General features: G+C 68.1%; 50 protein-coding genes (1 of these 50 only partly in view). 13 read left to right on the forward strand and 37 right to left on the reverse strand.

Annotated elements, in window-relative coordinates:
* Positions 1-398: 398 nt before the first annotated feature.
* Entirely contained in the window at positions 399-1,484 is a 1,086-nt protein-coding gene (locus tag AC1DFU_RS15455; RefSeq protein WP_255370980.1) for a flavodoxin family protein, read from the forward strand.
* A 19-nt stretch (positions 1,485-1,503) separates the two neighbouring features.
* Here AC1DFU_RS15455 and AC1DFU_RS15460 read toward each other — a convergent pair whose 3' ends face one another.
* Positions 1,504-3,450 (reverse strand): PAS domain-containing hybrid sensor histidine kinase/response regulator, encoded by a 1,947-nt coding sequence (locus AC1DFU_RS15460; RefSeq protein ID WP_441591017.1) that lies wholly within the window; start codon positions 3,448-3,450, stop codon positions 1,504-1,506.
* 243 nt (positions 3,451-3,693) lie between these two features.
* Here AC1DFU_RS15460 and AC1DFU_RS15465 point away from each other — a divergent pair, with 243 nt between their 5' ends.
* Complete coding sequence (locus AC1DFU_RS15465) at positions 3,694-4,833, forward strand: Rieske 2Fe-2S domain-containing protein (RefSeq protein ID WP_441591016.1); 1,140 nt, start codon at positions 3,694-3,696, stop codon at positions 4,831-4,833.
* 25 nt (positions 4,834-4,858) lie between these two features.
* On the opposite strand, the gene AC1DFU_RS15470 is transcribed toward AC1DFU_RS15465, so the two are convergent.
* Positions 4,859-5,938, reverse strand: coding sequence for an alkene reductase (locus tag AC1DFU_RS15470; RefSeq protein ID WP_441591015.1), 1,080 nt, complete (start codon positions 5,936-5,938; stop codon positions 4,859-4,861).
* A 130-nt stretch (positions 5,939-6,068) separates the two neighbouring features.
* On the opposite strand from AC1DFU_RS15470, the gene AC1DFU_RS15475 reads away from it, so the two are divergent.
* The 3 genes from AC1DFU_RS15475 to AC1DFU_RS15485 all read left to right on the forward strand — a co-directional run bounded on the left by AC1DFU_RS15475 (position 6,069) and on the right by AC1DFU_RS15485 (position 9,302).
* Positions 6,069-7,667 (forward strand): phospholipase D family protein, encoded by a 1,599-nt coding sequence (locus tag AC1DFU_RS15475; protein ID WP_441591014.1) that lies wholly within the window; start codon positions 6,069-6,071, stop codon positions 7,665-7,667.
* A gap of 62 nt (positions 7,668-7,729) precedes the next feature.
* The gene (locus AC1DFU_RS15480) at positions 7,730-8,065 is read left to right on the forward strand and encodes a helix-turn-helix transcriptional regulator (RefSeq protein WP_177220013.1); all 336 of its coding nucleotides are present in this window, start codon (positions 7,730-7,732) and stop codon (positions 8,063-8,065) included.
* Complete coding sequence (locus tag AC1DFU_RS15485; RefSeq protein WP_441591013.1) at positions 8,055-9,302, forward strand: type II toxin-antitoxin system HipA family toxin; 1,248 nt, start codon at positions 8,055-8,057, stop codon at positions 9,300-9,302. The genes AC1DFU_RS15480 and AC1DFU_RS15485 overlap by 11 nt, the downstream gene beginning before the upstream one ends.
* Before the next feature lie 36 nt (positions 9,303-9,338).
* On the opposite strand, the gene AC1DFU_RS15490 is transcribed toward AC1DFU_RS15485, so the two are convergent.
* From AC1DFU_RS15490 to AC1DFU_RS15530, 9 genes are all read right to left on the reverse strand, one after another.
* Positions 9,339-10,406 carry a 2-aminoethylphosphonate aminotransferase gene (locus AC1DFU_RS15490; protein WP_441591012.1) on the reverse strand — a complete coding sequence of 356 codons (1,068 nt, stop codon included), beginning with the start codon at positions 10,404-10,406 and terminating at the stop codon, positions 9,339-9,341.
* Positions 10,393-11,598 carry a phosphonopyruvate decarboxylase gene (aepY, locus tag AC1DFU_RS15495; RefSeq protein ID WP_092301081.1) on the reverse strand — a complete coding sequence of 402 codons (1,206 nt, stop codon included), beginning with the start codon at positions 11,596-11,598 and terminating at the stop codon, positions 10,393-10,395. The genes AC1DFU_RS15490 and aepY overlap by 14 nt, the downstream gene beginning before the upstream one ends.
* A complete protein-coding gene (gene aepX, locus AC1DFU_RS15500) occupies positions 11,595-13,292 on the reverse strand; it encodes a phosphoenolpyruvate mutase (RefSeq protein WP_092301084.1) in 1,698 nt (565 codons plus the stop codon). The genes aepY and aepX overlap by 4 nt, the downstream gene beginning before the upstream one ends.
* A complete protein-coding gene (locus tag AC1DFU_RS15505; protein ID WP_441591011.1) occupies positions 13,289-14,074 on the reverse strand; it encodes a phosphocholine cytidylyltransferase family protein in 786 nt (261 codons plus the stop codon). Before AC1DFU_RS15505 ends, aepX begins: the two co-directional genes overlap by 4 nt.
* A 23-nt stretch (positions 14,075-14,097) precedes the next feature.
* Positions 14,098-15,099 (reverse strand): flippase-like domain-containing protein, encoded by a 1,002-nt coding sequence (locus AC1DFU_RS15510; protein WP_441591010.1) that lies wholly within the window; start codon positions 15,097-15,099, stop codon positions 14,098-14,100.
* Positions 15,096-15,923, reverse strand: coding sequence for a HalD/BesD family halogenase (locus AC1DFU_RS15515; protein WP_092301095.1), 828 nt, complete (start codon positions 15,921-15,923; stop codon positions 15,096-15,098). The genes AC1DFU_RS15510 and AC1DFU_RS15515 overlap by 4 nt, the downstream gene beginning before the upstream one ends.
* Positions 15,924-15,930: 7 nt before the next feature.
* Entirely contained in the window at positions 15,931-16,605 is a 675-nt protein-coding gene (locus tag AC1DFU_RS15520) for a CDP-alcohol phosphatidyltransferase family protein (protein ID WP_092301098.1), read from the reverse strand.
* A 205-nt stretch (positions 16,606-16,810) separates the two neighbouring features.
* Positions 16,811-18,073, reverse strand: a complete 1,263-nt coding sequence (locus AC1DFU_RS15525; RefSeq protein WP_441591009.1) for a cytochrome-c peroxidase — start codon at positions 18,071-18,073, stop codon at positions 16,811-16,813.
* A gap of 64 nt (positions 18,074-18,137) precedes the next feature.
* Complete coding sequence (locus AC1DFU_RS15530; protein WP_441591008.1) at positions 18,138-19,442, reverse strand: alkaline phosphatase family protein; 1,305 nt, start codon at positions 19,440-19,442, stop codon at positions 18,138-18,140.
* Between the two features lie 107 nt (positions 19,443-19,549).
* On the opposite strand from AC1DFU_RS15530, the gene AC1DFU_RS15535 reads away from it, so the two are divergent.
* Genes AC1DFU_RS15535 through AC1DFU_RS15545 form a run of 3 tightly spaced genes read left to right on the forward strand, consistent with a single transcriptional unit; the run spans position 19,550 to position 21,419 of the window.
* Positions 19,550-20,059: a TetR/AcrR family transcriptional regulator gene (locus AC1DFU_RS15535; protein WP_477159675.1), complete on the forward strand. Its 510-nt coding sequence runs from the start codon at positions 19,550-19,552 to the stop codon at positions 20,057-20,059.
* 54 nt (positions 20,060-20,113) lie between these two features.
* On the forward strand, positions 20,114-20,470 hold the full coding sequence (locus AC1DFU_RS15540) for an ArsR/SmtB family transcription factor (RefSeq protein ID WP_092301107.1): 357 nt from the start codon (positions 20,114-20,116) through the stop codon (positions 20,468-20,470).
* Positions 20,454-21,419, forward strand: coding sequence for an SRPBCC family protein (locus tag AC1DFU_RS15545; protein ID WP_441591006.1), 966 nt, complete (start codon positions 20,454-20,456; stop codon positions 21,417-21,419). The genes AC1DFU_RS15540 and AC1DFU_RS15545 overlap by 17 nt, the downstream gene beginning before the upstream one ends.
* Before the next feature lie 33 nt (positions 21,420-21,452).
* Here the strand turns inward: AC1DFU_RS15545 and AC1DFU_RS15550 are convergent, their stop codons facing one another.
* Positions 21,453-23,459, reverse strand: a complete 2,007-nt coding sequence (locus AC1DFU_RS15550; protein WP_441591005.1) for an FUSC family protein — start codon at positions 23,457-23,459, stop codon at positions 21,453-21,455.
* A gap of 135 nt (positions 23,460-23,594) precedes the next feature.
* Between AC1DFU_RS15550 and AC1DFU_RS15555 the strand changes: the two genes are divergently transcribed.
* Positions 23,595-24,485, forward strand: a complete 891-nt coding sequence (locus tag AC1DFU_RS15555) for a LysR family transcriptional regulator (protein WP_441591003.1) — start codon at positions 23,595-23,597, stop codon at positions 24,483-24,485.
* A gap of 74 nt (positions 24,486-24,559) precedes the next feature.
* Here AC1DFU_RS15555 and AC1DFU_RS15560 read toward each other — a convergent pair whose 3' ends face one another.
* The 21 genes from AC1DFU_RS15560 to AC1DFU_RS15660 all read right to left on the reverse strand — a co-directional run bounded on the left by AC1DFU_RS15560 (position 24,560) and on the right by AC1DFU_RS15660 (position 48,067).
* Positions 24,560-29,434, reverse strand: coding sequence for an ESPR-type extended signal peptide-containing protein (locus tag AC1DFU_RS15560; protein WP_441591001.1), 4,875 nt, complete (start codon positions 29,432-29,434; stop codon positions 24,560-24,562).
* Positions 29,435-29,580: 146 nt separating this feature from the next.
* Positions 29,581-30,747: an ABC transporter permease gene (locus AC1DFU_RS15565; protein WP_441590999.1), complete on the reverse strand. Its 1,167-nt coding sequence runs from the start codon at positions 30,745-30,747 to the stop codon at positions 29,581-29,583.
* 22 nt (positions 30,748-30,769) lie between these two features.
* Entirely contained in the window at positions 30,770-31,924 is a 1,155-nt protein-coding gene (locus tag AC1DFU_RS15570) for an ABC transporter permease (protein WP_092301125.1), read from the reverse strand.
* 34 nt (positions 31,925-31,958) lie between these two features.
* Complete coding sequence (locus tag AC1DFU_RS15575) at positions 31,959-32,672, reverse strand: ABC transporter ATP-binding protein (RefSeq protein ID WP_441590997.1); 714 nt, start codon at positions 32,670-32,672, stop codon at positions 31,959-31,961.
* 25 nt (positions 32,673-32,697) lie between these two features.
* On the reverse strand, positions 32,698-33,906 hold the full coding sequence (locus tag AC1DFU_RS15580) for an efflux RND transporter periplasmic adaptor subunit (RefSeq protein ID WP_477159674.1): 1,209 nt from the start codon (positions 33,904-33,906) through the stop codon (positions 32,698-32,700).
* A gap of 76 nt (positions 33,907-33,982) precedes the next feature.
* Positions 33,983-35,395, reverse strand: coding sequence for an FAD-binding oxidoreductase (locus AC1DFU_RS15585; protein WP_441590993.1), 1,413 nt, complete (start codon positions 35,393-35,395; stop codon positions 33,983-33,985).
* Positions 35,396-35,423: 28 nt separating this feature from the next.
* Positions 35,424-36,131 carry a FadR/GntR family transcriptional regulator gene (locus tag AC1DFU_RS15590; RefSeq protein WP_092301134.1) on the reverse strand — a complete coding sequence of 236 codons (708 nt, stop codon included), beginning with the start codon at positions 36,129-36,131 and terminating at the stop codon, positions 35,424-35,426.
* A 133-nt stretch (positions 36,132-36,264) separates the two neighbouring features.
* Complete coding sequence (locus tag AC1DFU_RS15595) at positions 36,265-37,278, reverse strand: cytochrome c-type biogenesis protein CcmH (protein WP_441590991.1); 1,014 nt, start codon at positions 37,276-37,278, stop codon at positions 36,265-36,267.
* Positions 37,271-37,810: a DsbE family thiol:disulfide interchange protein gene (locus AC1DFU_RS15600; RefSeq protein ID WP_092301137.1), complete on the reverse strand. Its 540-nt coding sequence runs from the start codon at positions 37,808-37,810 to the stop codon at positions 37,271-37,273. Before AC1DFU_RS15600 ends, AC1DFU_RS15595 begins: the two co-directional genes overlap by 8 nt.
* On the reverse strand, positions 37,807-39,816 hold the full coding sequence (locus AC1DFU_RS15605) for a heme lyase CcmF/NrfE family subunit (protein ID WP_441590989.1): 2,010 nt from the start codon (positions 39,814-39,816) through the stop codon (positions 37,807-37,809). Before AC1DFU_RS15605 ends, AC1DFU_RS15600 begins: the two co-directional genes overlap by 4 nt.
* On the reverse strand, positions 39,813-40,268 hold the full coding sequence (ccmE, locus tag AC1DFU_RS15610; RefSeq protein ID WP_092301143.1) for a cytochrome c maturation protein CcmE: 456 nt from the start codon (positions 40,266-40,268) through the stop codon (positions 39,813-39,815). Before ccmE ends, AC1DFU_RS15605 begins: the two co-directional genes overlap by 4 nt.
* Positions 40,265-40,417, reverse strand: a complete 153-nt coding sequence (gene ccmD / locus AC1DFU_RS15615; protein ID WP_092301146.1) for a heme exporter protein CcmD — start codon at positions 40,415-40,417, stop codon at positions 40,265-40,267. The genes ccmE and ccmD overlap by 4 nt, the downstream gene beginning before the upstream one ends.
* 18 nt (positions 40,418-40,435) lie before the next feature.
* The gene (locus tag AC1DFU_RS15620; RefSeq protein ID WP_441590987.1) at positions 40,436-41,197 is read right to left on the reverse strand and encodes a heme ABC transporter permease; all 762 of its coding nucleotides are present in this window, start codon (positions 41,195-41,197) and stop codon (positions 40,436-40,438) included.
* A gap of 4 nt (positions 41,198-41,201) precedes the next feature.
* A complete protein-coding gene (gene ccmB, locus AC1DFU_RS15625) occupies positions 41,202-41,867 on the reverse strand; it encodes a heme exporter protein CcmB (protein WP_092301152.1) in 666 nt (221 codons plus the stop codon).
* Complete coding sequence (ccmA, locus tag AC1DFU_RS15630) at positions 41,867-42,502, reverse strand: cytochrome c biogenesis heme-transporting ATPase CcmA (protein WP_441590985.1); 636 nt, start codon at positions 42,500-42,502, stop codon at positions 41,867-41,869. The genes ccmB and ccmA overlap by 1 nt, the downstream gene beginning before the upstream one ends.
* 57 nt (positions 42,503-42,559) lie before the next feature.
* On the reverse strand, positions 42,560-43,150 hold the full coding sequence (locus AC1DFU_RS15635; protein ID WP_092301158.1) for a cytochrome c3 family protein: 591 nt from the start codon (positions 43,148-43,150) through the stop codon (positions 42,560-42,562).
* A 19-nt stretch (positions 43,151-43,169) separates the two neighbouring features.
* Positions 43,170-43,643, reverse strand: coding sequence for a nitrate reductase cytochrome c-type subunit (locus AC1DFU_RS15640; RefSeq protein ID WP_255370982.1), 474 nt, complete (start codon positions 43,641-43,643; stop codon positions 43,170-43,172).
* Between the two features lie 30 nt (positions 43,644-43,673).
* Positions 43,674-46,169: a periplasmic nitrate reductase subunit alpha gene (gene napA / locus AC1DFU_RS15645; RefSeq protein WP_441590983.1), complete on the reverse strand. Its 2,496-nt coding sequence runs from the start codon at positions 46,167-46,169 to the stop codon at positions 43,674-43,676.
* Complete coding sequence (locus AC1DFU_RS15650; protein WP_092301167.1) at positions 46,141-46,524, reverse strand: chaperone NapD; 384 nt, start codon at positions 46,522-46,524, stop codon at positions 46,141-46,143. Before AC1DFU_RS15650 ends, napA begins: the two co-directional genes overlap by 29 nt.
* 86 nt (positions 46,525-46,610) lie before the next feature.
* Positions 46,611-46,769, reverse strand: coding sequence for a periplasmic nitrate reductase, NapE protein (gene napE, locus AC1DFU_RS15655; protein WP_092301325.1), 159 nt, complete (start codon positions 46,767-46,769; stop codon positions 46,611-46,613).
* Positions 46,770-46,936: 167 nt separating this feature from the next.
* Positions 46,937-48,067 (reverse strand): L-talarate/galactarate dehydratase, encoded by a 1,131-nt coding sequence (locus AC1DFU_RS15660; RefSeq protein ID WP_441590980.1) that lies wholly within the window; start codon positions 48,065-48,067, stop codon positions 46,937-46,939.
* A gap of 214 nt (positions 48,068-48,281) precedes the next feature.
* On the opposite strand from AC1DFU_RS15660, the gene AC1DFU_RS15665 reads away from it, so the two are divergent.
* Complete coding sequence (locus tag AC1DFU_RS15665; RefSeq protein ID WP_092301173.1) at positions 48,282-49,277, forward strand: LacI family DNA-binding transcriptional regulator; 996 nt, start codon at positions 48,282-48,284, stop codon at positions 49,275-49,277.
* A gap of 101 nt (positions 49,278-49,378) precedes the next feature.
* Here the strand turns inward: AC1DFU_RS15665 and AC1DFU_RS15670 are convergent, their stop codons facing one another.
* Entirely contained in the window at positions 49,379-49,807 is a 429-nt protein-coding gene (locus tag AC1DFU_RS15670; protein WP_092301176.1) for a VOC family protein, read from the reverse strand.
* A 119-nt stretch (positions 49,808-49,926) separates the two neighbouring features.
* Here AC1DFU_RS15670 and AC1DFU_RS15675 point away from each other — a divergent pair, with 119 nt between their 5' ends.
* Entirely contained in the window at positions 49,927-50,850 is a 924-nt protein-coding gene (locus AC1DFU_RS15675) for a LysR family transcriptional regulator (protein ID WP_441590978.1), read from the forward strand.
* Between the two features lie 30 nt (positions 50,851-50,880).
* On the opposite strand, the gene loiP is transcribed toward AC1DFU_RS15675, so the two are convergent.
* The gene (loiP, locus tag AC1DFU_RS15680) at positions 50,881-51,630 is read right to left on the reverse strand and encodes a metalloprotease LoiP (RefSeq protein ID WP_441590976.1); all 750 of its coding nucleotides are present in this window, start codon (positions 51,628-51,630) and stop codon (positions 50,881-50,883) included.
* A gap of 176 nt (positions 51,631-51,806) precedes the next feature.
* On the reverse strand, positions 51,807-53,525 hold the full coding sequence (locus AC1DFU_RS15685; RefSeq protein ID WP_092301184.1) for a cation:proton antiporter domain-containing protein: 1,719 nt from the start codon (positions 53,523-53,525) through the stop codon (positions 51,807-51,809).
* Between the two features lie 208 nt (positions 53,526-53,733).
* Between AC1DFU_RS15685 and AC1DFU_RS15690 the strand changes: the two genes are divergently transcribed.
* Positions 53,734-54,159 carry a DUF1801 domain-containing protein gene (locus AC1DFU_RS15690; protein WP_441590972.1) on the forward strand — a complete coding sequence of 142 codons (426 nt, stop codon included), beginning with the start codon at positions 53,734-53,736 and terminating at the stop codon, positions 54,157-54,159.
* 16 nt (positions 54,160-54,175) lie between these two features.
* Here the strand turns inward: AC1DFU_RS15690 and AC1DFU_RS15695 are convergent, their stop codons facing one another.
* A complete protein-coding gene (locus tag AC1DFU_RS15695; RefSeq protein ID WP_441590970.1) occupies positions 54,176-55,888 on the reverse strand; it encodes a sigma-54 interaction domain-containing protein in 1,713 nt (570 codons plus the stop codon).
* A 165-nt stretch (positions 55,889-56,053) separates the two neighbouring features.
* Between AC1DFU_RS15695 and AC1DFU_RS15700 the strand changes: the two genes are divergently transcribed.
* Positions 56,054-56,508: the 5' portion of an acyl-CoA carboxylase subunit beta gene (locus AC1DFU_RS15700; protein ID WP_441590968.1), read on the forward strand. It continues 1,093 nt past the right edge of the window; the window shows 455 of its 1,548 coding nt (coding positions 1-455); its start codon is at positions 56,054-56,056; its stop codon lies beyond the right edge, outside the window.

Below are 56,508 nucleotides of genomic sequence, written 5' to 3' on the forward strand. Positions count from 1 at the left end.
GCTTTGATGGGCCCCTGGTTTTCTCCCCTCTCCCGCAAGCGGGCGAGGGGAGCACACCGGCAGGCTTTGATGGGCCCCTGGTTTTYTCCCCTCTCCCGCAAGCGGGCGAGGGGAGCACACCGGCAGGCTTTGATGGGCCCCTGGTTTTCTCCCCTCTCCCGCAAGCGGGCGAGGGGAGCACACCGACAGGCTTTGATGGGCCCCTGGTTTTCTCCCCTCTCCCTCCGGGAGAGGGGCGGGGGAGAGGGACGGCGTATCCACGGGCGACGCCGCGCGCAAAACCTGCATCGTTCTCCATGCATCCCCTTGTAAGACTTGCCAAGCCGCCCCACTGGCGGGCGCTGCGGGGTGGCGCCTATCTTGCAGAGACCTATGCGTCACCACAGAGGGGGAACGCCATGGACAAAGACGCCGCCCACGACGTGCGCAAGGGGCAGGTCACCGAAAAAATGCCGCGCGAGGCGTTTCGCGAGCGCTTCCGGGCGCGCTTCTACGACCCGGCGTTCCGCGCCGAAGAGGCCGCGATCGACCGGCTCGAAGCCATCGCCTGGGCCGCCTACGCCGACAGCCGCAAGGCGCCGCTGACCGCCAAGGCCGGCCCGGGCGCGGCGGACCCCGGCTACGACGTCTCCGTGGAATGGCTCGCCGCCCGGGACGCCATCGCGGCAGCGCAGCAACGGCAGTCAGACCCCGCCACGCCGCCCCGCGTGCTGCTGGTGGTGGCTGCCGCGCGCAACGACTTCACCTGCCCGGGCGAGATGTCGAAGTCATGGCGGCTCGCCGAACTGGCCCGGGCGCGGCTCGAACACGATGGCATGACCGTCGATGTGCTCGACCTCAGCGTGCTGACCTCGGACCCGGACCGCCAGATCCACCCCTGCAAGGGCTGCGTCTCCACCGCCATGCCGCTATGCCACTGGCCGTGCAGCTGCTATCCGAACCACGCGCTCGGGCAGGTCAACGACTGGATGAACGACCTCTACCCGCGCTGGGCCGCCGCGCACGGCGTGATGATCATCACGCCGGTGTACTGGTATCAGGTGACCAGCCCGCTCAAGCTGATGATGGACCGGCTGGTCTGCGCCGATGGCGGTAACCCGGACCCGAGTAGCACACACGGCAAGACCGTGCCCGAGGCCAAGGCACTGGAACTGAAGGGCTGGGACTACCCGAAGCACCTCGCGGGCCGGGTCTACGGCCTCGCGGTGCATGGCGACGTGGCCGGCATCGAAGGCGTGCGGCGCGCGCTGTCTGACTGGCTCGACTGGATGGGGCTGGTCGATGCGGGGCAGAAGGCCCGGCTCGACCGTTTCATCGGCTATTACAAGCCCTACGCGACGTCGCACCGTGAACTCGATGTCGATGGGGACGTGCAGCGCGAGGTGGAAACCGTGGCCGGGGCCGTGGCCAGCGCGGTGCGGCTGCGCCGGTCCGGCGGCCTCCCGCAGGCGGACGAGGGTCTGCCGGCGCCGCGCGTGAAGTAGGGGGATGAGGCCGGCGATGCTAGCCGGCGTCGATGGCCTGGAGCAGCGCTTCCAGCTCCACCGGCTTGACCAGATGCCGGTGGAAGCCGGCCTCCTGGGTCTGCTGGCGGTCCGAGGCCTGCCCGAAGCCGGTCATCGCGATATAGCGCGTGTTGGCCAGCGCGGGCATCTGGCGCAGCGCGTGGACCACCGCGAAGCCGTCCATGCCCGGCATGGCCAGGTCGACCAGCGCCACGTCCGGCCGCATGCGCGCCGCCACGTGCACGGCTTCCATGCCATCGTAGGCAATCGTCACGGCGTGGCCGGACATCTCGAGCAGGATCGCCATGCTGTCGGCGGCGTCGCGGTTGTCGTCCACCAGCAGCACGCGCAGCGGCCGGGGCGTGCCGGCGGCGGCATCGGCGTTCTCGCTGGCCGGATTGAACGCCGCGGCCAGCGGAAGCTGCACCGTGAAGGTGGCGCCCAGCCCGGGCCCCTCGCTCGTGGCCGAGACCGAGCCGCCGTGCATCTCCACCAGCGAGCGGCACAGGGACAGGCCGATGCCCAGCCCGCCCTGCGCGGTGCTGCCGGGGCGGTCTTCCTGCACGAACAGGTTGAAGATCGTGTCGAGCGACTCGCGCGCGATGCCCCGGCCATGGTCGATGATCTGGATCACCAGCGTGCGGTGGCGCACCATCGACGTAATCGAGATCGACGCGCCCGGCGGCGAGAACTTGGAGGCATTGAGCAGCAGGTTCTGGATCACCTGCACCAGCCGCGTGCGGTCCGCGAACAGCGGGATGTCCTCGGTGGCGGCGGTTACGCCCACCGGCTGGGACTTGGCGGCCAGCGTCGGCTCGGCGGCCTCGATGCCGAGCGCGATGATCTCGCGCGCCTGCATCGGCTCCCGCCGCAGCTCGATCTTGCCGGCGGCGATGCGGCCCACGTCGAGCAGATCGTCCACCAGCCGGGTGAGGTGGGTCATCTGCCGGTCGATCAGGCTCAGGCTCTTTTCGGTGACGGCGGGCTCCTGCGGGCGCAGCCGCATCACGGTCAGTGCGTTGCGGATCGGCGCGAGCGGGTTGCGCAACTCGTGCGAGAGCGTGGCCAGGAACTCGTTCATGCGGCGCTCCGATTGTTCAAGTTCGACCAGCCGCTTGCGCTCGCTCATGTCGCGCGTGACCTTGGCGAAGCCGCGCAGGTTCTGGCGCTCGTCATAGACCGCCGTGATGGTCACGTTGGCCCAGAACAGCGAGCCATCCTTGCGCACGCGCCAGCCCTCGTCCTCCACGCGGCCCGTGGCGCGGGCGATGGCCAGCTCGCGGCCGGGCTTGTCCGCCGCCAGGTCCTCGGCGGGATAGAAGACCGAGAAGTGCTTGCCGACGATCTCGTCGCGGCGGTAGCCCTTGATATAGGAGGCGCCGGCGTTCCAGCTCATCACCCGGCCGTGCGGGTCGAGCATGAAGATGGCGTAGTCCTTGACGCTCTCCACCAGCATCCGGAAGGTTTCCTCGCTCTGGCGCAGGGCCTCGGCGGCGAGGCGCTGCTCGGTCATGTCGCGCGTGACCTTGCCGAAGCCGAGCAGGTGGCCCTTGGGGTCGCGCAGCGCCGTGATGACCACGTTGGCCCAGAAGCGGGTGCCGTCCTTGCGCACGCGCCAGCCTTCGTCCTCGAAGCGGCCGATGCGCGCGGCGGTCTCCAGCTCCATGCCCGGCCAGTTACGCGCGCGCGCCTCGTCGGTATAGAAGCGGGAGAAATGCTGGCCGACGATCTCGTCGCGCGCATAGCCCTTGATCCGTTGCGCGCCGGTGTTCCAGCTGGTGACGTGGCCCTCGGCGTCCAGCGTGAAGATGGCGTAGTCCGTGACGGCCTCCACCAGCGTGCGCAGGCGTTCGCTATCCACATCGTTGGGCGAGGCGGCTGGCGAGGGCCCCGAAGGCTGCGAAGGCGGCGGGGGCGGGGAGGGTGGGGATGCGGGGCGCGGCATCGTGTTGGCTGGCTTCAGATCCTCCAAGGATACATAGATTTCGACCATTTCTGGCCCGGTGGCTACCCGCAGGCAGGAGATTCCCACCCATCGGGCAGGCCGGGGCTGTCGCCGCTCCGCAACACGTGGCGCGGGGCGTGCCGGGGTGGGGTAACGTCGGAGAAATGCCGACATACCGGGGGGGCGCAATGGGGTAGACTCGATCGCTTCCCTGCCAGTCCTGGCTCCACGGAGACGCCACGCATGTATGCCGAGTCCGCGCTTGACCGCCGAACCATCGATTCAGCCGTGCAGGCGGAGCCGCCGCCAGCCGCCATGGCGGCGCCGCAGCCACTGGCCGGTGACGTCGGCGTGCGGGACCTGCGGCGCGTGCCGATCCACCCCGACTACTGGTATCCGCTAGCCTGGTCCAAGGAAGTGAAGCGCGGCAAGGCGCACGGCGTGCGCTTCGCGGGCGACCCGATCGTGCTGGTGCGCACCGAGAGCGGCAACGTGTTCGCGCTCGAAGACCGCTGCGCCCATCGACAGGTGCCGCTGCACGCGGGCGTGGTCGATGGCGAATCGATCCGCTGCTGCTACCACGGCTGGACCTACGACTGCACTGGCCGCTGCATCGACGTGCCCTACCTCGGCAAGGAACGCCTGCCCAACGGCGTGCGCGCCTACCCCTGCAAGGAAGTGGCTGGCCTGATCTTCGTCTTCCCCGGGGACCCCGCGCTGGCGGACAGCAAGCCGCTGCCGGCCTTCGCCTCCGTGGCGGACAAGCAGTACAAGACCCGCCGCCTGGGCCGCGCGGTGAAGTGCCACTACTCGTTCATGCATGAAAACCTGATGGACATGAACCATCAGTTCCTGCATCGGCGCCAGATGGGCATGATGCGCGCGCGCTCGGTCGGGCGCAGGCGCGGCGAGGGCTTCGTCGAGGTCGATTACACCTTCACCCGCGAGGGCGGCAAGCAGCCCGTGGGCGAGGCGCTGGTGTTCAGCAAGGACGGCGGGGAGGCCAGCAAGGATGTGATGACGGTACGTACCGTCTATCCCTATCAGACACTGCAGATTCGCTCGGGCAGCGGGACGCTGGTGATGGACCTGTGGATTGCCTACGTGCCGCTGGACGCGGCGCAGCGCACCAACCGGACCTTCGGCATGCTGTCGATTCGTCGCCCGGGGCTGCCGTTCGCGCTGGACCTGGCGTGGCCGCTGCTGGTCTGGTTCACCGAACGGATCTTCAAGGAAGACCGCGAGATCGTGGAGATGGAACAGGCCGCCCACGACAAGCAGGGCGCGGACTGGAACCACGAGGTGTTCCCGGTCATCCGCGACCTGCGCGACCTGCTGCGCGAGTGCGGCGGCCGGACGGTGATTCCGATCCAGAAGATCTGAACCCCGTCCCAGCCGACCTACGCCATTACGACGCCGACGCGGTTTCCAGCGTCGGGTAGTCCGTATACCCGCGCGTCTCGACGCCGCCCGTGCCGTACATCGTGGCCGGGTCGACCGCGTTCAGGTCGGCGCCCAGCCGCAGCCGTTCCACCAGATCCGGATTGGCGATGTACGCGCGGCCGAACGCCACGGCGTCGGCATCGCCCGTCGCCAGCACAGCCGTCGCGGCGGCCTGGTCGAAGCCATCGTTGGCGATGATCGCGCCACCGAATTCGCGCTTCAGCAGCGGCAGCAGGGCGCCTTCGCCCGGCGTCTCACGCACGAACAGGAAGCCCAGGCCGCGCTGGCCCAGCGCCCGCGCCACATGGCCGAAGGTCTCGGCCGGCTGGCTTTCGGCCATCGAATGGCTGGGCGAACGCGGCGCCAGATGCACCCCCACGCGCTTGGCGTCCCACACGGCCGTCACGGCATCCGCCACTTCCAGCAGGATGCGCGCGCGGTTCTCGATCGATCCGCCGTATTCATCCGTCCGCACATTGCTGCCGTCCTGCAGGAACTGGTCGAGCAGGTAGCCGTTGGCGGCGTGGATGGTCACGCCATCGAAACCGGCCGCCTTGGCGTTGGCGGCGGCGCGGCCGAAGTCGGCCACCACGGTGCGGATCTCGTCACGCGTGAGTTCACGCGGCACTACGAAGGGACGCTGCGGACGCAGCAGGCTCACATTGCCCCCGGCCGCGATCGGGCTCGGCGCCACAGGCTGGCGGCCATTGAGCAGGCTCGGGTCGGAAATCCGGCCCACGTGCCACAGCTGGGCCACGATGCGGCCGCCGGCGACGTGTACGGCATCCGTCACTTGTTTCCAGCCTGCTACCTGCTCGCCGGACCACAGGCCCGGCACGTTCGGGTAGCCCACGCCGTCTTCGGAGATGGGCACGCCCTCGGAAATCAGCAGGCCGGCGGAGGCGCGCTGGGCGTAGTACTCGGCCATGACCGCGTTGGGGACATGCACGGGCTCGGCGGCGCGCAGCCGGGTCAGCGGCGCCATGACGATGCGGTTCGGCAGCGCCAGGTCACCAATTTGCAGGGGATCGAACAGGGTGGGCATAAGCATATCCGTCACGGTTATAAAGCTTGCAAACTGCAAGTAACGCAAGCTTAGCAGCGCGCGGTAAGATCGCAAACGTCGATTTCGACCCACTCAATTGTTGCGGGTGGAACAATCCAGGAGCGGTCCGATGCGCGTTGCAAACTGGCTGATGGCGGCAGGAGTGATCGTGATGTCGATGCTGGGGGCGGGCTGCGCCAACCTGCCGCCGCATCCGGCCCAGCCACCGACACAGGCCCTGGCCTTGGCCGATTCCGCCGATACCGCCGATACCGCACTCGGCCGGGCACTGGCGCCGCGCCTGGCGCAGCATCCCGGCGAATCGGTGTTCTATCCGCTCACCGCCGGCGCCGATGCCTTCGCCGTGCGCCTCGCGCTGGCCCGCACCGCCCAGCGCAGCCTGGACCTCCAGTACTACATCTTCGATGCCGACGACACCGGCCTGACCCTGCTCGCCGAGGTTATGGCTGCCGCCGATCGTGGCGTGCGCGTGCGGCTGCTGCTGGATGACCTCCACACGGAGGGCCAGGACCAGGCGCTGGCCGCGCTGGACGCCCATCCCAACGTCGAAGTGCGCCTGTTCAATCCGTTTGCCAACCGGGGCGTGCGGATGTTCGAGTTCGCTACTGATTTCCGCCGCGTGGACCGGCGCATGCACAACAAGTCGATGACGGCGGACAACCAGCTCACCGTGGTGGGCGGCCGCAATATCGGCGATGCCTACTTCGCGGCCAAGAGCGATGTCGATTTCAGCGATCTGGACCTGCTGGCGGCCGGCCCGGTGGTGCCGCAGGTATCGGCCGTGTTCGACGATTACTGGAATGCCGAGGCCACCTATCCGCTCGCCACCCTGGCGAAGCCCCAGTCGGACGCCGAGACCGTGGCCTTCCAGCAGCGCGTGCGCCAGTACCTGGACGACCGCAAGGTCAAGCTGCGCGCCACGCCGTACGGCAAGACCGTGCTGGAGTCCGGCGTGATCCGCGCCATCCAGCAGGAGGCGCTGCCGGCCTACTGGGGCCGCGCCACGGTCATCGCCGACCGCGCCGCCAAGGTCACGCTGCCGCCCGAGGACGATTCGACCCACGCGATTCCGGCGCTCACCAAGGTGCTGGGCAGCGCGCAGCACGACCTCACGCTGGTCTCCCCGTACTTCGTGCCCGGCGATGCCGGCATGGCGTGGCTGACCGGGCTGCAACAGCGCGGCGTGCAGGTCCACATCCTCACGAATTCGTTCGGCGCCACCGATGTCTCGGCGGTGCACGCCGGCTACGCCCCGCGCCGCGAGGCGCTGCTCCGGGCTGGCGTGTTGCTCTATGAACTCAAGCCCAGCGCCTACGCGGAAATGGCGAAGGAGAAAAAGGGGCACGGCATGGGCGGCAGCAGCCGGGCCAGCCTGCACGCCAAGACCTATATGGTCGACCGGCGCCTGCTGTTCATCGGCTCCCTCAACCTGGACCCGCGCTCGGCGCGGCTCAACACCGAGATGGGCATCGTCGTGGACAGCGCGCCGCTGTGCGACATGCTTGGCAAGCGGCTCGACGATGCCTTGCTCGACGCCGCCTACCAGGTCGTGCTGCTGCCCGACCCCCAGACCGGCAACCTCCAACTGGCCTGGATCACCCGGGAGGACGGCGTGCTGCGCACCTACACCAGCGAGCCGGACATGAGCACCTGGAACCGTATCGGCCAAGGCTTCATGCGCCTGCTGCCGGTGGAGTCGGAGTTGTGATGACAGAGGCACATGTGTGTCTGTGCTTGCTATAACAAGCAGTAACGCCAATAATGCTTGTTATGACACGCCCGATCGCCTCGCCACTGCCCCCTGAAGTCGGATTGCGCCTCGCCGCGCTCGGCTCCCGTATCCGGGACGCCCGGCAGCATCGCAAGCTGCGCCAGGTCGATCTGGCGCAGCGCGCCGGCCTGTCCCGCTCGACCATCGAGGCCATCGAGCGCGGCAGCCCCGACACCGCCATCGGCGCCTTCGCCCGCGCCCTCTGGGTCATGGGCCTCGACCGCGAACTGGACGTCGTGGCCGACGCCGCGTTCGACCAGGAAGGCGCCGCACTCGAATACCAGCCCGGCGAGCGCCGCGTGCGCATTCGAAGGGCACTCGACAATGACTTCTGAAATCTGGGTCTGGGCCTGGCTGCCGGGTGACACCGAGCCCACGCTGGCCGGCCGCTTCCGCCACACAAAACTGCCCGGCGGCGGCACGCCGCGGTATCGTGGCGAGTTCGTCTACGGCCGCTCCTATCTGACCAACCCGGACGCGCTCGCACTGGACCCGGTGCAACTGCGGCTGGTGGACCGCGTCTACGAAACCACGGCGCTGGAAGGTGTCTTCGGCCCGATGCGCGATGCGATGCCTGACGACTGGGGCCGCTATGTCATCGACCGGCTCTTCGGCCCGCCGGCCGACCTGACGGGCTATCTGCTGCGCGGCGAGGGCGACTCGATCGGCAATCTGGGTTTCAGCACCTCGCGGGAGATCCCGCCTAAGACCTATTCGCTGCCCGGCTACGACATCCTGCCGCTGACGCGCGGGGTGCTCCGGGGCTTGCAGGAGCGCCGGCATGTCGATCCGGCGCTGGTTGGGCTGGTGCGCCCGAACACCAATCTGGGCGGCGCACGCCCGAAGATGACAATCGGGCATGAGGGCAAGCAGTGGATCGCGAAGTACCCGACGCAGGAAGACCATGGCGCGCCGATTGCCCGCGTGGAGCGGGCCATGCTGGGGCTGGCGCAAGCCTGTGGCATCCGTTCCGTCAACACCCGCGTGGTGGAGGACGATCTCCTGCTGGTGGAGCGTTTTGATCGGGCGCGCAGTGCCGATGGCACCGGCTGGCGGCGCGACGCGTTCCTGAGCGCCCAGACCGTGTTCCACGCCAATGTCGATGGGCAGGCCTACGCGTTCACAGGCAGCTACGCACGGCTGTCGCGCGAAATGGCCCGCTTCAGCGAGACGCTCGCCGCGGACCGCGTGGAGCTATTCCGGCGGATGGCCTTCAACTGCTGTATCTCCAACACGGACGACCACGAGCGCAACCACGGCTTTCTTGCCGGCGATGCGCCGGGGCTGTACACGCTCTCGCCGGCCTACGACCTGGTGCCGCGCCAGCACGCTACCCGGCGCAGGGAGCACGCGCTGGCCATTGGCGAGGAGGGTTTCGTCGCCACCCGGCAGAACATCCTGAGCGAATCCGCGGTCTTTGGCCTGACGCGCGCGCAGGCGGAGGACATCCTCGACGAGATCGCCGGGACGGTGCAGGGCCGCTGGAAACAGGGTTTGATGGACGAGGGAATCGGCGAGCAGGAAGCCGACGACTGGGCCGTCTGCTTTACCCCGCTGCCGGATTCCCTATGATCGATTAGCCGACCGACTAGCCGACCGACTAGCCGACTAACGCTGCGTCAGCGCCTTGAAGCCGTCCACCAGCCGGTGGATGTCGGCCGGGGTGATCGCGCCCATGGTGGAGATGCGGAACAATTGCGCGGACAGGCCGCCCTGGCCGGCGTAGATCACGAAGCCGCGCGCCTTCAGGCCGTCGTGAAGTTGCTCGTACGTCACGCCTTGCGGCAGTTTGTACGCGCGCAGCACCACGGACGACTGGGTGGCGGGCCACAGCGGTTCGATGCCGAGTGCCGCCAGCCCCGCGCGGGCTTGTTCAGCCAGCGAAGCGTAGCGTTGATGACGCGCCTGCCAGCCGCCTTCTTCCTCGTGCTCGCGCAGCGCTTCCACCAGCGCGTAGTACGCGTGCACGGACGGCGTGAACGGCGTGTTGCGCTGGTCCTGGAGCTTGGCCAGACGGCCGATGTCCAGGTAGTAGGTGCGGCTGGCCGCCTGCGCCAGCGCGCTGCGCCGGGCGATGACGAAGGCCGCGCCGGGCACGCCGTGCAGGCACTTGTTGGCCGTGGCGGACACGGCGTCGATGCTGCCGCCGAAATCGATGGCCTCCGCGCCGAAGCTGCTCACCGCATCCACCAGCAGGCGCACGCCGTGTTCCTGGCAGAGCCGGTCCACGGCGGCGATGTCGTTGAGCCGCCCGGTGGTGGTCTCGTGATGGATCACCGCCACGTGCGTGATCGCCTTGTCAGCCTTGAGGGCGGCGGCGATACGGTCGAGGTCGGGCGCGTCCATCCAGTCGTGCTTCACCAGCGTGTGCGCGATGCGGTACTGCGTGGCGATCTGCGCGATGCGCTCGCCATAGACGCCGTTCTGCACGATCAGCAGCTTGCCCTGCTCGGGGACGAGGCCGGCGATCATGCTTTCCAGCGCGGCGGTGCCCGAGCCCGTCATCAGCACGGTGGACCATGCGGCGGCGTCGAGCGCGTAGATCTTCAGCAGCCGCGCGCGGGCTTCGTCCTGAAGGTCGAAGAACTCGCTTTCGCGGTGGCACAGGTCGGTTTGCAGCAGGCTCTGGCGCACACGCTCGGAGAGCGTGACGGGGCCCGGGTTAAGCAGCAGCATGGTCGGTGCCTTGGCTTGTGCCTTGATCGGCGCCGATCTGGCGGCCGAGGCGGGTCTTGACTTCCACCGGCGTCACGGTCGGGCGCGGCAGGCCGTCCGGCGTGCCGGCGCGGGTTTGCAGGCAGACGAAGGTCGGGCCGGCCTTGGCCGTGGCGGCGCCTTGCAGGACCTGGTCGAGCAGGTCGAGGTGATCGCCCTCGGCTGCCGACGCGTAGCCGCATGCAGCCGCCACCGAGGCGAACGACACGTTGTGCGACACCGTCGACTGGCCGCCCGTGGAGTCGTGCGCGTTGTTGTCCAGCAGCACATGTGTGAGGTTGGCCGGGCCGTAGGCGCCCAGCGTGGCGAACACGCCCATGCGCATCAGCGCGGCGCCGTCGCCATCGATGGCCACCACGCGCAGGTCCGGGCGCGCCAGCGCGAGGCCGAGCGCGAACGGCGTGAGGCAGCCCATCGAGCCGACCATATAGAGCTGGTTCGGCCGATCATCGAGCGCATAAAGCTCACGACCGCAAAAGCCGGTGGAGGCCAGCACCACGGTGCCGTCGACCGGCGTATGGGCGATCACGCGGGCCAGTGCGTCGCGGCGGCTCGGCAGTTCGGCGGCCGGCACGTTGCGGCGCGACACCTGCGGCGTGGCCTTGGGCCGTGCCTGCGGCGGCGTCTGGGCCGTCAGCGGATAGGGCGCCACGCTGCCTTTCTGCATGACCAGCGCGTAGGGCCGGCCGGTGGCGTCCATATGGGCCACGGCGCGGTCCAGCGCGGGGCCGACATCGGCTGGCTCGGTCGGGAACAGCTCCCATGGAATTTCCATGGTTTCCAGCATGGCCGGCGTGACCGGGCCCATCAGCGCGTGCTGGGGCTCGTCATGCACGCCGGGCTGGCCGCGCCACGTCACGATCAGCAACTGCGGCAGGCGGAACGTCCACGTCAGCGAGGTCAGCGGGCTGACGGCATTGCCGAGGCCCGAGTTCTGCATCATCGTCACGCCGCGCACGCCGTTTTGCGCGCCTTGCGTCACGCCGGCGATAAAGGCCACGGCATCGCCCTCATTGGCCGCCGACACGTAATGCAGCGAGTTGTCCTGCACCACGTAGTTGATGAACGGCGTCAGGTACGAGCAGGGCACGCCTGCATACCATTGGAAGCCGCGCGCGCGCGCGGCTTCCACGAACTGGACCGCCTCGATCATCGGGCCGCCTCGCCGTCGGCGTTGCCGAGTGCGTAGGGCGTCTGCGTATGGGCGAAGTCACCGGCACGGCGGAAATCGTCCAGATCGTTCACACCGCGCCAGTGGCCGTGCACGTACTTGACCTCGACCTTCTCGCCGGCTTCGACCAGCGCGTTGAGCAGGTCGGGCAGGTCGAGCTGGTCGAAGTCAGGCCGCTCGCGCAGCTTGGCCAGCAGCGCCTGCAGCTTGGCGCGGCCTTCGCCACGCACGCTGAACAGGCCGATCCAGCGGCCATTGGGCTGGGCTTCGCCGGCGGCGGGCAGGGTGTCCGAGACCTTCTTCAGGGTGATGGTCTGGCCGAACAGGTCGCGGTCGTCGCCGCCCGAGCACCAGGCGAAGTCGCGCACGCTCTGGTTCGACGGTGCGGTCTGCGAGGAATCCACCACCACGCTGAACGGGGCGTCGGATTCGAGCAGGTCGCGCAGGATGTAGCTGCGGAACAGCAGGTCGCCGTAGGCGATCACGGTGTCGGTCTGCATGGCATCGGCCGCGCAGGCCAGCGAGGCCAGTTCGCCGGTCTGGGCGTGGCGCTCGTTGACCGCCAGCTTGATGCCGGCCGTGTCGATGGCCTGCGCCTGGTAGCCGCCCACCACGGTGATGTCGTTGATGCCTTGCTTCTTGAAGCCATCGACCAGCCAGCGCAGCAGCGGCTTGCCGGCCACCGGCAGCATGATCTTGGGCTTGTCTTCGGTCAGCGCCTCCAGGCCCTTGCCACGGCCAGCCGCCAGCACCACGGCGGCACCCGGCACCTGCGCGCCGGACAGGTAGATCTTCTCGGCGGCCGAGTACTCGTCGGCGTCCTGCAGGCGGAAGATCTCGTTGACGGAGGCGATGCGGTCTTCCACGTTCACCAGCGTTTCGCTGTCGTGGATTTCGCGGGCCACGGCCTGCATTGACGAGGCCGCCACGCGCACCAGGTGGTTGGCCCAGATCACGAGGCTGATGCCCGCCTTGCGGAAGGCCTCGGTCGGCGTGCTGTAGTACTTCGTCGGCACGATGACCAGCGGACCCCGGCCTGCCCATTCGCGCGCGAAGGTCAGGATCTCGTCCGGCTTGGACAGCTTGCTGTGGATCAGGATGGCGTCGGCGCCGGCCTGACGGTAGGCCTCGGCGCGGCGCAGGGCTTCTTCCATGCCCCAGCCGGCGATCAGGGCTTCCACGCGGGCGACGATCGAGAAATTGTCGTCGGTCTGCGAGTCCTTGCCGGCCTTGATCTTGCCGCAGAATTCGTCGATTTCCGCCAGCGGCTGGCGCTCGCCGTCGATGAAGCTGTTGGTCTTCGGGAACTGCTTGTCCTCGATGCAGACGCCGGCAATGCCGCGCTGCTCGAGCTTGCGCACCAGACGGCGCACATTGTTGAAGTTGCCGTAGCCGGTGTCGCCGTCGAGCAGGATCGGCAGGTCGCTGGCATCGGCCATGAACTCGAGGTTGTCCACCACCTGAGTCCAGCTGGCCTCGTTGTTGTCACGCACGCCGAACTGGGCCGAAATGGCCAGCCCGGAGGCCCAGATGCCCTTGAAGCCGGCCTCGCGCACGATGCGCGCGGACAGCCCGTTGTGGGCTTCCATGATGAATTCGAGCTGGTTGGACACCAGCATCTGGCGCAGACGGGCGGCGCGGGAGGTGGCGAGCAGGTTCGGGTCGATGGCGTTCATTGTGCGAATCCCACGATGGGCAGAAGTTGGGGCAGGACTTCATTGGCGGCGCGTTCGACGTCGCCGGGGAAATCGATCTCGATCCACGGCGCGCCGGTTACGTCGGCCGTGTCGAACTGGTGGCTACGCTGGGCCAGCGACTCGAGCAGCAGGTCGCGGACGGCTTCCTCGTGCGGCATGTTGGCGCGGCCCGAATCGACGTAACCCTTGACGATCTCGGCCAGCCGGCGTGCCGTGTGTTCCTGGAATCGGAAAAATCCTACGGATTCGCCGATGGTGTCGTACTGGAGGTCGGCCATCAGCTGCTTGCGCAGCTCTACCGGCACGCCGTCGCGCAGGCAGAGCTTGACGGGCTCGTCGCCGGCCTCGAAATCGCGGTCGATCAGCAGGCGGTTGACCGTCTCGCCGGCCACCAGTGCGTTGAGAATGCGCTCATCGTAGAGCACGTCGGCGTCCATCAGCAGGACGTCGCCGCCGCGCGTGAGGGCGTCCGCCACGGTGTGCACGGTCAGCACGCTGCCGAGGTCGAAGCGCGGGTTCAGCACGATTTCCACGGGCGGGTGACCGGCCGGGCGCTCGATCTGGGCCAGTTCGGCCTGCACTTGAGTGGGCTCGAAGCCCAGCGCCAGCACGACTTCCGTGACGCCGGCCGCGTCGAGCATGCGTAGGTGGCGCTCGAGCAGGGTGATACCGTCAAAGCGCAGCAGGCACTTCGGAAACTGCTTGCCCGGCTGTTGCTGAAGCCGCAGGCCCAGGCCCGCGGCGAGAATGATTGCTCGCATTATTGTCTTTCACCTTGCTTGAATTATTCGGAGCCCTGCCACGCGGCCTGCCGGGTGCGCCGGCGCTGGTATCGACGCTCGCTGTGATGCAGGTAGAGCAGCCCCGGAATGCCGAGCACGAGTTCGCGCACGCGCTTGGCCAGCGACATCGCCAGCGCGGCATCGGGCGGCAGGCCCACCAGCGGCGCCAGCAGCAGATAGCCGCCTTCCTGCGCGCCGAGCGAGCCGGGAATGGCGAACGCCGCGCCACGAATCGCCTGACCCACGCTCTCCAGCAGCAACGCCTCGTGCCAGCTCACCGGATGGCCCAGGAAGTAAAGAATCAGCCAGACCTCGCCGGTGCCAACGATCCAGCCGGCCAGATTCAGCATGAAGCTGGCGGCTACCTTGCGGCGGTCGCGGTAGAGGGCGCGGATGGCCTCGTCCACGGCATCGGCGCGCAACGCCAGATCATCCCAGTTGCGCTTGCCGAACACGCGCGCGGCCACGCGCATCACCCGGCCGAACATGCCGCGCCGCTGGAGGATGCAGAAGGCCAGCACGCACAGGGCGAGGACCACCGTCACGGCGATGATCGGCGTGCGCTGGTCGGAGAGGTTGCCTTGCGCACCGAACAGCAGAATGCCGAGCAGTGCGAACAGCATTTGGGAGAGCGCCTGCGTGGTCGTGCTGACGGTGATGGCCGCGGCGGCGTCGCGCATGCGGGCGCCATGATGGGCGAGGTAGCGCACCATCAGCACCGGGCCGCCGATCTGGCCAGCCGGCAGCAGGCTGTTGACCGACTCGCCGGCCCAGCGCGCACGCAGCGCGGTGCAGAACGAGCCATGGTGCGCGGTGCGGTCCACCAGCACGGCGATGGCGGCGGCGTCCAGCGCCAGCGGTACCACGTGGAACGCGGCGACCACGGCCAGGCCCCAGCCAGCCGACATCAGCGTGGTCGTGACCGCGCCAAAGCCTTGCCATGCCAACAGCGCGACAAACAGCGCCGCGCCAATCGTCAGCAGAAGAAATGCAGCACGTGTCACTTACCAGACTTCCCGCCCGACAGCAGGCGCTTGAAGACCTGCCGGAAGCCGAAATAGGCCACCGCGTCTTTCATATTGGAGATAAAGCGCAGCCACGGCCGCATGCCCGGATCGGTCACGTATTCGAAGGTCAGCGACACGCGGATCTCGTTCGGGCCGGCCGGGGTGATGCGGTGGCGCAGCTTGTCGCCATCGAACAGCACGATGCCGCCCGGCGGAATCTGCACCGCGCCCGGTTCGTCGGGCACCTCGGGGTTGCGGGTGTGGAGTTCGTATTCGAGCCGGCACGAGGACTCGTCCAGCACGCCGATCAGCAGCGTGTAGCGCCGGCCGTCGTAATAGGAGGTGTCGTAGTGCCAGCCGATATGGTCGCCCGGGCGCGTGTAGTAATAGAGCGCGTAGGCGTGCGGGTCGGTGGGCGGGCAGACCTGGAGCTTGTCGCCGGTGACCTGTTCAAGCCAATGAATCAGTGCGGGCGATCGATAGAGTTCGGCAATGAAGGGCGCCTGCTCGTCGATGGTGTGCCGGCTGACGCTGCCACCCTGCTTGTGGCCGGGCAGGTAGTTGCGGTTCAGCCCCGGCTGGAGCGCGCGGGCCAGCGCCTCCAGCTCGGCGCACTGCTCGGGCGGCAGGAATGTGTCGAGGTAGAGGAACGCGCCCTGGCGGTCGAAGTCGGCGCGCAGCGCGGGCGTGTCCAGCCCGGCCGCCGCGCGTGCCACGGCGGCATCCGGGTGGCCCGCATGACGCGGAGGCGGCGCGGGAGCGTCGATGACTGGATCGAGCGGGGAATCGAGCGCGATGTCGCGGGTAGCCTGTTCCGTCATGGCTGCCTCAATGTTTCGTTGGGGTGCCGACCGCCTGGGGGCGCCGCATGACGCGCCAGTAGTCGATGATCACAAGCAGGGCAAACAGCGGCGCGCCAACCGAGGCCAGCGCCAGGAACGGTCCGATGCTGCTGGTCAGCGTGACCAGCGGCAACAGGTACAGCACGTCCTCGGTCTCGAACCCGGCGGCGGAAGCCTGCTTGGTGCCACTCTTGCCAACCCGCGATTCTATACGCATGCGCAGGAAGAAGATCAGGGCCACCGCCAGCCCGGCCACGGTGCCGCGGCCCACGGGGCCGATCGCCTCGGTGGTCGCGGGCGCGGTCGCGCCAATCGCCATGCCCATGCTGACGAACAACAACACGGTAATCAGGGCGTCGCTGGCCAGATCGTAGAAATGCCCGATCTTGCTGCCTTTGCCGCTGATTCGCGCCAGTTCGCCATCGGTGTGATCGATGAAGTTGGACAGCACGACCAGCAGGGCGCCGTAATTGGTCCACGCGTAGCCCCCCTGCGCCAGGCAGGCAACGCCGGCCAGCCCGATGAGCAGGCGCAGCGTGGTCAGGTGGTTCGGGGTGACTCGGGTATTCCGGAGGGGCCGCACAAGGCGGCGGGCAAGGCGGGCATCCCAGGTGGGCGGCATGGGCGGCTCATCCGGGAAATTCGGGGATTTCTGGTTCATCCGTCAACAATCTGGAACGCGTCCCGGCGCGGAGGGGCCGGGCGATGCGCAACACTACGCCGGTGGCGCGGGAATGACAAGCGCACCAGAATACGCCTTTTTGCGGGACGGCGCACTGAGGACGGGCCCGCCGGGCGCTGGGGGCAGCACCTGCAAGGTGGCGCTGGCGCCGCCCCGGGGCGGACGATGGCGGCCGAAAAGCGGGCTAGGGCCGGAAGCCGTCGTCGAGGGTGCGCAGGAACGCCACCACGTCGCGGATCTCTCGGTCGTCCAGCGCCGGGCGGGCACCGGGCTTGCGGTCCATCGGCGGGTCGAAGTCGTCGATATTCTGGCGCAGCGCGGGCGGCAGGTCGTCGTAGGCCACGGTGCGGCCACGCGCATCGCGCCCATACCATTTGGCCGGTTTCAGGTCGCGCTCGACATAGAAGCGCACCACGTCTTCCAGATTGTGGAAGCGCCCGTTGTGGAACCACGCGCCGCGCTGCGCCGTGTTGCGCAGCGTGGGGGTCTTGAACATGCCGCAGTAGCCCTGCTGGGCGGCCTGGTCGGTGCGCTTCGGGCCGCACAGGCCGAGGTCGTAATACTGCGGATTGGCGTTGGCGGCGATCTCCGGGTTGCGCGGCACGCCGAGCGCGGCGAACTGGTAATCGGTCAGCAGCGGATGGGAGCCGTCGGCGCCCTTGTCGATGCGATGGCAGGCCGCGCAGTTGCCTTTCGCCGGGTCCGAGAACAGCCGCAAACCGCATGTCTCGGCGGCGCTGAGGGTGGTTTCGCCATCGAGGAAGGCGTCGAATTTGCTGTTGTAGCGATGGAAGCCGGGGTCGTCGAGCTGGAAGCGCTCGAGGGCCTGGGTGGCGGCATCGAAGGCGCGCTGGGGATCGTCGAACACATTGGCGCCGAAGGCGGCGCGGAAGGCGTCGCCATAGGCAGCACGTCGTAGTTTGGCTACGACGGCTTCGCGGTCCGGGTTCGCCATCTCGTCCGGATCCAGCAGCGGGCCGCCGGCCTGCTCGCGCAGGCTGTTGAAGCGGCCATCCCACATCAGGCCGCCCGTGGGCGGGCTATCGGTCTCGGTCAGGCGCTCGCTGAGGCTGGCCACCTGCACCTTGTGCCAGATCGGCGTGCGATTGAGGGTGTACGCCAGAGAGGGCGTGGCGCGCTTGCCCTGGCGGGTGAGGTCCGGGCCGCCAAGCTGCACGGCCAGCGCATTGGGCGGGCCGTAGCCGTGGGCGGGATCGTGGCAACTCGCGCACGATTGCCGGCCCGAGGCAGACAGCGTGGGGTCGAAGAAAATCGCCTTGCCGAGGCTGGCCAGCGTGGCGGCGTCGGGCTTGGCGGGGGCGGGGGCTGACGCGGCGGCGGCCGGGGTGGCAACATCACGCGGCTGGCAGGCAGCCAGCAGGCTCACACACATAGCCAGCCACAGCAGGGCGCCCAGGCGGCGCGGCAATCCGGTATCGAGGGTCATGGCAACGGCAAGCCGCCGGGCGCTTGCGCAACCCGGCGGCAGTCAGTGGTCGATCAGATGACGATCAAAGGTTGGTGAAGATATCGGTGCCGAAGCTCACCAGCCCGTCCTGCGCCGCGTACCCAAGGTAGCCGCCCACCTGGAAGATGTCTTCCAGGCTCTTGAGCATCGAGTAATGGTTGTACGGCGTGGTGGACACCGTGCCCGGCTTGATGAACGGCGAGAGCAGCACGGCGCCGGTGCGGTCGCCGCCATGGCTCTGGGTGACCAGGTTGATGTCGTACGGATAGTGCGACACCGAGGCCGGGAAGCTCTGCGTGATCGGGAACGTGACGTTCGGGCCGGGTTGCTGGTTGCAGCAGGTCTGGCCGGAGAAGATCATGTTCAGCGTCGGCGGCGTGGTGGTAGTGTCGATGGCCTGCGACGAGTACGAGCTTTCATCGAAATTGATGATGATCAGGCCGTCCTGCTGGTAGGCCGGCGAAGCCATGATGATCGGCACCCACTTCTGCAGGAAGGCATCGGCCGAGACCAGCCCGCCCGGCGCGCCGTCCACGCACGGCGAGTCGTGGCCGTCGTTGCAGAGGTTGGGCGTGATGAACGTGAAGTTCGGCGTGGTGGCCACGGTCTTCAGGTCGTCGGTCAGCTTGTTCAGGTTGACCACGTTGGTCGCGCAGTCCGGCGAGTCGGTGATCGAGTGGAAGTAGGCGAACGGGTTGTGGCGCGTGGCGTACTGGTCCGCCGGCACGCCGCCGGCCGTGGCGGCCTGGGGCGACTGGGTGGCGTCCGTGGCGTTCAGCGCCGGGTGGCCGCACGTAGCGGATTCGCGGGCCGGGTCGTTGCCCATGTCCTCCATATAGCCCTTCCAGGTCAGGTTCACGGCCTTGAGCTGGTCAGGCAGCGTCTTGATCGAGGCCGGATAGACGCAGCCCGTGCCGATGGCCTGGCCGTGGTCGGCCATGCCGGTCAGCGCGAAGTCTTTGTAGACCATGCAGTCCATCTGGGTGTCGGCGGTGACCGACTGGCCGCTGATCATGGCGATGTAGTTGCCCAGGCTGACGTGGCTGGTGCCGAAGTACTGCTGGAGGTGCGCGCCCTGGGCAACCAGGGTCTTGGAGAGGTAGGGCGCCTTCGAGTCCGCCGCGAAGGTGGTGGCGTAGTTCTGGTTCTCGAGCGTGATCACGAACACGTGGCGCACCGACTGAATGGTCTTCGGCACGACCGGGGCCGGGACTTCGGCGGCAGGCGGCGTGGTGGTGGTGCTCTTGTTGTCGTCGGAACCGCAGGCGGAGACAGCCAACGCGGCCAGCGCGGCGCAGGCGGCGGCGGGCAAGGCGGCCAGCCAGCCGGCTCGGGGGAGCTTGAACATTCGGAATTTCCTTGTTGTCGTGGGTGCGCGCGCGGCCGGACCATGGGCTCTCTTGCCACGTGCACGAACAGGGCTATGCCGCCTTTGGGGAGGCGCGCGTCTGCGAAATGGCTGGCATCAGCCGCGGCTCGCTGCGGCATCAGTTCCCGGAAGGGCGCTACACGCTGCTGCCGGCGATGGTCGAGCAGCTGATCGATACCGAGGCCGCGCGCCTGGCCGCGCTCGGGCCGATGCCATCCCGCGTGCGCCTGCACCTGATGCTCCATGCGCTGGTGAACCGCCGCCAGCGCCACACCTCGCTGGCCATCCTGGAAGTCTGGATGGCCGCGCGCGGCGATACCCGGCTGGCCGAGGCCATCGGCCCGCTACTGGCCACCGTGCCGGCGCGGCTGTTCGGGCAGGGCCCGAACGACCCGTCGCAGCCGGAGTTGCTCGCGCTCCGGCTGTTCCTCCACGGCGCGACCCTCCACAGCTTTTCCGCCGACTACGACGCCGACAAGGTCGCCGATGCCGTGCAGTGGCTGATCGGCCAGCTCACGCCGCCCCCCGAACTGCCCGCCGTGCTGGCGCGCATCGCCGCGCTACAGGCGCAGCAAGCTTCTCGCCAACCCGCCTGAAGATTTATTGCTAAAGTTCTTGCTTAACTATTTGCCGTCGCTATACTAAAGCACATGCTTAACCAATCCGATCCTCTCGATATGACGTTCCAGGCGCTGGCCGACACCACGCGCCGGACCCTGCTGGTGCAACTGTCACGCGGCCCCGCGTCCGTGACCGACCTTGCCCGGCCGTTGGCGATGTCCTTGCCGGCCGTCATGCAACACCTGGCCGTGCTGGAACAGGCCGGGCTGGTGCAGTCGCAGAAGGTCGGGCGGGTACGCACGTGCCGGATGGCGCCGAACGCGCTGAGTCAGGCCGAGCAGTGGATCAGCGCCCGGCGGGCCGAGTGGGAAGGCCACTTCGACCGCCTGGGCGAATACCTGGAAACCATGAAGAAGGAGGCAACCCCCGATGGCGACGGCAACTGAAGATACGGCAACCCAATTGGCGCAACCGCGCCCACTGACGGTCTCGCGCGCGTTCAACGCACCCAAGGAACTCGTGTTCCAGGCGTGGACGTCTGCCGAGCACGTCAAGCACTGGTTCTGCCCGCAAGGGTTCACGATTCCCGAGGCCGAGGTCGAGCCCCGCGTGGGCGGCAAGTTCGACTACTGCATGCGCGCGCCGGATGGGCAGTCGCACTGGGTGCGCGGCCATTTTGTCGAGATCCTGCCGAACGCGCGGCTGGTGATCGACATGACCGTGGTCGACGGCGACGGCGCCGCACTGTTCAACGCCCTGACCACGGTGTCGTTCGAGAACGTCTGCGGCGGCACGCAGCTCGATGTCGAGCAGCGCTACACGCTGCTGGACCCGGTCGCCGGCAATTTCACGCGCGGCGCCGCGCAGGGCTGGGCCGAGACGCTGGACCGCCTGGAGGTGGAAGTGGCCCGTATGGCCGATGCGCCGCCCGCCGAGCGCTCGGTGGTGCACGGCATCTTCCGCATCGAGCGGACCTTCAAGGCCACGCCGGCGGAGGTCTTCCGCGCGCTGACCGACCCCAAGGCCAAGGCGCAATGGTTCCGGGGTGGCGATGGCTATCAGGAACTGGCGCGGACCATGGATGCCCGCCCCGGTGGCCGCGAGCACCTGAAGGGCAGCTGGGCCAACGGGCTGGTCTCGACCTTCGATGCCATTTATTACGATGTGGTGCCCGGCGAGCGTCTGGTCTACGCCTACGAGATGCATATGGGCGAGCGCAAGATTTCCGTCTCGCTGGCCACCTTCGAGATGAAGCCGGTCGACGATGGCACGCGGCTCGTCATGACGGAGCAGGGCGCTTTTCTCGATGGCTATGACGATGCGGGTTCGCGGGAGCATGGCTCAGGGCTGCTGCTCGACGCGCTGGCGCAGTATCTGGCGGGGGCGGTTGTGTGAAGGGGTTTTCTCTCGCACGCTTTCTCGATGCGATCACGCATCTTGAGCCGCCTGCCCTCTCCCCCGCCCCGCTCCCGGAGGGAGAGGGGAGCACCCCCTCGGCCCGTCAACGGACGGCGGTTTGCTCCCCTCGCCCGCTTGCGGGAGAGGGGCCGGGGGAGAGGGATTGCGCGGAATGCGCGATATCACCTCGTCCTCACCGTGGACAAGCGTCACGCGTAACACCACCAGCGCGCTGATTACGGCAGCGTTGTCACGTACATCCGCAACCGCGCCGAGGGCTTCCCTGATCCGAGCCGATAACTGCGCCGGCGCTGGCACCGCCTCGCCCGTCCGCAGCCGTCCGCGATAGTGCCGCGCCACCCCGCTCAACACGCGCCGCACGGGTTTGCGCGCGGCGGGCGGCAAGGTCGGCAGCGCCTGCTGCAGCGTCAGCGTGCAATAGCCCACCTGCAGTTCCGTGAAGCCGTCCGAGGCCAGCCGGTCCGCGCTGGCACCGAGGCGCGGCATCAGTTGCCCGAAGCGGTCCAGCATGCGCGCGCCCACCGGCGCGGGGTCGCCGCGCCACGTGGCGGCCTGCGCCAGATCCTGCCAGCTCGCGCGGATCAGCCGGTGCGCGGCCACATGCGCCCCGAACGGCCGCGCGAGCGTCGCCCAGAGCGGCGCGAACAGCATCGCCGCCGCGTTCGCCAGACTCGTGTTGAAGGCGCCGAGCAGGTTGGCATCGTAAATACTCTGGATATTGGCGAACGAGGCCGTGTTGACCGACAGCAGCATCGCAATCAACTGGAAGCCGGGCCGCGCGATCAGCAGGCCGATGCCGAGGTAGGGCAGGGCGAGCATGCCGACCAGCGCCTCGAAGGTCTGCGCGTGCGGCACGACCAGAAACAGGTAGTACGACGCCACGCCCAGGCACGCCAGGCTCCAACGCGCGAACACCGGCGTCACGCGGCGCGGTTCGTCGAGGGTGGCGAAGAAGCAGCACGCGATGGCCGCCACCGCCACCGGTCCGCCCCCATCCTCCCATCCGGAAAACATCCAGATCAGCCCCGCGCAGAACACGGCCAGACCCGTGGAGGCCGCGCCGAACAGCAGCATGCCGTGGTCGTGATAGCGGCTTGCCGTGGGGCTTTCTGACGGGGCGATGCGCGCCGAGGCTGGCGGGACGGCTTGCGTGGGACGGTCGCCGATGCCGTGCTGGAGGGCGTCGCAGGTGGCTAGCAAGTCGTCCATCCGGCCGCGCAGGAAATCGGCCGTGTCTTGCAGGGCGCGGTTGGCGTGCGGCGCGCGCGGTTTGGCCCGTAGCACGCTGTCCAGCGCGGCGAGCGTGGGCATCAGCCGCGACATGGTCTCGCGCAGCGCCCGCGCGTGGTGCAGCGTGTGCCGGCTCTCGGTATCGAACGACAGGTGCGCGATCATCTGGTCCAGCGCGAGCATGTCCGCCGCCAGCCGGTGGCGGCTGGCGCTGGCGTGCGGGTCGGCAGCGAGGATGTCGGCCGCCCAGGCCCGGGCATCGCGAATCCACTCCCCGGCGCGCTCGCGCAGCGCCGGCGCCACCTTGGCCGGCAGCACGATCGCCCCGACCAGCCCCGCGCAGACGATGCCGATGACAATCTCCTCGATGCGCGCCACCGCCACATCGAAAATCTCCCCCGGATGGCTCACGGCCGGCAGCGCCACGATGGGCAGCGTGTAGGCGGCCAGCAGGAACACATAGCTGCGCGGGCCGCGCTCCAGCAGCGAGAGGTAGACCAGCCCCGTGATCCACAGCGCAATGGCGCCCGTCAGCACAATCGGCATATTGACCAGCGCGGGCACCGTGACCACGGCGGCGGTGGCGCCCAGCACCGTGCCGGCCACGCGATAGGCGGCCTTGGAGCGCGTGGCGCCCGTGAGCGGATGCGAGACGAAGTAGACCGTGGCCATGGCCCAGTAGGGGCGCGGCAGGCCGAAGGACAGGGCGATATAGAGCGCCAGCATCGCGGCCGCGAATGCCTTCAGCGAGAACAGCCACTGTCGGGCATGCGGCCAGCCAGCCATGATGGGAATCGTCCGGGGGCGGAAGTGTGTGGGAGCGTTGCGGGGCAGTGTAGCGAACTGGCGATCATTCCCTGCATGATTTAAAATTCGTCGATCCAGTCGGAATTTTCATATCAATCGATCCCGGGGAATGCCATGCCCATCGACATCCGCGCGCTGCGCTACTTCGTGGAAACCGCGCGGCTCAAGAGCTTCACGCAGGCGGCGGCGTCGCTGTACGTCACCCAGTCCACCATCAGCAAGATGGTGCGTCAGCTGGAGGACGAGGTGGGCCAGCCGCTGTTGATCCGCGAAGGCAAGTCCGTGCGGCTGACCGATGTGGGCCGGGTGGTCTACGACCGTGGGCAGGAGGCGCTTGGCGTGGTGCATCGGCTGACGCTGGAAGTGGCGGATCTGTCGTCACTCGGGCGCGGGCAGCTGACCGTGGGCCTGCCGCCGATGGTCAACCTGTTCTTCTCGCCTGCGGTCAGCGCGTTCCGTCAGCTGTATCCGAATCTCGAACTGACCTTGTCCGAGCATGGCGGGCAGGTGGTCGAGCAACAAGTGGCGAATGGCGAACTTGAAGTGGGCGCCACGGTGCTGCCCGGCGACAGCGGGCTGGATCTCGCCACGCGCGAGTTCGCGCGGTATCCGATCTGGGTGGTCGGCCCGCGCGGCGCGCCTTGGGCGGGCGGCCGGACGGTGAAGCTCGACGCGCTGCGCGAGACGCCGCTGGTGCTGCTGACCGACGAGTTCTCGCTGACCCGCAAGCTGCGCCAGGCGTTTGCCACGGCCCGCATGGCGCCGCGCGTGGTGGCGCAGAGCGGCCATTGGGACTTCCTGGTGTCGATGGCCGCCGCCGGCCTCGGCACCACCTTTCTGCCCGAACCGCTGCTGGCGCGGCTGGATGCCGCCGACACCCTCGCCATGGCTCGGCTGACCGAGCCGACCATGGACTGGGCGATGGCCCACGTCTGGCCGCCGGGCCGCTACCTGTCTCACGCGGCGCGCGCGTGGCTGGCGGTCTGCGAAGAGGTGATCGGGTAATCAGGTAAACGAAAAAAGGCCGGGCAAGGCGCCCGGCCGAAGTCACCGCATGGAGAGGCGGATTCGGATCCGTCTTAGAACTGCTTGACCACCTTGAACATCACGCCGTAGTCCTTCACGCCGTCCTGGTCGGCCGTGTAGCCGTTGGCGGACAGGTTGAGCAGGTTCTTGGCGTAGCCCACGCTGACCGTGCTGTTGTAGTTGAAGCGGCTGCGCTGGGTGGCATCCGGCAGCGCGAAGCGCGCATCCGGGGCACCAGCCAGGCTGGCCTGGCGCTGGCCGGCGCCGTAGAACAGGTTCGGCCCGCCCTGCAGGCGCACGCTGGCGTTCAGGCCGTTGGCGTGCTGATAGCCCAGCTTCACACCGCCGATGGCGTCCATCGCCGTGGTGGTGGCGCCCGAGACGTTGAGGTTGTAGGCCCCGGCGCCTTGCTCGTTCACCGCGTGGTCGCGGGTCTGGCGCATGTCCAGGCCCATCATCGGCGTGACGGTGAAGCCCTTCGCCACTTCCACCGGCTTGCCCACCACGAAGTTGGCGCGGTACTTGTCCTGGCCGTTCTTCGAGGAAGCGGTCTCGTTGACGCTGCCGTAGTTGAGCGAGCGGCTCGATTCCAGCCGATGTTGCTCGAACTGCAGGTCACCGGAGAGTTCCAGCCCGGCGGCGATCGGGTTGACGTACTGCACGCCGGCGAACTGGCTCACCCCCGAGAGGCCGTTGCTGGCGGCGGCGTTGGAGCCGGCGTCGATGCTGGCCAGGTTGGCCACGCCGTAGCGCACGGCCACCTTGCCCTGGTCGCCCACGCTGAAGCGCGAGGACAGCACGGCCATGTCGTACTCGGAGCCAGCCAGGCGGGCGCCGGGGGTGCCACGGGTGACCATGTTGAAGCCCAGGCCGCTCGGGGTTTCCTTGACGTTGTCGGCCAGCACGTTGAAGCGGTTGCTGAGCACCTTGGCCTGGTTCATGGCCTGGCCGAAGCCCTGGCCGGTGAGCTGGCTCACGCCCTTGGTGACTTCGGCGGCGGTGGCCAGGTTCAGGCTCTGGAACACGGCGTTGTTGGAGTAGGCGCCTTCGAGGGCGGCGGCGGCGTCCTTGAGCTTGGCGTCGGTCACCACGTCCTGGTAGGCGTTCTTGGTCATCGTCACGTCGATGCCCTTGGCGTCCTGGGCCGCGTTGGCGGTCCAGACGGCGCTGTCGGACTGAATGCTCTGGGCGCCGGTGATATCAGTGCCCTGGAACACGTTGTCGAAGGTGACCGCCTTGGCGGCGGTGCCGGCGGCGAAGGCGGTGTCGACCTTGACCTCGGAGACGTCCAGATGGCTGCCGCGCAGGGTGCCGGCCGTACCGTTGGCATTGGTGCCGACCTGGTAGCCGCGCAGCACCATGCGGGGCGCTTCGGCTGCCGGCGTGGGCACGGTGCCCTGCGAGGGCGCTGTGGTCTGGGCCACGATGGCCTTGTTGCTGCCCGTGATGGCCGCGGCGCTGCCCGGCGCAAAGATCGCACAGCCGGTGTCGCACTCGAGGTTCACGGTGCCGTTGTTGACGACCTTGCCATTGCCGCCGAAGGCGTACGAATTGTTGGCGTAGACGTTGATGACGCCCGTGGTGTTGTTGTAGATCTGGTTCGCGGTGTTGGTGCCCTTGATGCCGACCAGACCGGTGCCGTTCGTGCCGTCCGCCTTGCCGGCTTCGGTGCCGACGTTGAGGGTGCCGGCATTGATGATGTGGGTGGTGTAACCCGAATTGACGCCCAGGATGCCCACCGCCCCGTTGCCCTGCACATTGATCGTGCCTTCGTTGCCGAAACTGGTGGCGCGGCCCATGCTGATCAGTGCCTTCTCGGTGCCGTTCATCATGCCGTTGATCACGCCCGTCGAACGGTTGACCAGCCAGTTGTTCGGATTGGCGGTCGCGTCGCCATTGGCGGTCTTGAGGGCGCTGTAGCCGTCGGTGGCCGTGATCGTGCCGGCGTTGTTGAACGGCTGGCCCCCAGGCAGGGAGCTGATGTTGACCAGCGTGCCAGTGCCCGGCGCCGTATTGCGCAGGGTGCCGCCCTGTTGATTGAAGACGTTGAGGCGGCCCTGGATGGCATTGCCCGCGTTCACCGTCCAGTTGCCGGTATTGACGATGTTGTTGGTATAGGACGCTGCCGTTGCGCTGCCGTGGAAGTTGCCTTCGTTAAACAAGGTGGCGTTCGAAGCGAGCGTCAGCAGTCCCACATTCATCGTGGCACCGGCCCGGTTGTACCCCGTGCCGCTCCGCACCGCGCCGGCCGCCAGCGTGCCCTTGTTCTCGAAGGAAGCCAGCGTCAGCGAGTTCGACGGCGACGAGAAGCTGGCGCCTTGCTGGTTGAGCAGCCAACTGCTGCGCATGTCCAGCGTGGCGGCGTTGGTCACTGCGCCATAGTTGGTGAGATGGTTGGCGGCGACATAACCCAGGGGGTCATCCAGCGTAACCGACTGGCCTGTTCCGGCAATGACGCCGGCAAGTGGCGTGGCCGTGTTCGGCGTCGCCCCCATATGCGAGTCGCTCGGGTCCATGGTCTGGCCGTTGAAGTTCACGCTGCCCCGATTGACGATCAGGCTGGTGCCGTCAACGTCGAAGGCCCGGCCCGCACCGGTCTCGATGTTGATGACGCCCGTGGTGTCGTTGATGGCGGTGCCACCGTTGTAGGCGGCCATGCCGATCAACTGTCCATCGCGCGCCGTTGCGCCCTCGTCCGCGACGAGGTTGATGGCGCCTTGGTTGACAACAGTCGCACCTTTCTGGGCAACCATGCCGATGCCAGCGTTATGCATGGTGATGGTGCCTCCGGGCGCATTGGTGGCCGTGCCCAGACTGACGCGGTCGGTGCCTGCGTACATGCCGGCGCCGTAGTCGTCGGCGCGAGCAAAGGCGATATCCGACTTCGGCTGGAGGTCGATCTTGCCCTCGTTGCGCACGGCGCCCTCGATGGCACCCATGCCGTAGAGCCGGTAGCCATGGCCGGTGATCGTGCCGGTGTTGACGGCGGTGCTGCCCGCATTGCTCGCGATCATCCCCATCATGCCGCTCTGAACGGCATGATAGTTGACCCACTCCCAGTCGCCGTTGCCTTCGAGGACGGCTTCGGCATCATCGCTGTTGAGCGAGATCGTGCCGCTATTTGTTGCGCTGGCGCCTTCATAAGCGAAGAGGGCGACCGTGGAGACGTGGGTACCTGTGCCCGTGACAGGGGCATCCTCGTTCACCTTCGTCAGGTCGATCGTACCTTCGTTGTTGACCCGGCTGCCCGTGCCCCGTGCCTCGATGAAGTGGGTCTGGGTGCCAGCCTGGACATGGGCTGAATCCTTGATGTCCAGGCTGGCGCCGCTGCGGACATCGATCAGGGCCGTGCCGCCGTTGTCATACATCTCGTGGGTGCTGTACCGGCTGGTATCGGCGTTAAGGTCGCCGTTCTCCCAGATGATGCGGGCGCCGTTGCTGGCCGTGATCAGTTTCGGGGAGAACGTGCCGCTGCCCTCGATGCTGGAGTGACCCGAGATGTGCAGTTCGCTGTTGCCGTCGACGGTAACGAGCGGCGCGTAGATGCTGCTGCCTGCGGACTGCGCACTGCCGGCTGCCCCGGTCAAGGCATTTTTTTCGCCCGTCAAGGACACGCCACCATTCAGGAACACCTTGTTGGTGTTTTCTGCGCCAGCCACGTCTCCGGACACGATCACCCCGTTGAGCGACTCCGCCGCGCCACTTCCACCACGGGCAACGAAGGCTTCAATCTCTTCGCCATCGGCCACGACGTGCAATTGCCCGTTCAGAATCACGGTGTTGCTGCTCCCGGTGACGGCCAGGCCCGTGGCGGTTTCCGCAAACCGCTCGGCCGCATCGGGGGCGCTCTGGTCCTTGTCTACGGTGATGCCGCCGTGCAGCGTGATCGTATTACCGGTGCCGGCCACCTTGACGCCGGTGGCGTTACCACCGATTACCGTGACGTTTGTCGTAGCCGCGCCCTGACCGGCGCTGCCGATGACGATATGGCCGTCGTTGCCGTTCAGCTGCGCGCCGGTAGCATCGTTGCCCACCGTCATCTGTCCAATCAGGTTGACCTCGGCACGGTCGCCGTTCACGGAGACGCCCGTGGCGCCGTCCGTGATGGTGTTCTGTCCGGCGTCGGTGACGATGGCGTCGTCGCCATTGACAAGCGTCCCGATCGAACCGGTACCCGCGGTGTAAACGTTGCCGGTATTGGTAATCGTGGCGTTCGAGCCGTCGACGCGAGTCCCGGTGCCGCCTTCGGCGACCGTCACGCTGCCTTCGTTGACCACCGTTGCGCCGTCGCCGGTCACCGATGTCCCGACGGCGCCCTCGCCGGTGGCCGATACCTGGCCGGCGTTGATGATCGTGGCGTTGTCGCTCTTGACTTCCGTGCCGATCTGGCCGGCAAAGACCTGGATGTCTGTGGCATTGACGATGCGAACGCCGGGAAGCGGGGCAGGGCTGGGTGCGGGCTCGGCGTCGGGGGCGACGACCGGAGCGATCACCGGGGCGAAGTCGGGAGCGATCGCCGGGGCCGGTGCGCTGGCGTGGCTGCCGCCACCGCCATTGAGCAGGGCCGCGAGGCCGCCGAGGCCGGCGACAACGCCAGCGCCGATGACGAGCTTCTGATCGCCAGACGTCGCAGTTTCCTTGCAAGTATCGACAATCGGCAGGCCGGCGGCGTCGAGTTCGGGCTCGCAGGCGGCCGCGTCGGCCGACTGGATGTCTTGGGAAGTCGTGGGCTGGGCGAGCACGGCCGCTTCCGCGTCAATCTCGCCGGCATTGGCCATGCCTTGCATGCCCATCAGGCTTGCCGCCACGGCCAAGGCAGTCAGTGCCTTGCGCACGCTGCTGCGCTTGCCGTGGGACTTGGCGATTTCGGAAACGGCAACCCAGGTGCCAAGGGATTCGTTAAAGACTGCGCGATAGGTGGTGTTCATTTCTGCTCTCCATGAGTGTGCATGGAGGGTAGAAACGAAGCGGTCTGCGCTGAATGGTAGAAACTTTAGAAACCGGGAGACGCCGGGGGGGCCCCCCCGACCCGGTTTCGATCCGGATCTATCCGATCACCCGAACGGGTTTCCGTTCAACGCGCGCGCAGCGCATCCACGATATTCAGGCGCGACGCGCGCAGCGCTGGCAGGAATCCGCCGATGAAGCCCATCGCCATCGAGAACAGCAGCGTCTTGACGACGATGCCCGGCGTGAGCAGGAAACGGAACGACAGGTCGGCGAAGGTCTGGAAGTTCGTCGTCGAAAATGACGCAAACTGCATCAGCGCGGCGCAGGCCAGCCCGGCCACGCCGCCGACAAAGCCCAGCAGCACCGCCTCGATAAGAAACGCCGCGAGCACATTGGTGCGCTGGAAGCCCAGCGCGCGCAGCGTGCCGATCTCGCCCACGCGATTGGCCACCGAGGCGTACATCGTGATCATGGCGCCGATCATCGCCGCCACGGAGAAGATCGTGGTCAGCGTCAGCCCAAGGATGTTGATGAAGGTGGAGAGCGCGCGCGACTGGTCGCTGTAGAACTGCTGCTCGCGCTTGGCCTCGTTGGCGAGGCGGGGGTCCACGTCGATGTCGGCCCGGAACTTGTCGAAGCCGTCCGCCTGGCCCAGGCGCACCACCATCGACGAATAGCTGGTGCGCCGGAACGACTGCATGAGCTGGTCTACATCGCCCCAGATCTCGGAGTCGAAGCCGCTGCCGCCGGCGTCGAAATGGCCCACCACGGTCCAGTCGCGCTGGGCAAAGCGCAGGTGGTCGCCAATGCGCACGTTGCCGAAGCCCTTGGCGATGCTGCTGCCGACGATGATCTCCGACGAACCCGGCCGGAACACGCGCCCGGCCGTGATACGTACCTGCGGGCGCAGCGTCATGCCCTGCGGCGATATCCCCCGGATCACCACATTGGCCGGGGAGGCCGCGCCGCTCTTGGTCAGCGAAATCAGCACCACGGCCTCGCGCGAGGCCATCGGCCGACCCTCCTTGTTCATCGCCACGGCCGGGTGCATCTCCATGGCCGCCGCCTGGTCGCGGGTGATCGCGCTCTGGATCTCGGTTTCGGCGCCCTTGCGGATCAGCACCACGTTGTCCGCCTCGCCGGTGGTCACCAGCGTCTGCTTGAGGCCGGCGTCGAGCATCAGCATCGCCGCGAAGACGAAGACCACCAGCGCCAGCCCGCCCGCCGTGAGCGCGGTGGTGAGCCGCCGGGCCCAGACGTTGCGTGCGATGTAGTGGAGTGGGATGACCATGTGGGGGAGGGGGCCGGGCCGGTCAGCCGATGGCCCGCAGGCCCTCGACGATGCGCACGCGCGCCGCCTGCACGGCCGGCACGATGGCCGCCGCCACGCCGCAGACGAGTGCGCAGGCCGCCTGCATCGCGGCGGTTTCGTGCGACACGGTGAACACCGGGAACACGTTGCCGACCGTCGACTTGAACAGATTGGCGGCCGGTGGGGTCAGTAATATGCCGATGGCGCCGCCGATCATGCACAGCACCATCGACTCCCCGAACACCAGCATCGCCAGGAAGCCCGGCCCGAAGCCAAGTGCTTTCAACGTCGCATATTCGGTGGTCCGCTCGCGGGCGCTCATCGCCATGGCATTCGCCATCACGGCCATCACGATCACGATCACCACGTAGGACACCACGCGGATGGCCGCGATGATCTGGTTGGACATCGCCACGAAACCGAGCTGGAACGCCTGCTCCGTCTCGGTCATGGTCTCGGCCAGCGAGTTGCGGAAGACGTCGTCCACGCGGCGGGAGACGGCGGCGGCATTGTCCGGGTTGTCGATGCCGAGGATGAACACGCCCACCTGATCCGGCTTGCCGACGGCCTTCTTGCGGATGCTTTCGTTCAGGTACTCGTAGTGGAACAGCATCTGCCGCGTGATGGTGGACTCATCGCGGCCTTCCATGATGCCGCGCACGACGAAGTCCCACGTGCCCGGGTAGATCGTGCCCTTGAGCGGGATGACATCGCCGATCTTGAAGCCGTACTGGTCGGCCAATTGCCGGCCCACCAGCGCGCCCCGGCGGTCGCGCCGGTAGTCCGCGCGCTGTTCGGGCGGCAGGATCAGTTCGGGATACAGATCGATGTAGTTGTCCGAGACGGCGAACTGGGCGAAGAAGTTCTTGGGGTCGCGATAGGTGCCCGCGAACCAGCTTGAGCGGGCGACTTGCGTCACGCCCTCCACGCCACGGATGCGATTTTCGTAGCTCAGCGGCAGCGGAAACACCAGCGAGATCGAGTTGCGCGTGACCAGCCGCGCGTTGGACGCCGCAGCCGCGCCGGCGTACCAGGCATCCACCACGGTCTGGAGCAGCCCGTATGCCAGCACGGCGATGACCAGCCCGAGCACGGTCAGCGCCGTGCGCAGCTTGTGGCGCATGGCGTTGCGGGCGATCAGCCGGGGCAGGTACATGGCGATGGGGTCCTGATGTCCTGGAATGCTGAAACTAGCGCCGGCCGGCCAGCAGTTCGCCCTTTTCCAGATGGACGAGCGAGCGCGCCGCCTCGGCCGCGTGGGCGTCGTGGGTGACCATGATGATGGTCTTGCCGGCGTCGGCATTGAGCCGTTGCAGCATGGCCAGGATCTCGGTGGCGGAGGTGCGGTCGAGGTCGCCAGTGGGCTCGTCGGCCACGATCAGCGTGGGGTCGGTAATCAGCGCGCGGGCAATCGCCACGCGCTGCTGCTGGCCGCCGGACAGCTCGGACGGGTAGTGGTCCATCCGGTCGGCCAGATTGACCATGCCCAGCACCATCTCCACGCGCTCCCGCCGCTCATGGCGCGACAGGCGCGTCAGCATCAGCGGCAGTTCGACGTTCTCGTACGCGGTGAGCACCGGCATCAGGTTGTAGAACTGGAAGATGAAGCCGACGTGCGCGGCGCGCCAGTCGGCCAGCGAGGATTCCGGCAGCCCGGCAATGTCCACCCCGGCCACGCGCAACTCGCCGCTGTCCGGGCGGTCGATGCCGGCGATCAGGTTCAGCAGCGTGCTCTTGCCCGAGCCGGACGGCCCCATCAGCGCGATGAAATCGCCCTCGGCAATGTCGAGTGTGATGTCGGACAGCACCGGCACCGTCTGCGCACCACGCCGGTACGACTTGGCGAGGTGGCGGATGGCGACGAGCGGCTCAGCGGGGCGGGGGGCGGCGGGATCAGTTGTCACGTCGGTTGTCACGTCGGTCGTCACGTCACTTCTTCGCCACGGTGACCTTGCTGCCATCGGACAGCTTGTCGGCCGGCGCCAGCACCAGCGTGTCGCCGGGCTTCACGCCCTGCACGGCCACCAGCTCGCCCACGCGGGCGCCCTTGGTCACCGGCACCTGCCTGGCCTTGCCATCCACCACCTGGAACACCACCGGCTTGCCGTCGCGCTCGACAATGGCGGCCGGCTGCACGGCGACCAGCGCCTTGCGGTCCTCGGGCGGCACAGGCTTGGAGAGGAAGGCGATCTTGGCGCTCATGTCCGGCAGCACGCGCGGGTCACGGTCGACAAAACGCACCTTGACCAGCACGGTGGCCTTCGAGCGGTCCACAGTCGGCACGATGCGCGACACCCGGCCGGCCATGCGCAGGTCGGGCAGGGCGTCCAGCAGCAGTTCCACGGGCTGGTCGACGATGATCTTGACGATGTTCGACTCGGACACATCGGCCTCGACTTCGAGGGTCTCCATGTCGGCGATGGTCACGACCGCGCCCTTGGTGTCCGAGGCGGCCGAGAACGGCGTGATGTTGTCGCCGACGTTGGCGTGCTTGATCAGCACCACGCCGTCGAACGGCGCGCGGATCACGGTCTGCTCGATGGATACCTCCGCCGAGCGGGCGTTGGCCTGGGCGGAGGTGATGGACGCCTGCGAGTTGTTGATCGACGCCTTCGCCTTGTTGTAGCGGGCCAGGTCGGCGTCGTACTGCTGCACCGAGATGGCCTTGGGCGCCAGCAGCGTCTCGGAGCGGCGCAGGTTCACCTCGGCATCGCGCAGTTCGGCCTGCTGGAGTTGCAGGTTGGCCTGCGCCACCTGCACCTGCGCCCGGGCCTGGGCCAGCGACGCCTCCACGTCCCGGCTTTCGATCCGGGCGATGATTTCGTCCTTCTTGACGCGCGAGCCTTCCAGCACGCCCAGCCATTCGAGCCGGCCCTGCGCCTTGGACGCCAGTGCCGCCTTGCGCTGCGGCACCACGTAGCCGGTGGCGTTCAGCAGGGTGTAGTTCTGGGAGGGGTAGGCGCTGGAGACGGTGACCACCTCCACCGCCTGCGGCCCGGCCAGCCGGGCGCCAATGCCGATCACGGCCAGCACGACCACGGCGATGGCCGCGTAGCGGAGCCAGCGGCGGCGCCCACGCGGCGCGGGCGCCATGGCACTGCGATCGATCTTCAGCCTGCTCAGGTCTTGATCAGCCAATTTTTCAACCGATAGGGTGCGGAAAAGGGCTGACAGTATAGCGCCGTGTGATCCCGACGCCGGCGCCTGCGCGGAATCAAAGCAGCTTGCCCGGATTCATGATGCCGCTGGGGTCGAACACCTGCTTGATGGCGCGCATCAGGCGCAGTTCGAGCGGGTCTTTCAGTGCCAGGAACGCGTCGCGCTTGAGCTGGCCGATGCCGTGCTCGGCGCTGATGCTGCCGTCGTAGCGGGCCACTTCGTCCAGCACGTCCTCGCTGACCGCCTTGCCCTCGTTGAGCGCCCATTTGGCGTCCGCGCCGAGCGGGCGCGACAGGTTGTAGTGCAGGTTGCCGTCGCCAAAATGGCCGAAGATGAACGGGCGGATGCCGGGGTGCTTCGCCAGCAGCCGGGCCTCCATCGATGCCATGAAGGCCGGAATCCGCTCGATCGGCAGCGAAACATCGTGCTTCAGGTGCAGCCCGTCGGCGCGCTGGGCCTCGGAGATCTCCTCGCGCAGCCGCCACAGGCTCTGCAACTGGGCCAGCGAGGCCGAGACCGCCGCGTCGAGGCAGAGACCCTGCTCCAGCGCGTCGCCAATCACCGATTCCAGCAGGGCGTTGAGCACGTCCTCGGGCGCCGTGTCGGCGATTTCCACCAGCACATAGGCGGGATGGCGCTCCGGGAAGGGCGCCTGCACGCCTTCGGCATGGGTCAGCACCAGTTCCAGGCAGTCGCCCGTAAAGAACTCGAAAGCCTGAAGCCGGGCGCCGCAACGGGCGAACAGCAGCGAGAACAGCTTCAGCGCCTGCTCGGACGATTCCACGGCAGCCAGCACCACGGCGCGCGAGTCGGCGCGCGGCAGCAGGCGCAGCGCGGCAGCCGTGATCACGCCCAGCGTGCCTTCGGAGCCAATTAGCAGTTGCTTGAGGTCGTAGCCGGTGTTGTCCTTGCGCAGCGTGCGCAGGCCGTGGAAGACCTCGCCATCGGGCAGCACCGCCTCCACGCCCAGCACCAGCTCGCGCGTCATGCCGTAGCGCACCACGTTCACGCCGCCGGCGTTGGTGGCGAGATTGCCGCCGATCTGGCACGAATCCTCGGCCGCCAGCGACAGCGGGAACAGCCGGTCGGCCTCCTCGGCGGCACGGCGCAGATTGCCGAGAATGCAGCCGGCCTCCACGACCATGGTGTTGGCGATGGTGTCGATCGACCGGATCTTGTCCATGCGGTCCAGGCTCAGGATCACGTTGACGGACCGGTTGTCCGGCGCGGCACCGCCGCACAGGCCGGTATTGCCGCCGCGCGGCACCACCGGCACGCCGGCCTGCTGGCACAGCGCCAGCGCCCGGGAGACCTGCTCGGTCGTGCGCGGCCGAATCACGGCCTGGGCCTGGCCCTTGTAGAGGCCGCGCCAGTCGCTGGTCCACGGCGCCACGTCATCGGGCGCGGTGGCCACCACGTCGGGGCCAAGGGTGTCGGTCAGGCGTTGCAGGAAGGCGGCGTCGGACATGGGATACCTATCTATATATAGAGGGGGTTCAGGCGGCGGCCCGCAGCGGCAGGCCAAGCCGCGCGGCGGCATTGCGAAGATGGGCGGCAGCGGCCAGCCGGGCGGCCTCGGGGTCCGCCGCGCGGATCGCCTCGAAAATCGCCACATGCTCGCCATGCACCTGCTCGGGCAGCCCCGGCTGCTGCTGGGAATTGCCGCGCGCGGTGCGCACGGCGTGATGGAGCTGCAGGTTCAGGTACTGGAGCAGGTCCTGGTAGTACTTGTTGTGGGTGGCGGTGGCCACGGCCACGTGGAACTGAGTGTCGGATTCGGCACCCCGGTCGATGTCGTGCAACTGGGCGGCGAGGGTACCGAGCAGGTCGGCCATACGCCGGAGATCGTCGTCGGTCCGGCGACGCGCGGCCATCGCGGCGGCGGCGCTTTCCAGATCGAGACGCAGCTCGTAGATCGCCGCCAGATCGGCGGCGTCGGCGCCAGCCTGGCCGGACAGGCGGAATCCAGCGTCGCTGACGCGGGAACGGACGGTGCTGCCGAGCCCCTGACGGCTTTCGATCATCCCCTGCGAGCGGAGATGCTCGGTCACTTCCCGGATGACGGCGGTGCTGACGCCGTATTGCTCGGCGAGCTGCTTGCCGGTGGGGAGGCGGGCGCCGACCGGGTAGACGCCGTCCGCAATCTCCGCGCGGAGTTGCTGGATGACGCGTTCGGTGAGGGTGATCGGGCGGGTCGTCTGCATGGGGTGAGACGTTACCCTTTTATGGTTATATGAAAACTTGGGGTAAACGCTGATGTGGTGTTGGCTTTTGGAGTCGCAGCGCCCGCAGGGCGATGTGAAACATGCCGTTGCCAACAAAAGCCAACACCATCCATCAACGAACCGCCCCCCTCGCAACCTCCAAATTCCCCCTAACCCTCCGAGCCGTCTCAGAATCCGCCGGCAGCAACCGATACAACCGCTCCCAATACCCAATCGCCTCAGGCAGCGCCCCCCGCTCAGCCGCATCCGTCCCCGCCAGGGCCAGCGCCTTGGGCTCCTCCCCATCCAGCGCCAGCGCCGCCCGCACCTGCTCCATCGGCGCCCCCTCCAGCTGCCCCCCAGCCGCGCTGGCCAGCGCATCGGCATAGTCGGCCCGCAGCGCCGCCGCATCCGGCACCAGCACCACGGCCTTCGCGTAGGCCGCCGCCGCGTCGTCAAACCGTTCCAGCGCCGTATAAGACCTCGCCAGCATGTACCAGCCGTTGGCATCGCCCGGCTCCTGCCGCAGGCGCAGGGCCAGCCGGGACACCATGGCGTCGATTTGCTGCATGTCGACCGTATGCCCATCGCCAGTCGGCAGCGTGGCCGGCGCACTGGCCCACGCCGCGCGGACCATGCCGGGGTTGCCGAGGTGGAGGTAGAGCAGCATCGCCCCGCCTGGCAGCAGGGCCAGCGAGGCGGCGACCACCCAACGGGACCGTCCCGGCGGCGGACCACTATCGAACGATTCTGGCCGATCAGTACGAGGCCGGAACACCGCCCGATGCCGCCGCCGCGCCCGCACCACAACCACCGCAGTGCCGAGCACCAGCAGCGCCGGCCCGAACCACAGCAGCCACGTCAATGGTCGCACCGGCGGGTCGTAGAGCACGAAGTCGCCATAGCGCTGCACGAGGAAGTCCTTCACGGCGGTCTCGCTCGCGCCGCTGCGTAGCTGCTCCCGGATCTGGGCGCGCAGGTCCACCGCGAGGTCGGCGTTGGAATCGGCCAGCGTCTGGTTCTGGCAGACCAGACAGCGCAGCTGTTCCGCCAGCGCATGCACGCGGGCGTCCAGTTTGGCGGCGTCTTCGGCGCCGTGGGCGGCGCACGCCATCCAGAGCAGGCAGGCGAGCGCGACTCTACGCATGGCCGGGCTCCCGTTCCAGCGTGCGCAGCAGCGGCAGGATCTTCTGCTCCAGCACCTGCGGCGTGACCGGCCCCACCTGTCGATAGCGCACCACCCCGGCTCGGTCGATGACATAGGTTTCCGGCACGCCATACACACCCAGGTCGATGCCGGCCTTGCCATCCGCGTCCACCAGCGACGCCACGTACGGATCGCCCATGCGCCGCAGCCAGTCGCGCGCGGCGTCGGGCTGGTCCTTGTAGTTCAGGCCGACCAGCGGCACCTCGGACTTCCCGGCGAAGTCGGTCAGCACGGGATGTTCGACGCGGCACGCGGTGCACCACGACGCCCACACGTTCAGCATCCACACCTTGCCTTTCAGGTCGGATGTGGCGCGTACATCGCTGGAAGCCTTCAGCAGCGGCAACTGCAACGCTGGCGCGGGCTTGCCGACCATGGCCGATGGGAGTTCGCGCGGATCGTGCCGCAGCCCGGCGGCCAGCGCGGCGGCCAGGGCGAGGAAGACGGCCAGCGGCAGCAGAAAGCGCGTCATCGCAGCGGCTCCCGGGTGGTGGCCAGCGGCACGGCGGGGCGCGGGGCCGGGGGCGCGGCCTCCGCTTCCACCTCGGCCGTCCGACGTCGATAGCGCCGGTCGCAAGCCGCCAGCAGACCACCGAGCGCCATCAGCACGCAGCCACCCCAGATCCAGCCGACGAACGGCTTCACGTGGAGCCGCACCGCCCACTGGCCGTCGGCCACCTGTTCGCCGATCGCCACATAGAGGTCGCGGGTAAAGCCATTGTCGATGGCGGCCTCGGTGGTCGGCATGTCCTGGCTGCGGTAGACGCGCCGTTCCGGCGCCAGCGTGGCCACCGTCTGCCCGTCGCGGCTGGCCACCAGCTTGGCGCGGAACGCCGCGTAGTTCGGGCCGCGCACCGGCGCCACGCCCTCGAAGCGGAACGTGTAGCCGCCCACGCTGACCACCTCGCCGGCGCGCATCGGCAACTCGCGCAGGCTTTCCTGGCTTTTCACCAGCGTCACCCCGGCGATAAACACGCCCACGCCGACATGCGCGAGCAGCATCCCGTAATACCCGGCCGGCAACTGCCGCAGCGCCGATCGGCCACGATGGCGCAGCCGGCTGGCGAGGCTGGTCAGCCCGCTGGCCACGCACCAGGTAGCCAGCCACAGCCCGAGCCCGGTCAGCGCGGAGGCCGTGCGCAGCGTCGCCAGCAGCGCCAGGGCCACCAGCAGGCTGCCGATGGCGGCCCAGCGCAGCCGCGCGGCCAGGTCGGGCAGGGCGGCGTGGCGCCAGCGCACCAGCGGGGCCACGCCCATCAGCAGCACGGCCGGCGCCATCAGCGGCACGAAGACCTGTTCGAAATAGGCCGGCCCCACCGAGATCCTGCCGAGGCCGAGCACGTCCAGCAGCAGCGGGTAGAGCGTGCCGAGCAGCACCGTGGCCGCCGCCACGGCCAGCAGCACGTTGTTGGCGAGCAGGAAGGATTCGCGCGAGACCGCCGCGAAGGCCGCGCGCACCGACACCCGCGGCGCGCGCCAGGCATAGAGCGCCAGCGCGCCGCCCGTGATGGCGCCGAGCAGGGCGAGGATGAACACGCCGCGCGTCGGGTCCACGGCGAAGGCGTGTACGGAGGTCAGCACGCCCGATCGGACCAGGAAGGTGCCGAGCAGGCTCAGCGAGAACGTGAAGATGGCGAGCAGCGCGGTCCACGCGCGGAAGGCGCCGCGCTTCTCGGTGACGGCCAGCGAGTGCATCAGCGCCGTGCCGGCCAGCCAGGGCATCAACGAGGCATTCTCCACCGGGTCCCAGAACCACCAGCCGCCCCAGCCCAGCTCGTAGTAGGCCCAGGCGCTGCCGAGCAGGATGCCGATGGTCAGGAAGCTCCACGCCAGCGTGGTCCACGGCCGCGCCCAGCGCGCCCAGGCGGCGTCCAGCCGCCCGCCCAGCAGCGCAGCCACCGCGAAGGCGAAGACCACGGCAAAGCCCACATAGCCCATATAGAGCTGGGGCGGATGGAACACCATGCCGGGGTCCTGCAGCAGCGGGTTCAGGTCGCGCCCCTCCATGGCCGGCGGCAGCAGGCGGATGAACGGGTTGGAGGCGAACAGCAGGAACAGCAGGAAGCCCACGCTGATGGCGCCCAGCACACCGATCACGCGGGCCCGCAGCGCCGGCGGCAGGCCGCGGCTGAAGCGCGCCACGGCCAGCGTCCAGAGCGCCAGCATCAGTGTCCACAGCAGCATGGAGCCCTCGTGCCCGCCCCAGACCGCCGCCGCGCGATAAATCGCCGGCAGCGCGGTATTCGAGTTGGCCGCCACGTAGCGCACGCTGAAATCGTTGTCGAGGAAGGCCAGCGTCAGCGCGCCGTAGGCTGCCATCACCAGCAGCGCCTGGGCGACGGCGGCGGGGCGGGCCACGGCCATCAGCGTGGCGTCGCCGCCGGGACCCCGCGCGGCGCCGGCAATCGGCAGCACCGCCTGCATCACGGCGACGAACAGCGCGAGGATCAGGGCGAAGTGACCGAGTTCGACGATCATCGTGGCGTGGTCTCCGGGATGCGTGCCTTGGTCTGGGCGGCCTGCTTCAGGGCCTCGGCGGCCTCGGGCGGCATGTAGTTCTCGTCGTGCTTGGCCAGCACTTCGGTGGCCTGGAACACGCCGTCGCGCAACTGGCCACGCGCCACCACGCCTTTGCCTTCTCGAAACAGGTCCGGCAGGAGGCCGCGATAGACCACGGGCACCTGTCGCATGGTGTCCGTGACGATAAAGCGGATGGTCATGCCGTCGCCCTCGCGGCGCAGCGAGCCGGTCTCGACCAGCCCCCCCAGCCGGAACGCCCGGCCGGCCGGGGCTTCCTGCGCGGCCACCTGCGTCGGGCTGAAGAAGAAGACGAGGTTGCCCCGGAACGCGTTGAGCACGAGTGCCGTGGCCACGCCGGCGCAGGCCAGCGCGGCCAGCAGCCAGCCGAGGCGACGGCGCCGGGTGGTCATGCGCGCGGTGCGTCGCCAGCCGCCAGCCGCCGCGCGGCCCGCGCGCGCCGCGCCAGCAGCATCATTTCCAGCCCCAGCGCGGCAAACGCCACCCCGAAGGCGCCGGCCACATAGCCCAGATGGGGCGAAGACAGCAGGAGGTTCAGCATGATCGGCTCCGGTTCTCGTTAGATCAGCCGCGGCTCGGCGCGCTCGCGCAGGATGCAGCGCACGCGCACCAGCGCCACGGCAATCGTGTACATCCAGCAGGCCAGCGTCATCAGCAGCATGCCGGCCAGCATGGTGTGCGCCATGGATGGCGCGGCGGTCAGGCTCACCGACGCGCCCTGATGCAGCGTGTTCCACCACTGCACCGAGAAATAGATGATGGGGATGTTCACCACGCCGACCAGCGCCAGCACCGCGCAGGCACGCTCGGCGCGGCGCGGGTCGTCGATGGCGTTTTCCAGCGCGAGAAAGCCGAGGTAGAGGAACAGCAGGATCAGTTCGGAGGTCAGCCGGGCGTCCCAGACCCACCACGTGCCCCAGGTCGGCTGGCCCCACAGCGCGCCGGTCCAGAGCGCAATAAAGGTGAACAGCGCGCCGGTGGGGGCCAGCGCGGAGGCCATCATCGACGAGAGCCGCGTGCGCAGCACCAGCGCCAGCGCGCAGTAGCTGGCCATCACGAGGTAGATGAACATCGACATCCACGCTGCCGGCACGTGGATGAAGATGATGCGATAGACCTCGCCCTGCTGGGCGTCCGTCGGCGCCACGCCGAAGCCGAGGTAGAGCCCGGCGATCAGAAACAGCGCTGCCGCCACGGCGAACCATGGCACCAGCCGCCGGGCCAGCGGGTCGAAGCGGGCCGGAGAGGCGTAGGTCAGCCAGCGCGACCGGGAGGGCTGGGGCAGTCTGGCGGAGCGGGGCAGGTCGGCCGAGGGTCCCATCGTCTCACTCCATGGCAATGCGCAGGCCGGCAGCGGCGGCCGGTGGACAGAGGCACAGCGCCAATGCCAGGCAGGCGCCCAGCAGCGACAACTGCGGCATGACGTCGAGCCCGGCATCCGCCGCCGCGCCGGCCCCGGCGCCAAAGACCAGCACCGGCACGCAGAGCGGCAGGACGAGGATGCACAGCAGCACCGCGCCGCCGCGCACGCCCAGCGTCAGCGCCGCGCCCACCGCGCCGATCAGGCTCAACACCGGCGTGCCGATCAGCAGCGACGCCGCCAGCATCCACGTGGCCCCGGCCGGCAGCGAGTACTGCTGCGCCAGCACCGGCGTCAGCACCAGCAGTGGCAGGCCACTGGTCAGCCAGTGCGCACAGATCTTGGCCAGCACCAGCAGCGCCAGCGGCGCCGGGGACAGCAGCATCTGCTCCAGGCTGCCTTCGGCATGATCGGCGGCGAACAGGCGCGACAGCGACAGCATCGACGCCAGCAGCGCCGTCACCCACAGGATGCCGGGCGCCAGCGCGCGCAGTTGCTGCGGATCGGGGCCGATGGCGAGCGGGAACAGGCTGGCGGCGATGACGAAGAACACCAGCGTGGCGACAAGGCCGTCGCGCCGGCGCCAGGCCAGCTTCAGGTCATGGACGAGCGTGGCGCCGAAGGCATGCATCAGGCGGTGCCCTCCAGCGCGAGCCCGCGCAGCCTGCCGCGCGCCGTTGCCAGTGGCAGCGCCAGCGGGCCGTGCAGGGCGATCACGGCCATGCCGCCGGCGGCCAGATGGGCGTCGAGGCGGGTGCGGAAGTGGTCGGCGGCGGGGGCGTCCAGCGCCGCCAGCGGCTCATCCAGCAGCCACAGCGGGCGCGGTGTGAGGGTCAGCCGCGCCAGCGCGATACGCCGCCGCTGGCCCTGGGAGAGCGTACGCAGGCGCGCATCGGCCATCCGCGCGAGCCCGGCGTCCGCCAGCGCCGCCCGCGCTGCCTCCGGCGTGACCCGGTGGCCGGCCAGCCGCGCCGCATAGACCAGTTGCTCGGTGGCGCTCATGTCGGCATCGAGCCCATTGTGGTGGCCGAGGTAGGCCACCGCTCGCCCATAGTCCGGATCGCCACCGCGCACGGGCCGCCCTTGCCAGGTCACGGCGCCGGCCAGCGGCACCAGCAGCCCGGCCAGCACCCGCAGCAGCGTGGATTTGCCGCTGCCATTGGGCCCGGTCAGGGCGATGGCCTGCCCCGGCGCCAGGTCGATGTCGATGCCATGGAACACGGCGCGGCCGGCGCGGGCAAAGGCGAGCTGGTGGGCCGCGAGCATGGGGCGGGCCTCAGCCGGAACGGGGTCGGGAGCGGGAACGGGCGCGCGCGGCGTGGGTCATTCGCTGCCCTCGGCCTTGGAGACATCGGGCAGCCGGTGCGCAATGCCCTTGTGGCAGTCGATGCAGGTCCGCTCCTTGTTGGCGAGGTAGGTGGAGTGCATGGCCTGGGCGCGCGGGCTCTGCCGCGTGAAGTCCATCGACTGGTAGTCGTGGCAGTTGCGGCATTCGAGCGAGTCGTTGGCCTTGAAGCGCGCCCACTCGTGCTGGGCCAGCTCCAGCCGATGGGCCTGGAACTTCTCGCGGGTGTCGATGGTGCCGAAGATCTTGGCCCAGACCTCCTTCGATGCCTGCATCTTGCGGGCCATCTTGTCGGTCCAGTTGTGCGGCACGTGGCAGTCCGAGCACTTGGCGCGCACGCCGCTGCGGTTGGTGAAGTGGATGGTGCCCTGCAGCTCCTGGTACACGTTGTCGCGCATTTCGTGGCAGCCGGTGCAGAACTTCTCGGTATTGGTGAACTCCAGCGCCGTGTTGAACGCGCCCCAGAACACCACGCCCGCGATGAAGCCGCCCAGCGTGAGGAAGCCGAGGCTGAAATACGCGCTGGGCCGGTTGATGGTGCGCCAGTATCGTTTGAGCAGGTCGAGCATCGCGCTAGTCCGCCAGGTCTTATTTCTTGGCTGCAGTGCCCTTGGGCGCCGCCGGTTTCTTCAGCATGGTCTCCACGTCCGTGAACGTGTTGCCGACCAGCGGCTTGGCGTCGGCCTGCGGCACGTGGCACTGGGTGCAGAAGTAGCGCCGGGGCGAGACATCGGCCAGCACGTTGTTGTTCCGGTCCATGTAGTGCGTAATGCTGACCGGAATCGCCTGGGTCTCCTCGGTGCGGGTGCGCGCGTGGCAGAACATGCAGCGGTTGTAGTCCTTGTCGAGCTGGTAGCCGTCGATCTTGTGCGGGATGGTCGGCGGCTGCATGGTGTAGTTGCGGGTGCGGCGCACGTCCTTGTTCTCGGTGGGGTAGAGCAGGGGCGGTTTGGACTCGCTGCCGATGGGCGTGGGACCGCGCATGGCGTCGGTCAGCCCCTTTCCCTCGGACTGGGCCTGCGCGCCGGCCAGCACGAACTGGCTGGCGAGGATCCAACCCATCCAGACTGTTGATCGCATGGCGTGGCCCCCCTATACCTTCACGATCTTGACCGCGCACTTCTTGAAGTCGGTCTGGAGCGAGATCGGGCAGGTGGCGTCCAGCGTCACCTTGTTGATCAGCTGGCTGGCGTCGAACCACGGCACGAAGACCAGCCCGCGCGGCGGCTGGTCGCGCCCGCGCGTCTCGATCCGGGAGCGCATGCGCCCGCGCCGGGACACCACCTCCACCTCCACGCCGCGCCGCAGTCCCATCGCCTTGGCATCCTCGGGATGCATGAACACCACGGCGTTGGGGAAGGCGCGGTACAGCTCGGGCACGCGGCGGGTCATCGAGCCGGAATGCCAGTGCTCCAGCACCCGGCCGGTGGCCAGCCAGAACGGGTATTCCTTGTCCGGCGACTCGGCGGCGGGCTCGTAGGGCAGGGCGAAGATGACCGCCTTGCCGTCCGCGTTGCCGTAGAACTGGAAGCCGGTGCCGGCCTTCACGTAGGGGTCGCTGCCCTCGCGGTAGCGCCACAGGGTTTCGCGTCCGTTGACCACGGGCCAGCGCAGGCCGCGCGCCTCGTGGTAGGCGTCGAACGGGGCCAGGTCGTGGCCGTGGCCCCGGCCGAAGCTCGCGTATTCCTCGAACAGCCCCTTCTGGATATAGAACCCGAACGCCTTGGCTTCATCGTTGTGGTAGTCCGGGTTGACTTCCTTGAGCGGGAACTTGTCCACCTGGCCGTTGCGGTAGAGCACATCGAACAGCGTCTTGCCCTTGACCTCCGGCATCTTGGCGATCAGGTCCGCCGGCCAGACTTCCTCGATCTTGAAGCGCTTGGAGAACTCCACCAACTGCCACAGGTCCGAACGGGCCTCGCCGGGGGCATCGACCAGTTGATGCCAGAACTGGGTGCGCCGCTCGGCGTTGCCGTAGGCGCCTTCCTTCTCTACCCACATGGCGGCAGGCAGGATCAGGTCCGCCGCGAGCGCGGTCACGGTGGGGTAGGCGTCCGAGACCACGATGAAGTTTTCCGGGTTCCGGTAGCCCGGCAGCCCTTCCTCCATCAGGTTGGCCGCCGCCTGCATGTTGTTGTTCACCTGCACCCAGTACGCGTTGAGCTTGGCGTCCTTGAGCATGCGGTTCTGCAGCACGGCGTGGTAGCCGGGCTTTTCGGGGATGGTGCCGGCCGGGATCTTCCAGATCCGTTCGGCGGTCTCGCGGTGCTTGGGGTTGGCGACCAGCATGTCCGCCGGCAGCCGGTGCGAGAACGTGCCCACCTCGCGCGCGGTGCCGCAGGCCGAGGGCTGGCCGGTCAGCGAGAACGGGCTGTTGCCCGGCGTGGCGATCTTGCCGGTCAGCAGGTGGATGTTGTAGACCATGTTGTTGGCCCAGCTGCCGCGCGTGTGCTGGTTGAAGCCCATGGTCCAGAAAGACACGACCTTGATGTTCGGGTCGGCGTAGAGGGCGGCCAGCTGTTCGAGCTTGTCGCGCGGCACGCCGGAGAGCTTGCTGACGGTGGCCACGTCGTACTTCGCCACGAACTTGGCGAAATCGTCGAACGTGATCGGCGTGGCGGCGTTGGGGTCGGCCGCGTTCTTGGCCTTCTTCTGCAGTGGGTGGTCCGGGCGCAGCCCGTAGCCGATGTCGGTCACGCCCTGCTTGAACACCGTGTGCTTGTTGACGAAGTCCTTGTTGACCTTGTTATTGGTGATGATGTAGTGGGCGATGTAGTTCAGGATCGCCAGGTCGGTCTGCGGCGTGAAGATGATCGGCAGGTCGGCCAGTTCGTAGGAGCGATGGGTGAAGGTAGACAGCACCGCCACGCGGGTCTTGGGTGCGGAGAGGCGGCGGTCCGTCACCCGGGTCCACAGGATCGGGTGCATCTCGGCCATGTTCGAGCCCCACAGCACGAAGGCGTCGGCCACCTCGATATCGTCGTAGCAGCCCATCGGCTCGTCCATGCCGAAGGTGCGCATGAAGCCGGCCACGGCGGAGGCCATGCAGTGACGGGCGTTCGGGTCGATATTGTTCGTGCGGAAACCGGCCTTCATCAGCTTGGAGGCGGCGTAGCCCTCCCAGATCGTCCACTGGCCCGAGCCGAACATGCCGACCGCCGTGGGGCCTTTCTCCTTCAGCACGCGCTTGAACTGGGCGGCCATCACGTCGAACGCCTTGTCCCAGGTCACGGGCTGGAACTCGCCGTTCTTGTCGTACTGTCCGTTTTTCATGCGCAGCAGCGGCTTGGTCAGCCGGTCCTGCCCGTACATGATCTTGGACAGGAAGTAGCCCTTCACGCAGTTCAGGCCCTTGTTGACCTCGCACAGCGGGTCACCCTGGGTGGCCACCACCTTGTTTTCCTTGACCGCCACGGTCACGCCGCAGCCGGTGCCGCAGAAGCGGCAGGGCGCCTTGTCCCATTTCAGGCGGGTCAGGTCGCTGTCCGTGACGAAGTTGGCCGCGTCCGCGCCCAGCGGAATGCCGCCCACCGAGGCGGTGGCGGCCACGGCCGTCTGCTTAATAAAGTCCCGGCGAGTGACTTTCATCGACAATCTCCGTGTCCATGTCGCACGCATCCTCGTTGTGCTGGTAGACCAGGGTGGCCGCCAGCACGCCGTCCAGCTGATGGAGGAACGTCAGATGCGCCGCGATGGCGCGTGAGGTGGGGGCTTCCAGCGTGACGACGAGCTTGCCGGCGTCGCTGGCGGCGTGGATCTCGGCACCGGCCAAACCGGCGATGGCGCCGCGCACGGCATCGAGGCTCGCCGGCTGGGTGTGCACGAGCACGCCGGCGATGTGCCACTGCTGCGCATCGGCGTCATCAGGGCTCTCTGCGCGGGTGTCTCCCGGCTGCGCCGTGGGGAGTGGCGGCTCGGGGGTGGAATGCGTGGTACCTGGCATGACTGTCCTTGCGGCGGCAGGCCGCGTCGTTCAGTGCTATAGGAACTGCAGGCGTCACCCCACCGGGCGACGTCGGTCCATGCCAATCAATGCGTGGGCGGGCCGCTGACGAGTTGGGTCATCCAGACGATGAATCCGTACCCGGCCACGACGATGACGGTCAGCACCGGCACCATCACGGCGGTCAGGAACAGGAAGCTCCGGAGTTCTTCTTTCTTGCGCTGCGGATCGTCGGCGACAGCCATCGCAAAGTCCGGCATGGATTTCGTGGGGACGGGATCATTTAAGGAAGCGCATCCGGTGGTGTCAAGCGCGCATTGGGCCAATATGGCACGGCGTGATGTGTGTGGGTCGTGCGGAGGGCGTGTATCGGGCGATCTCTGATAAGTCAGAGACCGCCCCGGGGCGAGGCTCAGGGCTGGGCGCCGAACTCCGTCTGCGCGCGGGTCCAGGCGCGGGCCTGCTCGCTGATGGAGACGCCCAGGCCGGGGCGCGTGGGCACGGTGATGCGGCCGTCGCGGATCTCCAGCCGCTCGTTGAACAGCGGTTCGAGCCAGTCGAAATGCTCGACCCACGGCTCGCGCGGATACGCTGCCGCCAGATGCACATGCAGTTCCATGGCGAAGTGCGGCGCAATCATCAGCCCGGCGTGGTCGGCCAGCGCCATCACCTTCAGGAACGGCGTGATGCCGCCCACGCGCGGCGCGTCGGGCATCAGGTAGTCGGCGGCGCGGTGGCGGATCAGGTCCCAGTGTTCGGCGGCGCTGGTCAGCATCTCGCCGGTGGCGATGGGGGTGTCGAACTGCGTGGCCAGCGCGGCGTGGCCTTCGTGATCGTAGGCGTCCAGCGGTTCCTCGATCCAGACCAGGTTGAACGACTCGAAGGTGCGGCACATGCGCTGCGCGGTGGGGCGGTCCCACTGCTGGTTGGCATCGACCATCAGCGGCACGGCATCGCCCAGGTGCTCGCGCACGGCGGCCACGCGGCGCAGGTCTTCGGCGCGGTCTGGCTGGCCCACCTTGAGCTTGATGCCGCCAATGCCGCGCTCGACGGACGCCGCCGCGTTCACCTTGAGCTGGTCCAGCGGGGTGTGCAGGAAGCCGCCCGAGGTGTTGTAGCAGCGCACGGCATCCCGATGGGCGCCCAGCAGCTTGGCCAGCGAGAGGCCGGCGCGCTTGGCCTTCAGGTCCCAGAGCGCCACGTCGATGGCGCCGATGGCCTGCGTGGACAGGCCGCTGCGTCCCACCGAGGCGCCGGCCCAGCACAGCTTGTCCCAGATCCTGGCGATGTCGCTGGCGTCCTCGCCCAGCAGGGCCGGGGCGATCTCGCAGGCGTGGGCGTACTGGCCGGGGCCGCCGGCCCGCTTGGAGTAGCTGAAGCCGAGCCCGGCGTGGCCATCGGCGGTCTGGATTTCGGCGAACAGGATGGCCACCTCGGTCATCGGCTTCTGTCGGCCGGTCAGCACCTTGGCGTCGCTGATCGGGGTGGCGAGCGGCAGGTAGCAGGAAGAGAGGCGGATCCAGGCGATCGAATCGGGAGACATGCGGGTTCCTTTTCAGGGTATGACAACGTTGTCATTCAAGGGCGGAATGCCCGGCTGGGATGCGTCGTATTGGCCACGTGGTCGTTGTTTATGGCCGGGATGCGCGCCAGTTCAGGCAATCGTCGGTAGAATGCTAACGTTGTCATACGACTGGGTCAACCCGTCGGCCGACATCGTATCTCCATCCAATCCGCTTAAACCCGCCAGAACCCGCATGCCCCAAGCTCCAGCGTCGAAGTCCGTCACGCTCCATGATGTCGCCCGGCAGGCCGGCGTCTCGCTGATTACCGCCTCGCGGGCGTTGAGCAATCCGGGCATGGTGTCCGAGGCCACCATCGCGCGCGTGCGCGAGGCCGTGGCGGTGACCGGCTACATCCCGAACCTGCTGGCCGGCGGGCTGAAGTCCCGCAAGAGCCTGATGGTGGCCGCGCTGGTGCCGAACATCGCTGTGCAGCAGTTCCTGCCGACCGTGAAGGCGCTGACCGATGCGCTGGACGCCGCCGGCTACCAGTTGATCCTCGGCCAGACCGGCTACGATCACGCCCGGGAGGAGGCGCTGCTCGCCACGATGATCAGCCGTCGCACGGACGGCATCGTGGTGACCGGCCTGATCCATTCGCAGACCGCGCGCGACCAGTTGCGCCGCGCCGGCATTCCGGTGGTGGAGACATGGGATTTGAGCGATCGGCCCGTGGACATGGCGGTGGGCTTCTCGCACCTCAAGGTGGGCAGCGCCATCGCCGGCTACTTCCTCGGGCAGGGGCGGCGCCGGCTGGCCATCGCCACCGGCGACGACCAGCGGGCCGCCGTGCGACGCGAGGGCTTCCTGTCCACGGTGGGCCACGATGTGCCGACCGTGGTGGTGCCCGCCCCGAGCAGCCTTGAATACGGCCGCAAGGCGCTGGCCGACCTGCTGGCGCAGGCCCCGGACATCGAGGCAATCTATTGCAGTTCCGACCAGCTCGCGCAAGGCGTGATGATCGAAGCACACGCGCGCGGGCTGCGCATGCCGCAGGATCTGGCGATCTGCGGCTTCGGCGACGCCGACTTCGCCGCGCATATGAACCCGCCGCTGACCACCGTCCACGTGGATGGCGCGCAGATCGGCGAACTGGCCGCGCGGCAGTTGCTGGCGCGTTTTCGGGGCGAGCCGGTGCCCGAGTCGGTGATCGACGTGGGCTTCCGCATCATCGAGCGGGGCACCACGTAAGACGCTGCATCAGTGCGCCGATGAAGGTGCTCTGCCCGGCGCGGCTCGAACCGTATCAGCCGGCGCAACCTTTGCAGCCGGCACGCTAGGCCGGTCCACTGTCACATCCCGTCCGGCGGCAGCAGGTGGACGTTGTACGCCACTTCCCACAGGTGGCCGTCCGGGTCCTGGAAGTGACCGGCATAGCCGCCCCAGAAGGTCTTCTGCGCGGGCTTGGTGATGGTCGCGCCGGCCTGTTTCGCCTGTGCCATCACGGCATCGACCTCGGCCTCGCTACGCACGTTGTGGGCCATCGAGAACTCGGTGGCGCTGGGCGGCGCCACCGGCAGGCCGGCCTCGCGGGCGAGGTTCTCGCGCGCGAACAGCGCCAGCTTGGTCCCGCCTTGCAGGTCGATGAACACGGCGGCGCCATGCTCGAATTCCTGCCCGATAATGCCGGCGGTCGGCAGGCCGAGGCCATCGCGGTAGAAGCGCAGCGAGCGTTCCAGATCGTCCACGCCCAGCGTGATCAAGGTGATATAGGGTTTCATGGGCTGTCTCCGTTTTCGGTGCGACAGCTTACCTCCGATCCGCCCGCCTCAGCCCAATCAGCGGGGATGCGGCAGAATGCGCTTTCCGCACCCCCGCGCCCCCAAATCGTGATGATCCGATGCTCAGACTCGAGGACCTGACCCTGTTTGTCCGCAGTGCCGCGCTCGGCAGCTTTTCCAGCGCCGCGCGCGAAGCCGATCTGCCGCCCGGGCAGGTCAGCGCCGCCATCCAGCGGCTGGAACGGGAGCTGGACCTGCGCCTGTTCGTGCGCTCCACGCGCAGCCTGCGGCTGACCGCCGAGGGCGAGCGATACCTGCCGTACGCCACCGATGTGCTCGCGCTGCTGCACGAAGGCCACGAGCGTTCCCGGAGCGAGGAGGGGGATCTGAGCGGGGTCTTGCAGGTGTCGGCGCCGTCCGATGTCGGCCGCAACGTGCTGCTGCCGTGGATCACGGCGTTCTGCGCGAGCCATCCGCGCCTGTCACTGCGGCTGCTGCTCTCGGACCGCGTCAGCGATGTGTTCCGGGAGCCGGTCGACGTGGCCATCCGCTACGGACTGGCCGAGGACGCGAGCTATGTGGCCCTGCCGCTGGCCCCCGAGAACCGCCGCGTGCTGGTGGCATCGCCCGACTATCTGGCCGCGCACGGGCGGCCGGCAAGCCTGGACGACCTGTCGCGCCACCGCTGCGTGCTGTACCTGCTGGGCGGGCGCCTCTATGACAAATGGGTGTTCCCGGTGGAGGGCAAGCGCCGGCTGGTGGCGGTGAACGGGGCGATGATCTGCGACGATGCCGACGTGGCGCGCCGCTGGGCGGTGGCGGGGCAGGGCATCGCCTACAAGTCGTGGCTCGATGTCTGCGCGGATGTGGAAGCGGGCACGTTGGAGGTGGTGCTGCCGCACCAGCCGGGCGAGAGCGCGCCGCTCAGCCTGATCTGCCCGCATCGCAAGCAGTTCTCGCCGGCGGTGCGCCAGTTGCAGGCGCTGTTGCGCGAGCGGCTCGCCCCGCTGGAGGCCCGGTTGCGCGGCATCGCCACGCCCTAGGCCCCTTTTTTCGTATTGATCGTACGGGTCTTACTTCGATGCGACCTTGCTGATGCGGCCCTCGATATGCTTGGCGCGCGCCTCCGAGCCCGGATGCGAGCCGAACATGCTCGACTTGCCGCCATCGAGCTTGGCCAGCTTCTCGAACGCGGTGACCAGCGCCTTGGTATTGGCCTTGTTCTTGGTCAACAGGTCGAAGGCGAAGTCGTCGGCGGCGGTCTCCTGCGCCTGCGAGAACTGCGCGTTGACCAGCTTTTCGCCGAGTTCACCCAGTTGGGAGGAAGACAGCGCGGCCATGGCGCCGTTGGTGGCGCCGACCGCACTGCGCGCGGCGGTGGCGGCGTAGGCCACCTGCATGGCCTTCTTGCTGTGGCCCAGCGCCACGTGGCCGAGTTCGTGGCCCAGCACGCCGCGGACCTCGTCGTCGCTCATCATGTCCATCAGGCCGCTGTAGACCCGCACGCAGCCGTTGGCCATGGCCCAGGCGTTGACGTCCTTGGTCAGGTACACCCGCACGTTGAGATTGGGCACATCGCTGTTCTTCAGCCCGGCCATGACCTTGGTGAGGCGTTTTGCGTAGTTGGTGCGGGGGCCGGCGGTCTTGTTGGTCTGGTCGGACTCGGCGCAGGCCTGGTCCGACAGCGATTTCACCTCCGCGTCGGTCAGGGTGGCGGCCTGCGCCAGCGAGGTGCCGGCGGTGACCAGGCTGTTGACATCGGTGCCGGCGCAACCGGCGAGCAGGGCAGTGGTGAGCAGCGGAAGTACGAGGAAGCCTTTCATAGCGGTTCGCGAGGTAGTGGCGGGAGTTTCCCGGGAATGGGAGGCTATGCCACTTCATCGCGGGCGAACCCGCATCCAGATCAAGGTCCGCCGTGTTTCCGCGCGCTGGCTATGGAAATCGGATTTCTGCCAATCGCATCAATCCTGAGGTAATCGTGAATCGATCCTGACGCGACTCAAGCCGTGGCCTCATGCGCGCCGCGCGGCACGAAGCGCCCCAGTACATGGCTGGTCATGCCCTTGGCCAGTTCCTCCTCGCCATAGAACACCGTGCCGAGCCCTTCCTTGCGCAGCAGCGCGGACTCGTCCTCGCTATGCGTGCGCAGCACGATCTCCACGTTGGGGTTCAGCGTCTTGGCGGTTTCCACCATCTGGCGCACGTAGAGCGGCTCCGGCACGGCAATCACCAGCATCGCCGCGTGGGCGATATGGGCCTGGATCAGCACCGCCGGGTCGGCCGCATTGCCCGAGACCGCCGCGAAGCCCGCGCGGCGCAGGGACTCCACACGCTCGCGGTTCTCGTCCGCAATCACGAAGGGAATGCCGCGCTCCTGCATCGCCTGGGCAATCCGCTTGCCCACGCGGCCGTAGCCGACCAGCACCACCTGGCCTTCCAGAAACTTGCGCTCGGTGGTCATCGGCAGCTCGGCGTAGGGGTCGCCGCGCTGCTCCAGCCGCCGCGCCAGCGCCGATCGCTTGAGAATCCACTTTCGCAGCGGCTCCACGCCGGCAAACAGCAGGGGATTGATCGCGATGGAAATCAGCGCGCCGGCCAGCACCAGGCTCATGCCTTCCTCCGGCAGCAGCCCCAGCGTGACCCCCAGCCCGGCCAGGATGAACGAGAATTCGCCGATCTGCGCCAGGCTGGCGGACACCGTCAGCGCCGTATTGAGCGGATAGCGGAAGGCCAGCACCAGCGCGAAGGCCGCCAGCGACTTGCCGAACACGATGATGGCGACCACGGCCAGCACGTGCAGCGGCTGCTCGATCAGGATGGCCGGCTTGAACAGCATGCCCACCGAGACGAAGAACAGGACCGAGAACGCGTCGCGCAGCGGCAGCGATTCCTCGGCGGCGCGATGACTGAACTCCGACTCGCGCATCACCATGCCGGCGAAGAAGGCGCCCAGCGCGAACGACACGTTAAACAGTTCGGCCGCCCCATAGGCAATGCCAATCGCCACGGCCACCACGGCCAGCGTGAACAGCTCGCGCGAGCCGGTCTTGGCCACCTGCCACAGCAGCCACGGCAGGATGCGCCGCCCGGCCACCAGCATCAGCGCGATAAACGCCACCACCTGGAGCAGCGTCTGGAGGATGGTGAAGCCGAGCGCCTGCGCGCCCTGGTCTGGCGCGGCGTTTGTGCCGCCGAGCAGCCCGGCCAGCGGCGGCAGCAGCACCAGCACCAGCACCGTGGCGAGGTCTTCCACCACCAGCCAGCCCACGGCGATGCGCCCGTTCATGGTTTCCAGCACGTTGCGGGTTTCCAGCGCCTTGAGCAGCACCACCGTGCTCGCGCACGACAGGGAGAGGCCGAAGACCAGCCCGGTGCCCAGGCTCCAGTCCCAGATCCACGCCACCAGCATGCCCAGCGCGGTGGCAATCGCCATCTGCACCACTGCCCCGGGAATGGCGATACGTTTTACCGCGAGCAGGTCGCGCAGCGAGAAATGCAGGCCGACGCCGAACATCAGCAGCATCACGCCGATTTCGGATAATTGCGAGGCCAGATGAACATCGGCGACGAAGCCCGGCGTGCCGGGGCCGATGATGATGCCGGTGACGAGGTAGCCGACCAGGGCGGGAATCTTGACGCGTTCGGCCAGGAAGCCAAGCACGAGGGCGATGCCGAAGCCGGCGGCGATGGTGGTGATGAGGGTGAAGTCGTGGTCCATGCGTCGTCTGCGGGGTGCTGCGCAAGCGGCCAGTGAAATGCTGGGGCGAGGGGCAATTGTAACGGCAGGTGCCCGGCCTCGACGGCGGGGCCCATGAAAAAACGGGCAGATTCCGGCCAGCGCCCGCCAGCGGGGGCTTGGCAAGGTGCGCCACTTCGACAACCATACACGCACCAAAAGGCGGATAAATACGAGAGGAGAGGCGGGAATGACCCAAACGAAGACCAAAGCCCCGGCCAAGACCGCAACCAAGGCCACCGCGCCAGCGGACGAGTCCCCGGCAGCCCTGATCGACGCCCGGATCGCGGAACTGGGCGACTGGCGCGGCGAAACCCTCGCCCGCCTGCGCGCGCTGGTGAAGGAAGCCGACCCCGAGGTGGTGGAGGAATGGAAGTGGCGCGTGCCGGTGTGGTCCCACGACGGCATCCTGTGCACCGGCGAGACCTACAAGAGCGCGGTGAAGATGACCTTCGCCAAGGGGGCCTCGCTGGACGACCCGTCCGGCCTGTTCAATTCCAGCCTGGACGGCAACACCCGGCGCGCCATCGACTTCCGTGAGGGCGAGAAGATCGATGCCAAGGCGCTGAAGGCCCTGATCCGTGCCGCCGTTGCGCTCAACCAGGGCAAGGGCTAGTTCCGGAATTCCCGGTTCAGGCTTCGCCGCCGCGCTCGAGCAACTTATATAGATGGGAGCGGGAAATGCCCAGCTCCAGCGCGGCCTGCTTCTTGTTGCCGCCATGGCGGGCGATGGCCTGCAGCACGGCGTCATAAGCGAGGTCGCGCAGCCGGGCCGCCGCCGGGGCCGGGGCATCCTCGGGCGCGAAGACCTGCCCGAGCGGGTGCGTTGCCGGCGCCACCATCGTCGCCATATGGTTTTCCTCGCCCCGGGCGAAGTCCTGCACCCGGAGCCGGCTGCCGTCGCAGAACACCAGCGCTTCCTCGATCTTCTGCCGTAGCTGGCGCACATTGCCGGGCCAGCGCCGCGAGGCCAGGTGCCGCGCCACATCGGGCATGACCTGCGGCACCGGCACGCCGTTGCGCTGGCAGAACGCCTGCACGAAGTGATGGAGCAGGGCGGGTATGTCCTCCAGCCGCTGGCCCAGCGCCGGCACGCGCAGCACCACGCCGCTGAGGCGGTAGTAGAGGTCGAGCCGGAAGCGGCCACCGTCGATCAGCGCCTGAATGTCGCGGTTGGTGGCGGTCACGAGCCGGAAATCCACCCGCCGCGCCTGCCGGCTGCCGAGCCGCTCGACCATGCGGTCTTCCAGCACGCGCAGCAGCTTGACCTGCATCTCCATCGGAATATCGGCGACTTCGTCCAGGAACAGCGTGCCGCCGGCTGCCTGTTCGAGCTTGCCGGGCTGGCCATGCCGATGGCTGCCCGTGAAGGCGCCTGCCGCATGGCCGAACAGTTCGGCCTCGATCAGCGTGGCCGGGAACGCGGCCAGGTTCAGGCTGACCAGCGGCGCGGCCTGCGTCCCCTCGTCATCGCCCTGCACGCCATGTGACCCCCGGCCGGCGCTGTGGATGGCCCGCGCGACGAGTTCCTTGCCCGTGCCGGACTCGCCCAGCACCAGCACGGGCACGTCGAGCCGCGCCACGGTCTCGATCTCCCGGCGCAGCCGCTGCATCGGCGCGCTCTCGCCAATCAGCAGGCCCACTCCCGAGTCGCGCTGGCGCAGCCCGTGCAGTTCGCGCCGGTAGTGCGCCAGCTGCGACCGCAGTTCCTCCACCTCCTTGTGCATCCGGCCGATGGCCTCCGGCTCCTTGAATAGGACCTGTCCGATCGCGCCGACCGTCTTGCCATCGGCAACGATGGGCACCCGGTTCACCACGCGCGTCACGCCATTCATCCGCTGAAGCTGGCCGATCTCGGCCTTGCCGGTCGCCGCCACGTGGCCCAGCCGGGAATTCGGGATGACCTGCTCGGCGGGGCGCCCCGTGCCTTCCCCAGTGCGCAGGCCGAAGAACGCCTCATGGACGGGACTGATGAAGCGGATACACCCCGTGTGGTCCACCACCGTGATCGCCTGATAGGGATTGGTCAGGAAGTGTTCGAGGATGGCGTCCGCAAACGGCACTGCGCCGAGGAAGTCGAACAGCGCCGCCCCGGCCGCCGCGCGGCGCAGCAGGATGGTCTGTTGGCTGGCATCGAGCAAGGCCAGCCCGATATGGCGCTCGCCATCGACCTCGATATCGAAAATGCGGCCGGCATGGTGGTTCTCGGCGGGGGGCAGTGCGGCCACGCCGGCCTGCGCGGCCCGGGCGATGGCCGGATTGCGTGCTGTGCCCGAGGCGGCGAGGGTCTCGCCGTCCGGCCCGAGCACCAGCGCGCCCAGGCTTTGTGTCTTCACTGACGACATTGATTGTGTCTCCATGCGGGACATCTGAGTGTCCTCGTGCCGGACACTCTACCGGCCAGTCGAAAAAATCGCAATGAAATCAATGTGCTTCATGGCTGGCACGGGTAGTGCGTTAGCTCTCGGATAACACCCATACCCATAAGCCCGAAGACACAGAGGAGACACATGTCCTGGCAGCCGGAAATCGACGAACTGGCCTATCGCAAGCGACTGGCCGCCGAGCTTGGCGGACCCGACAAGGTCAAGCGCCACAAGGACGCCGGCAAGCTCACCGTGCGCGAGCGCATCGAGGCCATCGCGGACCCCGGCAGCTTCCGCGAGGTGGGCGCGCTCACCGGTAGCGGCCAGTACGACAGCAATGGCCGGCTGGTGGGCCTGACCCCGGCCAATCTGGTGATGGGTCGCGCACATCTGGGTGGCCGTCCCGCCGTGCTGGTCGGGGATGACTTCACGGTGCGCGGCGGCGCCAACGACGGCGCGGTGGGCGACAAGCTGATCCACGCCGAGAAGATGGCCCACGACCTGCGCCTGCCGATGGTGCGGCTGGTCGATGGCACGGGCGGCGGCGGCTCGGTGCGCAATATCGAGAACCGTGGCTACACCAATATCCCCACCATGAA

Source organism: Cupriavidus sp. 10L45 (genome assembly GCF_056395225.1).

Coding starts and splice junctions, on each gene's coding strand:
- AC1DFU_RS15545 (WP_441591006.1), top strand. CDS start 20,454: ATGGCGACGGCAACTGAAGATACGGCAACCCAATTGGCGCAACCGCGC.
- AC1DFU_RS15620 (WP_441590987.1), bottom strand. CDS start 41,197: ATGGGACCCTCGGCCGACCTGCCCCGCTCCGCCAGACTGCCCCAGCCC.
- AC1DFU_RS15650 (WP_092301167.1), bottom strand. CDS start 46,524: ATGCCAGGTACCACGCATTCCACCCCCGAGCCGCCACTCCCCACGGCG.
- AC1DFU_RS15525 (WP_441591009.1), bottom strand. CDS start 18,073: ATGACCCTCGATACCGGATTGCCGCGCCGCCTGGGCGCCCTGCTGTGG.
- ccmA (WP_441590985.1), bottom strand. CDS start 42,502: ATGCTCGCGGCCCACCAGCTCGCCTTTGCCCGCGCCGGCCGCGCCGTG.
- AC1DFU_RS15690 (WP_441590972.1), top strand. CDS start 53,734: ATGACCCAAACGAAGACCAAAGCCCCGGCCAAGACCGCAACCAAGGCC.
- AC1DFU_RS15465 (WP_441591016.1), top strand. CDS start 3,694: ATGTATGCCGAGTCCGCGCTTGACCGCCGAACCATCGATTCAGCCGTG.
- aepX (WP_092301084.1), bottom strand. CDS start 13,292: ATGAACGCCATCGACCCGAACCTGCTCGCCACCTCCCGCGCCGCCCGT.
- AC1DFU_RS15485 (WP_441591013.1), top strand. CDS start 8,055: ATGACTTCTGAAATCTGGGTCTGGGCCTGGCTGCCGGGTGACACCGAG.
- AC1DFU_RS15530 (WP_441591008.1), bottom strand. CDS start 19,442: ATGTTCAAGCTCCCCCGAGCCGGCTGGCTGGCCGCCTTGCCCGCCGCC.
- AC1DFU_RS15695 (WP_441590970.1), bottom strand. CDS start 55,888: ATGTCGTCAGTGAAGACACAAAGCCTGGGCGCGCTGGTGCTCGGGCCG.
- AC1DFU_RS15475 (WP_441591014.1), top strand. CDS start 6,069: ATGCGCGTTGCAAACTGGCTGATGGCGGCAGGAGTGATCGTGATGTCG.
- ccmB (WP_092301152.1), bottom strand. CDS start 41,867: ATGCATGCCTTCGGCGCCACGCTCGTCCATGACCTGAAGCTGGCCTGG.
- ccmD (WP_092301146.1), bottom strand. CDS start 40,417: ATGCTGAACCTCCTGCTGTCTTCGCCCCATCTGGGCTATGTGGCCGGC.
- aepY (WP_092301081.1), bottom strand. CDS start 11,598: ATGATCGAGGCGGTCCAGTTCGTGGAAGCCGCGCGCGCGCGCGGCTTC.
- AC1DFU_RS15590 (WP_092301134.1), bottom strand. CDS start 36,131: ATGCAGACGACCCGCCCGATCACCCTCACCGAACGCGTCATCCAGCAA.
- AC1DFU_RS15670 (WP_092301176.1), bottom strand. CDS start 49,807: ATGAAACCCTATATCACCTTGATCACGCTGGGCGTGGACGATCTGGAA.
- AC1DFU_RS15540 (WP_092301107.1), top strand. CDS start 20,114: ATGCTTAACCAATCCGATCCTCTCGATATGACGTTCCAGGCGCTGGCC.
- AC1DFU_RS15605 (WP_441590989.1), bottom strand. CDS start 39,816: ATGATCGTCGAACTCGGTCACTTCGCCCTGATCCTCGCGCTGTTCGTC.
- AC1DFU_RS15560 (WP_441591001.1), bottom strand. CDS start 29,434: ATGAACACCACCTATCGCGCAGTCTTTAACGAATCCCTTGGCACCTGG.
- AC1DFU_RS15570 (WP_092301125.1), bottom strand. CDS start 31,924: ATGTACCTGCCCCGGCTGATCGCCCGCAACGCCATGCGCCACAAGCTG.
- AC1DFU_RS15515 (WP_092301095.1), bottom strand. CDS start 15,923: ATGACGGAACAGGCTACCCGCGACATCGCGCTCGATTCCCCGCTCGAT.
- AC1DFU_RS15490 (WP_441591012.1), bottom strand. CDS start 10,406: ATGCTGCTGCTTAACCCGGGCCCCGTCACGCTCTCCGAGCGTGTGCGC.
- AC1DFU_RS15505 (WP_441591011.1), bottom strand. CDS start 14,074: ATGCGAGCAATCATTCTCGCCGCGGGCCTGGGCCTGCGGCTTCAGCAA.
- AC1DFU_RS15635 (WP_092301158.1), bottom strand. CDS start 43,150: ATGCTCGACCTGCTCAAACGATACTGGCGCACCATCAACCGGCCCAGC.
- AC1DFU_RS15555 (WP_441591003.1), top strand. CDS start 23,595: ATGCCCATCGACATCCGCGCGCTGCGCTACTTCGTGGAAACCGCGCGG.
- AC1DFU_RS15460 (WP_441591017.1), bottom strand. CDS start 3,450: ATGCCGCGCCCCGCATCCCCACCCTCCCCGCCCCCGCCGCCTTCGCAG.
- AC1DFU_RS15565 (WP_441590999.1), bottom strand. CDS start 30,747: ATGGTCATCCCACTCCACTACATCGCACGCAACGTCTGGGCCCGGCGG.
- AC1DFU_RS15550 (WP_441591005.1), bottom strand. CDS start 23,459: ATGGCTGGCTGGCCGCATGCCCGACAGTGGCTGTTCTCGCTGAAGGCA.
- AC1DFU_RS15675 (WP_441590978.1), top strand. CDS start 49,927: ATGCTCAGACTCGAGGACCTGACCCTGTTTGTCCGCAGTGCCGCGCTC.
- ccmE (WP_092301143.1), bottom strand. CDS start 40,268: ATGACCACCCGGCGCCGTCGCCTCGGCTGGCTGCTGGCCGCGCTGGCC.
- AC1DFU_RS15660 (WP_441590980.1), bottom strand. CDS start 48,067: ATGTCTCCCGATTCGATCGCCTGGATCCGCCTCTCTTCCTGCTACCTG.
- AC1DFU_RS15585 (WP_441590993.1), bottom strand. CDS start 35,395: ATGTCCGACGCCGCCTTCCTGCAACGCCTGACCGACACCCTTGGCCCC.
- AC1DFU_RS15640 (WP_255370982.1), bottom strand. CDS start 43,643: ATGGGTTGGATCCTCGCCAGCCAGTTCGTGCTGGCCGGCGCGCAGGCC.
- AC1DFU_RS15535 (WP_477159675.1), top strand. CDS start 19,550: ATGGCTGGCATCAGCCGCGGCTCGCTGCGGCATCAGTTCCCGGAAGGG.
- AC1DFU_RS15595 (WP_441590991.1), bottom strand. CDS start 37,278: ATGCGTAGAGTCGCGCTCGCCTGCCTGCTCTGGATGGCGTGCGCCGCC.
- AC1DFU_RS15470 (WP_441591015.1), bottom strand. CDS start 5,938: ATGCCCACCCTGTTCGATCCCCTGCAAATTGGTGACCTGGCGCTGCCG.
- AC1DFU_RS15480 (WP_177220013.1), top strand. CDS start 7,730: ATGACACGCCCGATCGCCTCGCCACTGCCCCCTGAAGTCGGATTGCGC.
- napE (WP_092301325.1), bottom strand. CDS start 46,769: ATGGCTGTCGCCGACGATCCGCAGCGCAAGAAAGAAGAACTCCGGAGC.
- napA (WP_441590983.1), bottom strand. CDS start 46,169: ATGAAAGTCACTCGCCGGGACTTTATTAAGCAGACGGCCGTGGCCGCC.
- AC1DFU_RS15600 (WP_092301137.1), bottom strand. CDS start 37,810: ATGACGCGCTTTCTGCTGCCGCTGGCCGTCTTCCTCGCCCTGGCCGCC.
- AC1DFU_RS15520 (WP_092301098.1), bottom strand. CDS start 16,605: ATGAACCAGAAATCCCCGAATTTCCCGGATGAGCCGCCCATGCCGCCC.
- AC1DFU_RS15455 (WP_255370980.1), top strand. CDS start 399: ATGGACAAAGACGCCGCCCACGACGTGCGCAAGGGGCAGGTCACCGAA.
- AC1DFU_RS15665 (WP_092301173.1), top strand. CDS start 48,282: ATGCCCCAAGCTCCAGCGTCGAAGTCCGTCACGCTCCATGATGTCGCC.
- AC1DFU_RS15685 (WP_092301184.1), bottom strand. CDS start 53,525: ATGGACCACGACTTCACCCTCATCACCACCATCGCCGCCGGCTTCGGC.
- loiP (WP_441590976.1), bottom strand. CDS start 51,630: ATGAAAGGCTTCCTCGTACTTCCGCTGCTCACCACTGCCCTGCTCGCC.